At 62.3% G+C, this 55,339-nt stretch carries 54 protein-coding genes and 1 other RNA gene (2 of these 55 cut by a window edge); 27 read left to right on the forward strand and 28 right to left on the reverse strand.

What is annotated here, in order from left to right; translation table 11 throughout:
• From BLQ55_RS13700 to BLQ55_RS13715, 4 genes are all read left to right on the forward strand, one after another.
• A protein-coding gene (locus BLQ55_RS13700) for a type IV pilus assembly ATPase TfpB (RefSeq protein WP_072405963.1) crosses the window boundary here: on the forward strand, positions 1-1,379 show its 3' portion. The gene continues 406 nt to the left of window position 1, outside the view; 1,379 of the gene's 1,785 nt are visible here — the last part of the coding sequence; its start codon lies off the left edge, out of view; it ends in the stop codon at positions 1,377-1,379.
• 189 nt (positions 1,380-1,568) lie between these two features.
• Positions 1,569-2,489: an SPFH domain-containing protein gene (locus BLQ55_RS13705; protein ID WP_014340768.1), complete on the forward strand. Its 921-nt coding sequence runs from the start codon at positions 1,569-1,571 to the stop codon at positions 2,487-2,489.
• Positions 2,490-2,498: 9 nt separating this feature from the next.
• Positions 2,499-2,948: an NfeD family protein gene (locus BLQ55_RS13710; protein ID WP_092203181.1), complete on the forward strand. Its 450-nt coding sequence runs from the start codon at positions 2,499-2,501 to the stop codon at positions 2,946-2,948.
• Positions 2,949-3,016: 68 nt separating this feature from the next.
• Positions 3,017-3,334: a DUF2388 domain-containing protein gene (locus BLQ55_RS13715; RefSeq protein WP_072405965.1), complete on the forward strand. Its 318-nt coding sequence runs from the start codon at positions 3,017-3,019 to the stop codon at positions 3,332-3,334.
• Positions 3,335-3,509: 175 nt separating this feature from the next.
• On the opposite strand, the gene gcvH is transcribed toward BLQ55_RS13715, so the two are convergent.
• From gcvH to BLQ55_RS13755, 8 genes are all read right to left on the reverse strand, one after another.
• The gene (gene gcvH, locus BLQ55_RS13720) at positions 3,510-3,893 is read right to left on the reverse strand and encodes a glycine cleavage system protein GcvH (protein WP_092254421.1); all 384 of its coding nucleotides are present in this window, start codon (positions 3,891-3,893) and stop codon (positions 3,510-3,512) included.
• A gap of 52 nt (positions 3,894-3,945) precedes the next feature.
• Positions 3,946-5,028: a glycine cleavage system aminomethyltransferase GcvT gene (gene gcvT / locus BLQ55_RS13725; RefSeq protein ID WP_092254424.1), complete on the reverse strand. Its 1,083-nt coding sequence runs from the start codon at positions 5,026-5,028 to the stop codon at positions 3,946-3,948.
• A gap of 155 nt (positions 5,029-5,183) precedes the next feature.
• Positions 5,184-6,800, reverse strand: coding sequence for an ABC transporter permease (locus tag BLQ55_RS13730; protein ID WP_092203187.1), 1,617 nt, complete (start codon positions 6,798-6,800; stop codon positions 5,184-5,186).
• Positions 6,801-6,980: 180 nt separating this feature from the next.
• A complete protein-coding gene (locus BLQ55_RS13735) occupies positions 6,981-7,985 on the reverse strand; it encodes an extracellular solute-binding protein (protein ID WP_092254427.1) in 1,005 nt (334 codons plus the stop codon).
• A 216-nt stretch (positions 7,986-8,201) separates the two neighbouring features.
• Positions 8,202-9,419 carry a 2-octaprenyl-3-methyl-6-methoxy-1,4-benzoquinol hydroxylase gene (locus tag BLQ55_RS13740; protein ID WP_176814216.1) on the reverse strand — a complete coding sequence of 406 codons (1,218 nt, stop codon included), beginning with the start codon at positions 9,417-9,419 and terminating at the stop codon, positions 8,202-8,204.
• A gap of 67 nt (positions 9,420-9,486) precedes the next feature.
• On the reverse strand, positions 9,487-10,674 hold the full coding sequence (ubiH, locus tag BLQ55_RS13745; RefSeq protein ID WP_092203194.1) for a 2-octaprenyl-6-methoxyphenyl hydroxylase: 1,188 nt from the start codon (positions 10,672-10,674) through the stop codon (positions 9,487-9,489).
• Complete coding sequence (pepP, locus tag BLQ55_RS13750; protein ID WP_092203196.1) at positions 10,671-12,005, reverse strand: Xaa-Pro aminopeptidase; 1,335 nt, start codon at positions 12,003-12,005, stop codon at positions 10,671-10,673. Before pepP ends, ubiH begins: the two co-directional genes overlap by 4 nt.
• Positions 12,006-12,030: 25 nt before the next feature.
• Complete coding sequence (locus BLQ55_RS13755) at positions 12,031-12,585, reverse strand: YecA/YgfB family protein (protein ID WP_092254433.1); 555 nt, start codon at positions 12,583-12,585, stop codon at positions 12,031-12,033.
• A 130-nt stretch (positions 12,586-12,715) separates the two neighbouring features.
• Here BLQ55_RS13755 and BLQ55_RS13760 point away from each other — a divergent pair, with 130 nt between their 5' ends.
• The 4 genes from BLQ55_RS13760 (at position 12,716) to BLQ55_RS13775 (ending at position 14,184) form a co-directional block, all read left to right on the forward strand.
• Positions 12,716-12,925, forward strand: a complete 210-nt coding sequence (locus tag BLQ55_RS13760; protein ID WP_003177365.1) for a TIGR02449 family protein — start codon at positions 12,716-12,718, stop codon at positions 12,923-12,925.
• Positions 12,922-13,239 (forward strand): cell division protein ZapA, encoded by a 318-nt coding sequence (locus tag BLQ55_RS13765; protein WP_039590276.1) that lies wholly within the window; start codon positions 12,922-12,924, stop codon positions 13,237-13,239. The genes BLQ55_RS13760 and BLQ55_RS13765 overlap by 4 nt, the downstream gene beginning before the upstream one ends.
• Positions 13,240-13,269: 30 nt before the next feature.
• Positions 13,270-13,449, forward strand: a non-coding RNA gene (gene ssrS / locus BLQ55_RS13770) — 6S RNA.
• A gap of 117 nt (positions 13,450-13,566) precedes the next feature.
• Positions 13,567-14,184, forward strand: a complete 618-nt coding sequence (locus tag BLQ55_RS13775; RefSeq protein WP_092203198.1) for a 5-formyltetrahydrofolate cyclo-ligase — start codon at positions 13,567-13,569, stop codon at positions 14,182-14,184.
• A gap of 23 nt (positions 14,185-14,207) precedes the next feature.
• Here BLQ55_RS13775 and BLQ55_RS32175 read toward each other — a convergent pair whose 3' ends face one another.
• Positions 14,208-14,354, reverse strand: coding sequence for a hypothetical protein (locus BLQ55_RS32175; protein ID WP_092203200.1), 147 nt, complete (start codon positions 14,352-14,354; stop codon positions 14,208-14,210).
• 195 nt (positions 14,355-14,549) lie between these two features.
• On the opposite strand from BLQ55_RS32175, the gene BLQ55_RS13785 reads away from it, so the two are divergent.
• From BLQ55_RS13785 to BLQ55_RS13800, 4 genes are all read left to right on the forward strand, one after another.
• The gene (locus tag BLQ55_RS13785) at positions 14,550-14,999 is read left to right on the forward strand and encodes an EVE domain-containing protein (RefSeq protein WP_092203202.1); all 450 of its coding nucleotides are present in this window, start codon (positions 14,550-14,552) and stop codon (positions 14,997-14,999) included.
• 80 nt (positions 15,000-15,079) lie between these two features.
• A complete protein-coding gene (locus BLQ55_RS13790) occupies positions 15,080-16,045 on the forward strand; it encodes an HlyD family secretion protein (protein ID WP_092203204.1) in 966 nt (321 codons plus the stop codon).
• Complete coding sequence (rbbA, locus tag BLQ55_RS13795) at positions 16,042-18,768, forward strand: ribosome-associated ATPase/putative transporter RbbA (RefSeq protein ID WP_092254436.1); 2,727 nt, start codon at positions 16,042-16,044, stop codon at positions 18,766-18,768. The genes BLQ55_RS13790 and rbbA overlap by 4 nt, the downstream gene beginning before the upstream one ends.
• Complete coding sequence (locus tag BLQ55_RS13800) at positions 18,768-19,886, forward strand: ABC transporter permease (RefSeq protein WP_092203208.1); 1,119 nt, start codon at positions 18,768-18,770, stop codon at positions 19,884-19,886. The genes rbbA and BLQ55_RS13800 overlap by 1 nt, the downstream gene beginning before the upstream one ends.
• Positions 19,887-19,946: 60 nt before the next feature.
• On the opposite strand, the gene BLQ55_RS13805 is transcribed toward BLQ55_RS13800, so the two are convergent.
• Positions 19,947-20,363, reverse strand: coding sequence for a flagellar basal body-associated protein FliL (locus tag BLQ55_RS13805; RefSeq protein WP_092203289.1), 417 nt, complete (start codon positions 20,361-20,363; stop codon positions 19,947-19,949).
• 150 nt (positions 20,364-20,513) lie between these two features.
• Between BLQ55_RS13805 and BLQ55_RS13810 the strand changes: the two genes are divergently transcribed.
• Positions 20,514-21,491: an NADPH:quinone oxidoreductase family protein gene (locus BLQ55_RS13810; RefSeq protein ID WP_092254439.1), complete on the forward strand. Its 978-nt coding sequence runs from the start codon at positions 20,514-20,516 to the stop codon at positions 21,489-21,491.
• Positions 21,492-21,706: 215 nt separating this feature from the next.
• The gene (gene glpT, locus BLQ55_RS13815) at positions 21,707-23,056 is read left to right on the forward strand and encodes a glycerol-3-phosphate transporter (RefSeq protein ID WP_092203212.1); all 1,350 of its coding nucleotides are present in this window, start codon (positions 21,707-21,709) and stop codon (positions 23,054-23,056) included.
• On the opposite strand, the gene BLQ55_RS13820 is transcribed toward glpT, so the two are convergent.
• The 6 genes from BLQ55_RS13820 to BLQ55_RS13845 form a co-directional block, all read right to left on the reverse strand.
• Positions 23,032-23,700 (reverse strand): gamma-glutamylcyclotransferase, encoded by a 669-nt coding sequence (locus BLQ55_RS13820; protein ID WP_092254442.1) that lies wholly within the window; start codon positions 23,698-23,700, stop codon positions 23,032-23,034. The genes glpT and BLQ55_RS13820 overlap by 25 nt on opposite strands.
• 314 nt (positions 23,701-24,014) lie before the next feature.
• Positions 24,015-24,983, reverse strand: a complete 969-nt coding sequence (locus BLQ55_RS13825) for a CDP-6-deoxy-delta-3,4-glucoseen reductase (RefSeq protein ID WP_092203216.1) — start codon at positions 24,981-24,983, stop codon at positions 24,015-24,017.
• On the reverse strand, positions 24,983-26,449 hold the full coding sequence (ubiD, locus tag BLQ55_RS13830; protein WP_060740124.1) for a 4-hydroxy-3-polyprenylbenzoate decarboxylase: 1,467 nt from the start codon (positions 26,447-26,449) through the stop codon (positions 24,983-24,985). The genes BLQ55_RS13825 and ubiD overlap by 1 nt, the downstream gene beginning before the upstream one ends.
• 124 nt (positions 26,450-26,573) lie before the next feature.
• Positions 26,574-27,833, reverse strand: coding sequence for a transcription termination factor Rho (gene rho, locus BLQ55_RS13835; RefSeq protein ID WP_003206716.1), 1,260 nt, complete (start codon positions 27,831-27,833; stop codon positions 26,574-26,576).
• A gap of 241 nt (positions 27,834-28,074) precedes the next feature.
• A complete protein-coding gene (gene trxA / locus BLQ55_RS13840) occupies positions 28,075-28,404 on the reverse strand; it encodes a thioredoxin TrxA (RefSeq protein ID WP_003206727.1) in 330 nt (109 codons plus the stop codon).
• 121 nt (positions 28,405-28,525) lie between these two features.
• Positions 28,526-29,233 carry a FadR/GntR family transcriptional regulator gene (locus BLQ55_RS13845; protein WP_092203218.1) on the reverse strand — a complete coding sequence of 236 codons (708 nt, stop codon included), beginning with the start codon at positions 29,231-29,233 and terminating at the stop codon, positions 28,526-28,528.
• 255 nt (positions 29,234-29,488) lie between these two features.
• Here BLQ55_RS13845 and BLQ55_RS13850 point away from each other — a divergent pair, with 255 nt between their 5' ends.
• The 5 genes from BLQ55_RS13850 (at position 29,489) to ppx (ending at position 34,037) form a co-directional block, all read left to right on the forward strand.
• Positions 29,489-30,274, forward strand: coding sequence for a transporter substrate-binding domain-containing protein (locus tag BLQ55_RS13850; protein ID WP_092203220.1), 786 nt, complete (start codon positions 29,489-29,491; stop codon positions 30,272-30,274).
• Positions 30,275-30,295: 21 nt separating this feature from the next.
• On the forward strand, positions 30,296-30,964 hold the full coding sequence (locus tag BLQ55_RS13855; RefSeq protein WP_092203222.1) for an amino acid ABC transporter permease: 669 nt from the start codon (positions 30,296-30,298) through the stop codon (positions 30,962-30,964).
• Positions 30,961-31,611, forward strand: coding sequence for an amino acid ABC transporter permease (locus tag BLQ55_RS13860; protein ID WP_092203224.1), 651 nt, complete (start codon positions 30,961-30,963; stop codon positions 31,609-31,611). The genes BLQ55_RS13855 and BLQ55_RS13860 overlap by 4 nt, the downstream gene beginning before the upstream one ends.
• A complete protein-coding gene (locus BLQ55_RS13865; RefSeq protein ID WP_092254445.1) occupies positions 31,598-32,335 on the forward strand; it encodes an amino acid ABC transporter ATP-binding protein in 738 nt (245 codons plus the stop codon). Before BLQ55_RS13860 ends, BLQ55_RS13865 begins: the two co-directional genes overlap by 14 nt.
• A 199-nt stretch (positions 32,336-32,534) precedes the next feature.
• Positions 32,535-34,037 (forward strand): exopolyphosphatase, encoded by a 1,503-nt coding sequence (gene ppx / locus BLQ55_RS13870; RefSeq protein ID WP_092203228.1) that lies wholly within the window; start codon positions 32,535-32,537, stop codon positions 34,035-34,037.
• A gap of 210 nt (positions 34,038-34,247) precedes the next feature.
• Here the strand turns inward: ppx and ppk1 are convergent, their stop codons facing one another.
• Both ppk1 and hemB read right to left on the reverse strand, forming a co-directional pair.
• A complete protein-coding gene (ppk1, locus tag BLQ55_RS13875; protein WP_092203230.1) occupies positions 34,248-36,464 on the reverse strand; it encodes a polyphosphate kinase 1 in 2,217 nt (738 codons plus the stop codon).
• 17 nt (positions 36,465-36,481) lie between these two features.
• Entirely contained in the window at positions 36,482-37,495 is a 1,014-nt protein-coding gene (gene hemB, locus BLQ55_RS13880; protein ID WP_072405986.1) for a porphobilinogen synthase, read from the reverse strand.
• 204 nt (positions 37,496-37,699) lie between these two features.
• Between hemB and BLQ55_RS13885 the strand changes: the two genes are divergently transcribed.
• Positions 37,700-38,323 carry a DedA family protein gene (locus BLQ55_RS13885; RefSeq protein ID WP_092254448.1) on the forward strand — a complete coding sequence of 208 codons (624 nt, stop codon included), beginning with the start codon at positions 37,700-37,702 and terminating at the stop codon, positions 38,321-38,323.
• Here BLQ55_RS13885 and BLQ55_RS13890 read toward each other — a convergent pair.
• Complete coding sequence (locus tag BLQ55_RS13890; protein ID WP_092254451.1) at positions 38,304-39,539, reverse strand: sterol desaturase family protein; 1,236 nt, start codon at positions 39,537-39,539, stop codon at positions 38,304-38,306. The genes BLQ55_RS13885 and BLQ55_RS13890 overlap by 20 nt on opposite strands.
• A gap of 123 nt (positions 39,540-39,662) precedes the next feature.
• Between BLQ55_RS13890 and elbB the strand changes: the two genes are divergently transcribed.
• Positions 39,663-40,331, forward strand: coding sequence for an isoprenoid biosynthesis glyoxalase ElbB (gene elbB / locus BLQ55_RS13895; protein WP_092203236.1), 669 nt, complete (start codon positions 39,663-39,665; stop codon positions 40,329-40,331).
• A 118-nt stretch (positions 40,332-40,449) separates the two neighbouring features.
• On the opposite strand, the gene BLQ55_RS13900 is transcribed toward elbB, so the two are convergent.
• Positions 40,450-40,905: a YaiI/YqxD family protein gene (locus BLQ55_RS13900; protein WP_092254454.1), complete on the reverse strand. Its 456-nt coding sequence runs from the start codon at positions 40,903-40,905 to the stop codon at positions 40,450-40,452.
• Positions 40,906-41,013: 108 nt separating this feature from the next.
• The gene (locus BLQ55_RS13905; RefSeq protein ID WP_092203240.1) at positions 41,014-42,912 is read right to left on the reverse strand and encodes a cytochrome c/FTR1 family iron permease; all 1,899 of its coding nucleotides are present in this window, start codon (positions 42,910-42,912) and stop codon (positions 41,014-41,016) included.
• Positions 42,913-43,226: 314 nt separating this feature from the next.
• Here BLQ55_RS13905 and BLQ55_RS13910 point away from each other — a divergent pair, with 314 nt between their 5' ends.
• The 4 genes from BLQ55_RS13910 to BLQ55_RS13925 all read left to right on the forward strand — a co-directional run bounded on the left by BLQ55_RS13910 (position 43,227) and on the right by BLQ55_RS13925 (position 46,554).
• Positions 43,227-44,621 carry a COG3014 family protein gene (locus BLQ55_RS13910; RefSeq protein WP_092254548.1) on the forward strand — a complete coding sequence of 465 codons (1,395 nt, stop codon included), beginning with the start codon at positions 43,227-43,229 and terminating at the stop codon, positions 44,619-44,621.
• A gap of 18 nt (positions 44,622-44,639) precedes the next feature.
• Positions 44,640-45,011: a YcfL family putative periplasmic lipoprotein gene (locus BLQ55_RS13915; RefSeq protein WP_092254457.1), complete on the forward strand. Its 372-nt coding sequence runs from the start codon at positions 44,640-44,642 to the stop codon at positions 45,009-45,011.
• A gap of 208 nt (positions 45,012-45,219) precedes the next feature.
• Complete coding sequence (lpoB, locus tag BLQ55_RS13920; protein WP_092203244.1) at positions 45,220-45,807, forward strand: penicillin-binding protein activator LpoB; 588 nt, start codon at positions 45,220-45,222, stop codon at positions 45,805-45,807.
• A gap of 3 nt (positions 45,808-45,810) precedes the next feature.
• Positions 45,811-46,554 (forward strand): penicillin-binding protein activator LpoB, encoded by a 744-nt coding sequence (locus tag BLQ55_RS13925; protein ID WP_092254460.1) that lies wholly within the window; start codon positions 45,811-45,813, stop codon positions 46,552-46,554.
• Between the two features lie 129 nt (positions 46,555-46,683).
• On the opposite strand, the gene rhtB is transcribed toward BLQ55_RS13925, so the two are convergent.
• The 3 genes from rhtB to BLQ55_RS13940 form a co-directional block, all read right to left on the reverse strand.
• Positions 46,684-47,316, reverse strand: a complete 633-nt coding sequence (rhtB, locus tag BLQ55_RS13930) for a homoserine/homoserine lactone efflux protein (protein ID WP_092148211.1) — start codon at positions 47,314-47,316, stop codon at positions 46,684-46,686.
• A gap of 101 nt (positions 47,317-47,417) precedes the next feature.
• The gene (locus BLQ55_RS13935; RefSeq protein ID WP_060740109.1) at positions 47,418-47,999 is read right to left on the reverse strand and encodes a mechanosensitive ion channel family protein; all 582 of its coding nucleotides are present in this window, start codon (positions 47,997-47,999) and stop codon (positions 47,418-47,420) included.
• Positions 47,999-49,909, reverse strand: a complete 1,911-nt coding sequence (locus BLQ55_RS13940; RefSeq protein WP_092254463.1) for an ATP-binding cassette domain-containing protein — start codon at positions 49,907-49,909, stop codon at positions 47,999-48,001. The genes BLQ55_RS13935 and BLQ55_RS13940 overlap by 1 nt, the downstream gene beginning before the upstream one ends.
• A gap of 50 nt (positions 49,910-49,959) precedes the next feature.
• On the opposite strand from BLQ55_RS13940, the gene BLQ55_RS13945 reads away from it, so the two are divergent.
• Positions 49,960-50,424, forward strand: coding sequence for a TIGR02444 family protein (locus BLQ55_RS13945; protein WP_092254466.1), 465 nt, complete (start codon positions 49,960-49,962; stop codon positions 50,422-50,424).
• On the opposite strand, the gene BLQ55_RS13950 is transcribed toward BLQ55_RS13945, so the two are convergent.
• Positions 50,421-51,656 (reverse strand): AlgP family protein, encoded by a 1,236-nt coding sequence (locus BLQ55_RS13950; RefSeq protein ID WP_092254468.1) that lies wholly within the window; start codon positions 51,654-51,656, stop codon positions 50,421-50,423. The genes BLQ55_RS13945 and BLQ55_RS13950 overlap by 4 nt on opposite strands.
• A 191-nt stretch (positions 51,657-51,847) precedes the next feature.
• Here BLQ55_RS13950 and BLQ55_RS13960 point away from each other — a divergent pair, with 191 nt between their 5' ends.
• Positions 51,848-52,513, forward strand: a complete 666-nt coding sequence (locus BLQ55_RS13960) for an FKBP-type peptidyl-prolyl cis-trans isomerase (RefSeq protein ID WP_092254471.1) — start codon at positions 51,848-51,850, stop codon at positions 52,511-52,513.
• A 58-nt stretch (positions 52,514-52,571) separates the two neighbouring features.
• Here BLQ55_RS13960 and rsd read toward each other — a convergent pair whose 3' ends face one another.
• From rsd to BLQ55_RS13975, 3 genes are all read right to left on the reverse strand, one after another.
• Positions 52,572-53,030 carry a sigma D regulator gene (gene rsd / locus BLQ55_RS13965; protein ID WP_092203257.1) on the reverse strand — a complete coding sequence of 153 codons (459 nt, stop codon included), beginning with the start codon at positions 53,028-53,030 and terminating at the stop codon, positions 52,572-52,574.
• A gap of 175 nt (positions 53,031-53,205) precedes the next feature.
• On the reverse strand, positions 53,206-53,748 hold the full coding sequence (locus BLQ55_RS13970; RefSeq protein ID WP_092203259.1) for a disulfide bond formation protein B: 543 nt from the start codon (positions 53,746-53,748) through the stop codon (positions 53,206-53,208).
• Between the two features lie 370 nt (positions 53,749-54,118).
• Positions 54,119-55,339: the 3' portion of a heme biosynthesis protein HemY gene (locus BLQ55_RS13975; protein ID WP_092254474.1), read on the reverse strand. The gene runs 27 nt beyond the window's last position; only the last 1,221 of its 1,248 coding nucleotides appear in the window; its start codon lies off the right edge, out of view; its stop codon occupies positions 54,119-54,121.

Here is a 55,339-nt window from a genome sequence, read left to right on the forward strand (position 1 = left end):
AAGCCGACCTGACCCACGTGCTCAAGCTGCCGATCAAGCGGGTGGTCGCCAACCCGGTGGATATCCAGCGCCTGAGCGTGGAGTTCTATCGCCTGGCCAAATCGGTCAGCGGCGCCACCACGGTCGATCAGCAACCGAGCAACCTGAGCAATTTCGAACAGTTGCTCAACCTGGGAGCCAGTGACCAGGAACCGGACGCCAACGACGCTCACATCGTCAATATCGTCGACTGGCTGTTCCAGTACGCCTTCCAGCAGCGGGCCAGCGATATCCACATCGAACCGCGCCGCGAGCAGGGCACGGTACGGTTTCGCATCGACGGGGTGCTGCACACCGTCTATCAGTTCCCGCCGCAGGTCACGATGGCGATCGTCAGCCGCCTCAAGAGCCTGGGACGGATGAACGTCGCGGAAAAACGCAAACCCCAGGACGGCCGGGTCAAGACCAAGACCCCGGACGGTGGCGAAGTGGAATTGCGCCTGTCGACTTTGCCCACGGCGTTCGGCGAAAAAATGGTCATGCGGATCTTCGACCCGGAAGTGCTGCTCAAGGATTTCGACCAGCTCGGTTTCTCCGCCGACGACCTGCGCCGCTGGCAGGACATGACCCGCCAGCCCAATGGCATCATCCTGGTGACCGGGCCTACCGGTTCCGGCAAGACCACCACCCTCTACACCACCCTCAAGAAACTGGCGACGCCGGAAGTGAACCTCTGCACCATCGAGGACCCGATTGAAATGGTCGAGGCGTCCTTCAACCAGATGCAGGTCCAGCACAACATCGACCTGACCTTCGCCGCCGGGGTACGGGCATTGATGCGGCAAGACCCGGACATCATCATGATCGGTGAGATCCGTGACCTGGAAACCGCTGAAATGGCGATCCAGGCGGCGCTGACCGGGCACCTGGTACTGTCGACGCTGCACACCAACGACGCGCCGAGCGCCATCAGTCGCCTGCTGGAGCTGGGTGTGCCCCATTACCTGATCAAGGCCACCGTGCTCGGGGTCATGGCCCAACGGCTGGTGCGCACCCTGTGCCCGCAATGCAAGGCCCCGCTGGCCCTGGACGAAGACGACTGGCAGACCCTGACTCGGCCCTGGCAGGCACCGTTGCCGAGCAATGCCCAACAGGCCGTCGGCTGCCTGGAATGCCGCGACACCGGTTATCGCGGCCGCGCCGGTGTCTACGAAATCATGCAACTGACCGACAGCGTCAAGGCCTTGATCCACCCCGACACCGACCTGCTGGCGGTGCGCCGCCAGGCCTTCAAGGAAGGCATGCGCAGCCTGAGGCTGTCGGGGGCGCAAAAGGTGGCCGCGGGCTTGACCACTGTCGAGGAAGTGTTGCGCGTGACACCGCAGAGCGAACAGAAGTAGCGGTGGCGAGAGGCTGTGGGAGCAAGGCTTGCCCGCGATGAAAATGACGCGGTCTCCCGGGGAGGCAAGGCGCCTGCATCGCGAGCAAGCTTTGTTCCCACAGAGTTTGCTCCCACAGAGTGAGGATAATGGCCGCTTGCCCTACACTCAGGGCTCGCAGGTCCATCTCACTTCGCACAGGGAACCGTCATGCAGATCGGTAGCGTACTTTTACTTTTCATCGGCCTGGTGGTCGCCATTCTCTTCATGGGCTTCAAGGTCGTGCCCCAGGGCTACCAATGGACTGTCGAGCGGTTCGGCCGCTACACCAACACCCTCAAGCCCGGCCTGAACATCATCATCCCGGTGATGGATCGCATCGGGCGCAAGATCAATGTCATGGAAAGCGTACTGGACATCCCACCCCAGGAAGTCATCACCGCCGACAACGCCACGGTACAGATCGACGCCGTGTGCTTCTTCCAGGTGGTCAATACGGCCCAGGCGGCCTACGAGGTCAACAACCTCGAACACGCCATCCGCAACCTGCTGCAAACCAATATCCGCACCGTGCTGGGGTCCATGGAGCTGGACGCGATGCTGAGCCAGCGCGACGGCATCAACGAAAAATTGCTGCGCACCGTCGATGAAGCCACGGCGCCGTGGGGCATCAAGATCACCCGGATCGAGATCAAGGACATCAGCCCCCCGGCGGACCTGATGGCCGCCATGTCGGGGCAAATGAAAGCCGAACGTATCAAGCGTGCCCAAATCCTCGAAGCCGAGGGCCTGCGAGCGTCGGCGATTCTCACCGCCGAAGGCAAGAAGCAGGCGCAGATCCTCGAGGCCGAGGGCAGCCGCCAGGCGGCGTTCCTGGAGTCCGAGGCCCGTGAGCGCCAGGCGCAAGCCGAAGCGTTGGCCACCCAGGTGGTGTCCCAGGCCATTGCCGACGGTAACGTCCAGGCCGTGAACTACTTCGTCGCGCAGAAATACATCGATGCACTGGGCAAACTGGCGTCGGCCAACAACAGCAAGGTGATCCTGATGCCGCTGGAAGCCAGCCAGGTCATCGGCGCGGTCGGTGGCATCGGCGAAATCGTCAGGGCCACCTTCGACAGCAAGAAAGCCTGAGGCGCGCGTATGTGGGGGTTCCTGCAACACATGTCGTACTGGGACTGGCTGGCGCTGGGCGTCATCCTGCTGATCCTTGAAGTGTTCGGCGCCGGTGGTTACCTGCTGTGGATCGGCATGGCCGCCGCGGCAGTCGGCGTGCTCACGTTCATCCTGCCGCAGATGCCGTGGGAACTGCAGTTCCTGTTGTTCGGCCTGTTCGCCATCGCCACGGCACTGTACTGGTGGCGACGCCAGCGCAGCGCTGTGCGCCAAAGCGATCAGCCGCATCTGAACCTACGCGGACAGGAACTGATCGGCAAGGTTTTCCTGGTGCATGAAGCGATTGTCGATGGCCGTGGCAAGATCAAGGTGGCCGACAGTGTCTGGCTGGCCAAGGGGCCCGAGTCGTCCGTTGGCACACGGGTCAGGGTGGTGGCGCAGGAGGGGGCGGTGCTGCAGGTGGAACGGGCTGACTGATAAGTCATGGAACTGAATCGAGACGCAGGTAATCCAACGTCATAGTTAACCCAGTGGAGTCACCTATCATGCGTCTCAAACTTGCTGTCGCTACCGTAGCCTTGCTGTCTCTTCCTGTTGGCTCGGCAATGGCCGACACGTTTTGGCGTAACGTCATCTCGTCCGGTGCGACCACCGGTTCCACCTACCTGACCTTCAAGGATCACAAACTGATCGTCGCCGCCCAGGACGATGCCGGCAGCTTCGTCGCCAGTGATGGCGGTATCCGTGGTCCTTACCTGGAAGCGGCGATGCAGAAAGTGCGTGCCGACAACCCAGGCCTGCAAGCCACCGACATGGAACTGGCCAACGCGATCCTGGCGAAAAACGCCGTCGCCCAGGATTGATGCCCGACCAATAAAAAATGCCGCTCGATGAGCGGCATTTTTTTGCCCGGTGAAAACCCCAAGGCTATCCCAACCCTTGTGGGAGCGAGCTTGCTCGCGATAGCGGAGTGTCAGCCCACATCAATGCCGCTGATCCACCGCTATCGCGAGCGAGCTCCCACAGGTGCGGTCGTCCTTACTCGCCGATGGCAGCCTTGTAACCCGCCGCGTCCAGTAACTTGTCCAGTTCAGACTTGTCGCTTGGCTTGAGCTTGAAGATCCAGGCGCCGTACGGATCGGAGTTCAGCAGTTCAGGCGAACCGCCCAACTCTTCATTGATCGCAATCACTTCACCCGCAATCGGGGAATAGATATCGGAAGCGGCTTTGACCGACTCCACCACACCGGCCTGATCACCTGCGGCAAAGGCCTTACCGACTTCAGTCAGTTCGACAAACACCACATCGCCCAAGGCTTCCTGCGCATGATCACTGATGCCCACAGTGACGGTGCCGTCAGCTTCCAGGCGTGCCCACTCATGGCTTTCGGCAAAACGCAGTTCGGCAGGGATATCACTCATATTCTGTGTCCTCAATAGAAAGTGTCAGCGGCCAGCGGCCCGCCGCAAAAGGTTAGATCAGGGTTTTGCCATGGCGGACGAAGGTCGGTTTGACCACCCGTACCGGGTACCACTTGCCGCGAATTTCTACCTCGGCACGGTCGGCGGTTGCCATCGGAACACGTGCCAGGGCGATCGACTTGCTAAGCGTAGGAGAAAAACTACCACTGGTGATCTCCCCTTCGCCAACATTGGCGATGCGAACCACCTGATGGGCGCGCAAAACACCCCGCTCTTCCAGCACCAGCCCGACCAGTTTGTGCTGCACACCACTGGCAAGCTCGGCTTCCAGCGCACTGCGCCCGATGAACTGACGGCTCGCCGGCTCCCAGGCGATACTCCAGGCCATGTTCGAAGCCAGCGGTGAAACATCCTGGTGGATATCCTGGCCGTAGAGGTTCATGCCGGCCTCCAGGCGCAAGGTGTCGCGGGCGCCGAGGCCAATGGGCGAAATGCCAGCGCCGACCAGGTCGTTGAAGAAACTCGGGGCCTCCCGGGCGGGCAGGACGATTTCCAGGCCATCTTCGCCGGTGTAGCCGGTCCGGGCGATGAACCATTCGCCGTCGGCGCGCCCTTCGAAAGGCTTGAGTTGCTGGATGATTTGCCCACGGGATTGTGTGACCAGCTCGGCAATCTTCTGCCGGGCGTGGGGGCCCTGGATCGCCAGCATCGCCAGCTCGGGGCGCTCAAGCAGTTGCGCGTCGTAGTCACCGAGCTGTGCCTGCATCCAGGCCAGGTCCTGATCGCGGGTCGAGGCGTTGAAGACCAGGCGATACCCGCCCTCGACATGGTAGATGATCATGTCGTCGACGATGCCGCCGCGCTCATTGAGCATCGCGCTGTACAAGGCACTGCCTGTGTCTTGCAAGCGGTCGACGTCATTGGCCAGCAAGCGCTGTAGCCAGACCTTGGCCTGGGGGCCGGCGACGTCGATCACGGTCATGTGGGATACATCGAACACACCGCAGTCGCGACGCACCTGATGGTGTTCTTCGACCTGCGAGCCGTAATGCAAAGGCATATCCCAACCGCCAAAATCGACCATCTTCGCGCCAAGGGCGAGATGAAGGTCATACAGAGGCGTACGCTGTCCCATGGGTTTCTCCTTCCGGGCTTGGCGAAGGTGCGGACGGACACTGCATAGCGCGAACGTCTGAAAAAAGAAGTTTTCTGACGCTCTCAGTTGCCCGGTCCGACAGACGGACCGCACCGAATGCCGCGCATTGTAGCCGCATGAGGTAGGACTGGCACCTAGCTGTTTCGATGGGCCGAACGTCGTATCAATCCGATGACCGGCAACAGCCCCACCAATACCAACGTCAGCGCCGGTAGCGCGGCCCGGGCCCACTCCCCTTCGCTGGTCATCTCGAAGATCCGCACCGCCAGCGTGTCCCAGCCGAACGGGCGCATCAGCAACGTCGCGGGCATTTCCTTGAGCACATCGACGAACACCAGCAACGCTGCGCTCAAGGTGCCGGGCAACAGCAATGGCAGATACACTTTGAAAAACAGTCGCGGCCCACTGACCCCAAGGCTGCGTGCCGCCTCGGGCAAGGACGGACGAATGCGCGCCAGGCTGCTCTCCAACGGACCGTAGGCCACAGCCAGGAAACGCACCAGATACGCCAGCAACAGCGCCGACAGGCTGCCCAGCAACAACGGCTTGCCTGCACCGCCGAGCCAGGTCGACAGCGGTATGACCAGCTCACGGTCCAGGTAGCTGAACGCAAGCATGATCGACACCGCCAGCACCGAACCGGGCAAGGCATACCCCAGGTTCGCCAGGCCGACGCCGGCACGAATCGGACGGGTCGGCGCCAACCGCCGGGCGAACGCCAGCAACAAGGCCACACAGACGGTGACCAGTGCCGCCAGGGCGCCCAGGTAGAGGGTGTGGACGATCAGCCCGGCATAACGCTCATCCAGGTCGAAACGACCGCGTTGCCAGAACCACACCACCAACTGCAGCACCGGGATGACAAACGCGCAGGCAAATACCAGGAAGCACCAGCCACTGGCCGCCACGGCCTTGAGGCCGCGCAACGTGTACAGCGCCTTGACCCGGGGTCGCTCGTTACTGGCCCGGTGAGCGCCGCGGGCCCGGCGTTCGCCGTAGAGCACCAGCATCACCGCCAGCAGCAGCAGGCTGGCCAGCTGGGCAGCGCTGGAGAGGCTGAAGAAGCCGTACCAGGTCTTGTAGATGGCGGTGGTGAAGGTGTCGAAGTTGAACACCGACACCGCGCCGAAATCCGCCAGGGTTTCCATCAGCGCCAGCGCCACGCCCGCACCGATGGCTGGCCTGGCCATTGGCAGCGCCACACGCCAGAACGCCTGCCACGGCGACTGGCCCAGCACTCGGGCAGCCTCCATCAAGCCCTTGCCCTGGGCCAGGAAGGCACTGCGCGCCAACAAATAGACATAAGGGTAAAAGACCAGCACCAGCACCAGGATCACCCCGCCGGTGGAACGAACCCGGGGCAGGCGCAGGCCGCTGCCGAACCATTCACGCAACAGCGTCTGCACGGGACCGGCGAAATCCAGCAGGCCAACGAAAACGAACGCCAACACATAGGCCGGAATCGCGAACGGCAGCATCAACGCCCAATCGAGCCAGCGACGTCCCGGGAATTCACACAGGCTGGTGAGCCAGGCGAGGCTGACACCCAGCAAGGTCACGCCGACACCCACGCCAAGGATCAAGGTGAGGGTGTTGCCCAACAAGCGCGGCATCTGCGTATCCCACAAGTGGGACCAGATTTGCTGGTCGATGCTCTGCCAGGACAGCAGCAAGACACTCAAGGGCAACAGGACCAGCGCAGCGATGGCGAAGACCAGGGGGTACCAGCGGCGTTGGGCGGGGTGGGTCAAGGAATACTCTCGTTAAACAAACTGTCACGTGGCGAAGGAGCTTACTCCCGCTGGGCTCTGTAGGAGCTGGCGAAGCCTGCGATCTTTTGATCTTTCGCTTGGGACTTAATTGTCTGGGGAAAGATCGCAGCCTCGTTCCACTCGACAGCTCCTACACAGCTGCAGGAGCACAAGCTCGTCTTAATTCCAGCCTGCGCGATCCATCATGCGAATGGCTTCGGCCTGGCGTTTACCCGCGACTTCCACCGGCAAGGTATCGGCCTTGAACGCACCCCAGGCCGCCACTTCCTTGGACGGCTCGACCTCCGGGTTGGCCGGGAACTCCTGGTTCACGTCGGCGAAGATGCTTTGCGCTTGCGGCGTGGTCATCCACTCCACCAGTTTCTTGGCGGCGTCCGGATGCGGCGCATGCTTGGTCAAGCCAATGCCCGAGAGGTTGATGTGCACACCGCGATCAGCCTGGTTCGGCCAGAACAGCTTCACCTTCAGGTCCGGCTTCTGCTGGTGCAGGCGGCCATAGTAGTAAGTGTTGACGATACCGACATCGCACTGGCCAGCATTGATCGCTTCAAGCAATGCGGTGTCGTCGGAGAACACGTCGGTGGACAGGTTCCTGACCCAGCCCTTGAGGATTTCCTCGGTTTTTTCCGCACCGTGGGTTTCGATCAGCGTGGCGGTCAGGGACTGGTTATAGACCTTTTTCGAGGTCCTCAGGCACAGACGGCCTTCCCACTCCTTGCCGGCCAGCGCCTCATAGGTGGTCAACTCGCCCGGTTTAACCCGGTCGGTGGAATAGGCAATGGTCCGCGCCCGCAGGCTCAAGCCGGTCCAGGCGTGGGACGAAGCGCGGTATTGGGGCGGGATGTTGGCGTCGATCACCGGGGAGGTGAACGGCTGGAGAATACCCATCTGCTCGGCCTGCCAGAGGTTACCGGCATCGACGGTGAGCAGCAGGTCGGCGGTGGCGTTCTCGCCTTCGGCCTTGATCCGCTGCATCAATGGCGCTTCCTTGTCGGTGATGAACTTCACCGAGACGCCGGTTTTCTGGGTGTAGGCATCGAAGACCGGCTTGATCAGTTCATCGATACGCGAGGAGTAGACCACCACCTCATCGGCGGCCTGGACGGCAGTGGTGCCGATCAGGGTCAAAGCGAGGGCGGACAGCAGGCGCTTGGTTGCCAACATGGTAGCGGTCTCTGGGTGGCGAAAGAGGCGCAAATGATAAGGACTCACATTTGGCATCTCAATCGAACAGTGGGCGGACACATTTCCAAATGTTGCACAGATGGATTGAGGTGGCTGTGCCGGCCTCATCGCGAGCAAGCTCGCTCCCACATTCGATCCGGTGAAACCTGTGGGAGCGAGCTTGCTCGCGATGAGGCCATAAGCCTCAACCACATCTCAGGCCTTGGCCAGATCCGGCAAATCCCCACTCAACCCCAGCGCCTCACGCACGAACAAGGCCTTGGCCTCAGGCAGGCGGTCCACCAGCTTCAGCCCGGTGTTGCGCAACCAGCGCACCGGCAGCGGATCGGCCTGGAACAACCGCTCGAAGCCCTCCATCGCCGCCATCAGCGCCAGATTGTGGGGCATGCGTCGGCGCTCGTAGCGGCTCAACACCTTCACGTCCGCCAACCGCTCGCCACGGCCGGCCGCGTGCAACAGCACTTCGGCCAGCACGGCGGCGTCGAGGAAACCCAGGTTCACCCCCTGCCCGGCCAGCGGATGGATGGTATGGGCCGCGTCGCCGATCAGCGCCAGCCCTTCGGCCACGTAGCGCTTGGCATGTCGCTGGCGCAGGGGCACGCACAGGCGCGGGTCGGCGCTCAGCACCGGGCCAAGCTGGCCTTCGAAGGCGCGTTCCAGTGCGCTGCAGAATTGAGTGTCATCGAGCGCCATCAAGCGCTGCGCTTCTTCGGGGGTGGTGGACCAGACAATCGAGCACCAGTCGTGCTGGCCGTCACGCTCAAGGGGCAGGAACGCCAGCGGGCCGTTGTCGGTGAAGCGCTGCCATGCCGTCATCCGATGCGGCCGGGTGCTGCGCACGCTGGTGACGATGGCGTGGTGCAGGTAATCCCATTCGCGCGTCGCCACGCCGGTCAGGCGGCGCACAGCGGAATTCGCGCCATCGGCGGCAATGACCAGGGGGGCCCGCAACGTGCGGCCATCGGCCAGGGTCAGCAGCCAGTCGTCGCCGGAACGCCGCATCTGCTCCAGCCGGGCGTTGGCCAACAAGCCCAGGTCGCAGTCATGCAGGCGGTTCAGCAGGGCATCCTGCACCACGCGATTTTCCACGATGTGCCCAAGCGTCTCGGCATGCAGGCTGGCTGCCGAAAAATGGATCTGCCCGGTACCACTGCCGTCCCAGACGTGCATGTCGGTGTAAGGGCTGGCACGCCGGGTGGTAATGCCCTCCCAGACGCCCAGGCGATCGAGGATCCGCTGGCTGGCCGTCGACAAGGCACTGACCCGGGGCTCGAACGTGGCCTGGGGGTCGAAGGGCTTGACGCTCATCGGGCTGCCGTCGAGCAACAACACTTGCAGGCCACTGCCCTGCAACGCCAGCGCCAGGGCGCTGCCGACCATACCGGCGCCGACAATCAGCAGATCTGCACGCAATTCCATGCTCTAAGCCTGTTTTGCGGGCGACATCAGCCGCCCATGAAAAGAAATGACCACCCCAGCCTCACGCATCGGGACGCGTCCCCAACCCCATGGCCTGGCGGGCGAACCAGCGCTTGGCCGGAGGCAGCAGGTCGAGGCCCAGCAAGCCGAGGTTGCGGCCCAGGGACACCAGCGGCAGGCTGCTGCCGAACAGCCGCGTGACCTGGTCGGAGAAGCCCACGGTCAGGGCCTGGTCCATGCGCTGGCGCTCGCGATAGGCTTGCAACACGGCAAAATCCCCCGGCTCGCGATCGCTGTCGAGCAAGGTATCGGCCAGGGCCTGGGCATCACGCAGGGACAGGTTGAACCCCTGCCCGGCAATCGGATGCAGGCTGTGGGCGGCATTGCCCAGGATCGCCAGGTGCGGACGGACCTGCTCTTCGGCTTCCACCAGCGCCAGCGGGTACAGGTGCCGTACACCCACCTGCTTCAGCGTACCCAGGCGATAACCGAACACACCCTGCAATTCGGCGAGGAAGCCGCGCTCGTCGAGGGCCGCCAGCCGTTGCGCGTCCATGCCCTGGCGGGTCCAGACCAGCGCGCAACGATTCTCCGGCAGCGGCAACAAGGCCATCGGGCCGTCATCGGTGAAGCGTTCGAAGGCCATGCCATTGTGGGCTTCGCTGGGGGTGATGTTGGCGATCAAGGCGCTCTGGTCATAGGGGCGGCTGCGCACCCCGATGCCCAACTGCTCGCGCAGGCTGGAGCGACCGCCATCGGCCAGAACGGCAAGGTCGCACTCCAGGGTGGTTTCGTCGTCGAGGGTCAGGCGATAACCGCCGACCAGTGGCTCCATGCGCGTAACCTGCGCCGGGCAGCGCCAACTGACCACCTCCGGGTCCAGGCCTTGCCACAGGCACTGGCCGAGCCAGGCGTTTTCCACCACGTAGCCCAGGGCCGGCACGCCCTCTTCCATGGCCGACAGCCGCGCCGTGGAAAACCGCCCGCGATCGGACACATGGATCTGCTTGATCGGTTCGGCACGACGGGAAATCTCCTGCCAGACACCCAAGCGTTGATAAATCTGTCGGGCACCGTAGGACAACGCCGAAGACCGGGCATCGTAGCTTGGCTGCCAGGCATTACCGGGGGCGAAGGGCTCGATCAGGGTGATCCTCCAGCCCCGGGCCTTGGCACCGGCCTGCAGGGCCAGCGCCAGGCTCGCGCCGACCAGGCCACCGCCAATGATCGCCAGATTGACCCGGCTCATGCCGCTTGCGTCCGGGCGGCGGCCATCAGGGCCTCGATGTCGGCGACCGTTTTCGGCACGCCTCGGCTCAGGATTTCACAACCGGTTTTGGTCACTACCACGTCATCCTCGATGCGCACGCCAATGCCGCGCCATTTTTTCGCGACGCTGCGGTTGTCCGGACTGATATAGATGCCCGGCTCCACCGTCAGCGTCATGCCGATTTCCAGGACCCGCCACTCGCCGCCAACCCGGTATTCGCCTACATCGTGCACGTCCATGCCCAGCCAATGGCCGGCACGGTGCATGTAGAACGCCCGGTAGGCCTCGCTGGCAATCAACTCGTCCACATCGCCCTCCAGCAGCCCCAGGCGCACCAACCCTTCGGTAATGACCCGGACCGTCGCTTCGTGGGCCTGGTTCCAGTGTTTGTCCGGCGCGATCTGGGCAAACGCGGCTTCCTGGGCGGCCAGCACCACTTCGTAGATCGCCTTCTGCTCGGGCGAAAACTTGCCGCTGACCGGCCAGGTACGGGTGATATCGCTGGCGTAGCAGTCGATTTCACAGCCGGCATCGATCAACACCAGGTCGCCGTCCTTGAGCAGCGCATCGTTCTGCTGGTAGTGCAGGATGCAACTGTTGCGCCCCGCCGCGACGATCGAGCCATAGGCCGGCATCTTCGCCCCACCCTTGCGGAATTCATAATCGAGCTCGGCCTCCAGGCTGAACTCATGCAACCCCGGGCGCGCCGCCTGCATCGCCCGGATGTGCGCCTGGGCGGAGATCCGCGCCGCTTCGCGCATGACCTTCAGTTCCGCCGCCGATTTATACAGGCGCATATCGTGCAGCAAGTGATCCAGGGCAACGAATTCGTTCGGCGGCTGGGCGCCGAGGTGGGCCTTGGAGCGAATCACGTTGATCCACTCCATCAGGTGCCGGTCGAATTCAGGGTTGCTGCCCATGGCCGAATACACCCGGTCGCGGCCTTCGATCAGGCCCGGCAGGATGTCGTCGATGTCGGTGATGGGAAACGCGTCGTCGGCACCGTAGTCACGGATCGCCCCTTCCTGGCCGGCGCGCAGGCCGTCCCACAACTCACGTTCAGCGTTGCGCTCGCGACAAAAGAGGATGTATTCGCCATGGGCGCGGCCGGGCATCAGCACCAGCACCGCCTGCGGCTCGGGGAAGCCGCTGAGGTACTGGAAGTCACTGTCCTGGCGGTAGACATGCTCGACGTCGCGGTTGCGGATCGCAACGGCGGCGGCGGGCAGGATTGCGATGCTGTTGGGCTCCATCTGCGCCATCAGGGCCTTGCGGCGACGGCTGTATTCCGATTTCGGGATATGAATCATGGGCAGACGGGGTTCCCTCTGACATTCAGTGCAAGGACGGCTTAGGGGCCGCTGCATCGGTTTTCTTGGTCTCGGTGAACAGTAGCAATGGTGCGACCCGCAGGTACTCCATCACTTCCATGTAGTCGCTTTCGCCGTCATCGGACTCTTCCAGGGCATCCTGGACCTGGGAGATCGCGGCCAGGTCCTGCAGCACTTCCTTGGCCTCTTCGCTCAGCGCGTATTCGCGGCGGGTCAGGCCGAAGCCGGCAAGGAAGCCCTGGCACCACTGGCCCAGCGCCGCGGCGCGTTCGGCCAGGGGGGCGTCGTCAGTGGGCAGCAGCAGGACGACGGTCATGTCATCGCTGGTCAACTCGCCCTTGACCATTTCCTGCAGGCCGATCAGCGCGTTACGGACGTTGTCCGTCGGCTCGCCTTCCAGCAGCTCGGCGGCGTCGGCCAACCAGCCGTCGGCGTCGAAACCGGCGCCGGCGCAACTGCGGCCGAGCAACAGGCCATGCAGTTCGGCAGGCGAGACAGGGTGACCGCTGGTGCTCAGCAGGGTGGCGAATGCTTGATACGGGGAATTCTGAATGGGCATGGGCAGCTAGGCGCCAGACGGCGCTATGTCTAGAATGGAGGCCTTGTATCCTACATCGACAGACTCGCCAAGACTATCAGAGGCTGTGCGACCCACATCCCTCCATCAGACACATTCTTCAGTGGACACAATGGAAGACACCGACCTGCAAGCGCTGATGGCCAGACTCGAACTGCTAATTGACCGGGTCGAGCAACTTAAGAGCCAAAACGGACTCCTATTAGCTCAGGAAAAAACCTGGCGCGAGGAACGCGCGCACCTCATTGAAAAAAACGAAATCGCCCGGCGTAAGGTCGAATCGATGATTTCGCGCCTCAAGGCCCTGGAGCAAGACTCATGAGTTCAAGCAATAGCGTTACCGTGCAGATCCTCGACAAAGAATATTCGATCATCTGCCCCCAGGAAGAGCGCAGCAACCTGGTGAGCGCCGCCCGTTACCTGGACGGCAAGATGCGCGAGATCCGCAGCAGCGGCAAAGTCATCGGCGCCGACCGCATCGCCGTCATGGCCGCCTTGAACATCACCCACGACCTGCTGCACCGCCAGGATACGCCGGACGTACAGGTCAGTGGCTCGACCCGTGAGCAGGTACGCGACCTGCTCGATCGGGTTGATCTGGTGCTCGCCACCGATCCAGACGTCAGCAAGGGCTGATTCGCGAAGCTGCCTGGGGTATACTCGCCTCACTCCCTGGGGTGCTTGCCAGTTGGTGATGTCCCTGAGCCGATACGCACAACCACGGGGGTTGCACGTTGGGGCCGGTGTGCATGTCCGCTTGACGGAAAGCCTTAACGCCCCCTGCAACTTCCACCTTGAACTTTCGGGTTCAAGGGCTAAGCCGACAGCGGTTCATCCGGGGAGCCTGACTCCAGACAATGCCAGTCCATGTGGACTGGCATTGTCGTTTCCGGGCGCAGGCATTTCTGAGCGTCCTGTTTTGCGGTTACGCTGTGCGGCATCGCCACTGCGTGAAGCCTCGACATGACTGAACCCGCGCTGCTGCCCCGCCCGCAACTTCGACGCCTGCTACGTCAGGCCCGTCGCGCCCTGACGCCCGCCCAGCAACGGCAAGCCGCCCGCGGGCTGTACACACAACTGGCCCAGCATCCGCTGTTCCGCCGGGCGAAGCACATCGCCCTGTACCTGCCCAACGATGGCGAGATCGACCCGCGCCTGCTGCTGCGCGCGGCCCAACGCCGGGGCAAGGCCACTTACCTGCCGGTACTCAGCCCGTGGCCGCGGACCAAGATGGTGTTCCAGCGCATCCACCCCGGCGAAAAAATGCAACCCAACCGGTTTCGCATCCCCGAGCCACGCAAGAATATCGCCCGGCAACGCAAGGTCTGGACGTTGGACCTGGTGTTGTTGCCATTGGTGGGGTTTGACGATGCGGGAGGTCGGCTGGGCATGGGCGGCGGCTTTTACGACCGCAGCCTGGCGTACCTGGCGCGACGCAAGCAGTGGCGCAAGCCAACGCTGTTGGGGCTGGCCCATGAATGCCAGAAGGTCGAACGATTGGCGCAGGCAAGCTGGGACGTGCCGCTGCAGGGAACGGTCAGCGACAGGCAATGGTATATCGCGGGGTTGGCGCCGCGGTAATCAGCGGCGCCTGGAAAGCAGGTTCAGCGTTTGAGCGATGGCGCGGGTTGGGTAATGTCCATCGGCGCCTCGGTCTTGTTGGTCCACAGGCTTTGGGCGTAACCCGTGGTCACGACACCCAGACCGAACAGAATGACCAAAATCCACAACAAATCCGGTTTGCGTTTCATCGATTGCCCCCCTCAAGGCATATCACACACGATGACAGCAGCGGTTTTCTTATTGGCCGTGCAGCAGCGTCAAGCTTGGAAGGCCGGCATTTTGCGACAACCGGCCCCGACACGCAAATGCTGGCGTCAACCGACCGTCGGTTTGTCATAAAATCGCCGAACTATTTTGATACCCACCGCCCAGGAGAAAAAATCATGGCTTATTGGCTGATGAAGTCCGAGCCCGACGAATTGTCCATCCAGGGCTTGGAAAAGCTCGGCCAGGCCCGCTGGGACGGCGTTCGCAATTATCAGGCGCGCAATTTCCTGCGGGCCATGGCGGTGGGTGACACGTTCTTTTTCTACCACTCCAGTTGCCCCGAGCCAGGCATCGCCGGGATTGGCGAAATCATCCAGGCGGCCTATCCCGATCCTACGGCCCTGGACCCGGACAGCCATTATTTCGACCCCAAGGCCACCCCGGACAAAAACCCCTGGACCGCGATCGACGTGGCCCACGTCGAGACGTTCCGCCACGTGCTGAAACTCGACTACCTCAAGCAACAGGCCGCCCTGGCGGAAATGCCGCTGGTGCAGAAAGGCTCGCGGCTTTCGGTGATGCCGGTGACCGCCGAGCAATGGGCAGCAGTGATTGCCCTGCGTTGAACATCCATGTATTGATGGATATCAAGCTGGGGCGGTAGGGGATCCAGCAAACTGGACGCTATAGCCGCAGGATGCCGGACATGTCGACGCCCTCTCATACCTCTCGTTTCTTCGCCCTCGCCCTGCTGGCCGTCTTGTTGGCCGCCGGCGGGTTCGGCTACTGGAAGTCCCGACATGACCGCCTGCCGGAAGGCCTGAGCATGGGCAACGGGCGCCTCGAAGCCACCGAAGTCCAGATCGCCAGCAAGACCCCCGGTCGCCTGGCCGAAGTGCTTGCCAACGAGGGCGACAAGGTCGTCAAAGGCCAGTTACTGGCGCGCATGGACACCCGTACCCTGGAAGCCCAGCGCAACCAGGCCGAAGCCGAAGTACTGCGGGCCCGGGAAAACCTCGCGGCCACCGAGGCCAATGTACAACTGCGCCAGAGCGAACAATTGCTCGCCCACCAGGAACTCCAGCGGACCCGCGAGCTGTTCAAGCGTGGTTTTGCCAGCGGCCAGGTCATCGACCAACAGCAGGCCCGCATGGACACTGCCAACGCCGCGGTCAATGCGGCCCGGGCCCAGGTATCGGCGGCAAACGCCGCCATCGGCGCGACCCTCGCCCAGGTGGCCCAACTGACCAGCGAAATCGATGACAGCCGCTTGCGCGCGCCTATCGATGGCGTGATCCAACTTCGCCTGGCCGAGCCGGGCGAAGTGCTGGGCGCTGGCGGACGGGTGCTGCTGATGATCGATCCGAACGACCAGTACATGAACCTCTATCTGCCGGCGTCCGTGGCCGGGAAACTGGCGGTAGGCGACGAAGCACGAGTGCTGCTCGACGCCCTGCCCGAGCGACCGCTGCCGGCCACGATCAGCTTCGTCGCGGCAAAGTCCCAGTTCACCCCCAAGGAAGTCGAAACCCGTGACGAACGCCAGAAGCTGGTGTTTCGCGTCAAGGTACGCCTGACCCGCCCCGGCGAGGTGCCCCAGGCCAAACCCGGCATGCCGGGTGCCGGCTACCTGCGCACGGCCCCCATCGACTGGCCGGCCAACCTGCAATGAACGCCGGCGGCGGCGAACCGGCGCTGCGCGCCTCGGGCCTCAAGCACCGCTACGGCGCCCATGCCGCCCTGGACGACATCGCTTTCAATCTGCCCGTCGGCACTCGCTGCGGCCTGATCGGCCCGGACGGGGCCGGCAAGTCGAGCCTGCTGGGATTGATTGCCGGGGTGAAGAAGCTCCAGCACGGCGAACTCGACGTACTGGGAGCATCGATCGAGGACCGGCATCATCGCAACACCCTCTACCGACGTATCGCCTTCATGCCTCAAGGACTGGGGGGCAACCTTTACCCTGATCTGTCGATACGCGAGAACATCCGGTTTTTCGGCACGCTGTTCGGACTATCGCGGGCGGAATGCGAACAACGCATGGGCACGCTGCTGTTGGCGACCGACCTGCAGCGTTTTGCCGACCGCCCGGCGGGCAAGTTGTCCGGCGGCATGAAACAGAAGCTCGGCCTGTGTTGCGCACTGATCCACGAGCCGGACCTGCTGATTCTCGACGAACCCACCACTGGCGTGGACCCGCTGTCGCGGCGACGCTTCTGGGAACTGATAGAAGACGTGCGCCGCCAACGACCGCAACTGACCTTGCTGGTCGCCACGGCCTACATGGAAGAAGCCGAACAATTCGAGCATTGCCTGATGCTCGATAACGGTCGCTTGATCGCCCAGGGCTTGAGCGCGGACCTGGCCGCTGTCACGCCAGACGGCAAGCTCGACTCGGCCTTCACCCATTTCCAGGGCGACAACGGTCGCGACGCCGAGCCGCTGACGATCCCGCCCAGGGGCGACAGCAGCGCCGACATCGCCATCGAAGCCCATGACCTCACCTTGCGCTTCGGTGATTTCACTGCGGTCGATCACGTCAGCTTCGCGATTGGTCGTGGTGAGATTTTCGGTTTCCTGGGCTCCAACGGTTGCGGCAAGACCACCACCATGAAAGTGCTGACTGGGCTGATGCCCGCCAGCGAAGGCAGCGCCCGCCTGTTGGGCAACCCGGTCAACGCCAAGGACCTTGCCACGCGCAAACGGGTGGGCTTCATGTCCCAGAGCTTCTCGCTGTATGGCGAGCTGAGCGTGCGCCAGAACCTGACCTTGCACGCCAAGCTGTTCGACCTGCCCAAGACCGAAAGCACCAGCCGCATCGAAGACTTGATCCAACGTTTCCAGTTGCAGGACCTCGCCGATCAGCCTTCCGGGGCGTTGCCCCTGGGCCTGCGCCAGCGTTTGTCCCTGGCGGTGGCGGTGCTGCATCGCCCGGAAGTGCTGATCCTCGACGAGCCGACCTCCGGCGTCGACCCGGCCGCCCGGGATGACTTCTGGCGCCTGCTGATCGAGTTGTCTCGCGAACAGGGCGTGACGATTTTCCTCTCCACGCACTTCATGAACGAAGCCCAGCGCTGCGACCGTATTTCGCTGATGCACGCCGGCAAGGTCCTGGCCTGCGATACGCCAGCGGCCCTGCAGGCGCAGTTCAACGGCCAGACCCTGGAAGCCGCGTTCGTCACCTGCCTGGAACAGGCCCAGGGCGAGGCGCAGCAAGACTCCACCCCGGTGGCCCTCGGCCAGGCCGACACCCCGCAGGACCGGCACGGCCTCAGCCTGGGTCGCCTGTTGGCCGTCGCCAGCCGGGAAGGCAAGGAACTGTTGCGGGACAAAGTGCGAATGGCATTCGCCCTGCTCGGCGCCCTGTTCATGATGGTCATCTTCGGCTACGGCATCTCCCTGGACGTGGAAAAACTCGCCTTCGCCGTGTTCGACCAGGATCAGAGCCCACAAAGTCGCACCTACCTGGAGGCTTTTCGCAGCTCGCGTTATTTCGAGGAGCAACCGGCTATCCGCGACGCCAACGAATTGCATCGACGCCTGCAACGCTCGGAAATCAAGCTGGCCCTGGAAATACCGCCCGGTTTCGGTCGCGACCTGTACGCCGGCCGGCAGCCCACCGTCGGCGCCTGGCTGGACGGCGGCATGCCGTTCCGCGCCGAGACCAGTCGCAACTACGTCGAGGCCGTGCACCAGGCCAACCTCGAGCAATGGGCCGAACAGAGCAGCCCGGCCCGCAACCCGCACACCGCGGCCAAGCTGGAAACCCGGTTTCGCTACAACCAGGACGTGGTCAGTGTGAATGCCATCGGGCCGGGGGTCATGGCACTGATCCTCGCGTTCATTCCCGCCATGTTGACGGCCCTGGGCATCGTGCGGGAGAAGGAGCTGGGCTCGATCACCAACTTCTACGCCACACCGCTGACCCGCCTGGAGTTCCTGCTGGGTAAACAGGCCCCCTACCTGGTCATCAGCCTGGTCAACCTGGCCCTGCTGACGGCCATGAATCGCTGGTTGTTCGGCGTGCCGTTCAAGGGCAGCGGCCTGACGCTGGCACTGGGCGGCCTGCTCTACGTGCTGGCGACCACCAGCATGGGCTTGTTGATCTCGGCGTTCACCCGCACCCAGATCGCAGCGATCCTCGGCACCATGATCATCACCAGCCTGCCGACCATCCAGTTCTCCGGGCTGATCGTGCCGCGCTCGTCCCTGGAAGGCGCAGCGTCGGTGATGGGTCAGTTGTTCCCTGCTGGCCATTTCCTGGACATCGCCGTCGGCACCTTCACCAAGGCCCTGGATCTGCGCCAGCTATGGCCGCAATGCCTGGCGTTGTTCGGGTTCTTCCTGGGGTTCACCGGGCTCAGCCTGGTCATGCTGAAGAAGCAGGAGGCCTGATGCGCACGCTTTCACACATCTGGCGCCTGGGCCTCAAGGAACTGACCAGCTTGCGGTACGACTCGGTCCTGCTGCTGTTTTTGGCCTACGCCTTCACCGTGGCGATCTATATGCCGGCCGCAGGCTCGGTGATTGGCGTTCACAACGCCAGCGTGGCGGTGGTGGATGAAGACCAGAGCCACCTCTCGCGCCAACTGGCCCAGGCCCTGCAACCGCCGGAGTTCCAGGCCCCGATGGCGCTGCCCTATGCCGAACTGGACAAGGTCATGGACAGTGGCCGCTACACCTTCGTCATCAACGTGCCCGCCAACTTCCAGGCCGACCTGCTTGCCGGACGCGAACCGGCGTTACAACTGAACGTCGATGCCACGGCCATGAGCCAGGCGTTCATGGGGGCCGGCTACATCGGACGGATTTTCCAACAGGAGTTGCTGACCTACAGCGGCCAGGCGCAAGCGAGCGAGCAAACGCCCATCAGGCTGACCACCCGTGCGCTGTTCAACACCAACCTCGAGGGGGGATGGTTTCTGGCGGTGATCCAGATCGTCAACAACATCACCATCCTGGCCATCATCCTGACGGGAACCGCGCTGCTGCGCGAGCGCGAGCACGGCACCCTCGATCACTTGCTGGTGCTGCCACTGACGGCCCTGGAAATCATGCTGGCGAAAATCTGGAGCAACATGCTGGTGGTCGTGCTGTGCACCTGGGCGTCGCTGGAGATCGTCGTCAAGTTCGCCTTGGGCGTGCCGCTCGCCGGCTCCATGCTGCTGTTCCTGCTGGTGACGGCGCTCTATCTGTTCGCCAGCACCGCCCTGGGTATCTTTCTCGCCACCCTGGCGCGCTCGACGCCACAGTTCGGCTTGCTGTCGATCCCGGTGATCATCCCGATGCTGCTGTTGTCCGGCGGCAGCACCCCGCTGGACAGCATGCCGCAATGGCTGCAATGGGTGATGCAAGGCTCGCCGTCGACCCATTTCGTCAGCCTCAGCGCGGCGATCCTGTTCCGTGACGCAGGGGTCGGCGTGGTCTGGCCAGACCTGTTGGCACTGGCGGCCATCGGGCTGTCGTTCTTCGCTGTCGCCCTGGGGCGTTTTCGTAAAAGCCTGGCCTCTTGATAAAACAGCCTTGGACAGCGCCTGGAAACCCAGGCCCTGTCCAAGACTGTGCGCCAGCGCTTATTGAATGATCAGGTTGTTGAACAACAGATCTTCCACCATCGGCTTGCCGGTCTCGTCGTTCATCACCTGCTGGGTCTGCTTCAAGGCTTCCTGGCGCAGCTTTTCCTTGGCTTCGAGGTTGTTCATCGTCTCGGTGGTCTGTTGGGCGAACAACGCCACCAATTGGTTACGAATCAGCGGCTCGTTGGCCTTGACCGCCGCAGCGGCGGCGTCACCGGTCACGCGCAGGGCCACGTCGGCCTTGTAGACCTTCAGCTTCGCCGTGCCGTCCAAGCCATAGTTGCCCACGAATGGCGGGCTGAGGGTGATGTAACTGACTTTCGGTGCCTCGCCCTCTTTCGCTTCCTTGGCCTCTTCGGCCATTGCCGCCACAGGCAACGACAGGGCCAGCATCAACATGATCCACGCTTTCACAATCGACTCCTCATCCGGTTTGCGGCCCAGCATACCGACCCGCCGTTCAAGCACAAGCTTATGGCCGGCTATCAGGGCGGGGCATGCTCGTTGACCCGTTGTCTCTCACACCTACACTTATCGGCCATCACTCCCAAAGGAATAGCCCTGATGAAAGCCGTGCTGTGCAAAGAATTCGGCCCCGCCGAATCGCTGGTGCTGGAAGACGTCGCCAGCCCCGTCGCCAAGAAGAACGAAGTGCTGCTGGACGTGCACGCCGCCGGGGTGAATTTCCCTGACACGCTGATCATCGAGGGCAAATATCAATTCAAGCCCCCCTTCCCGTTTTCCCCCGGTGGCGAAGCGGCGGGCGTGGTCAGCGAGGTGGGTGAGAAAGTCAGCCACTTGAAGGTCGGCGACCGGGTGATGGCGCTGACCGGCTGGGGCAGCTTTGCCGAACAAGTGGCGGTGCCCGGCTACAACGTGTTGCCGATTCCCGCGGCCATGGACTTCAACACCGCCGCCGCCTTCAGCATGACGTATGGCACCTCGATGCACGCCCTCAAGCAACGGGCCAACCTGCAACCCGGCGAAACCTTGCTGGTGCTCGGCGCCTCCGGCGGCGTTGGCCTGGCGGCCGTGGAAATCGGCAAGGCCATGGGTGCCCGGGTCATCGCCGCCGCCAGCAGCACGGAAAAACTTGCCGTGGCCAAGGCAGCCGGTGCCGACGAACTGATCAACTACAGCGAAACCAGCCTGAAGGATGACATCAAGCGCCTCACCGACGGCCAGGGCGCCGACGTGATCTACGACCCGGTGGGTGGCGACCTGTTCGACCAGGCCATCCGCGCCATCGCCTGGAACGGCCGGCTGCTGGTGGTGGGTTTCGCCAGCGGACGCATCCCCGAACTGCCGGTGAACCTGGCGCTGCTCAAGGGCGCCGCCGTGGTGGGCGTATTCTGGGGCTCCTTCGCCCAACGCCAACCCCAGGACAACGCCGCCAACTTCCAGCAATTGTTCGGCTGGTTCGCCGAGGGCAAGCTCAAGCCGCTGGTGTCGCAGGTGTACCCACTGAGCAACGCGGCACAAGCCATCAATGATCTTGGCCAACGCAAGGCGGTCGGAAAAGTGGTGGTCCAGGTTCGCTGACTGCTTACCCAAACTGTTTATACCGGGCCGCAACCCTGCGACCCGGTTTCGCCATTCCCACGCCGCCCTTCATTTATACCTGAGCGACATGTTCATAAAAGAACACGATGTCGCCAACATTCCTGCTTTTTTGTTGATGCGAACCGATGCTATTTTCGGTAACGAAACTGTAACATTCGCATCCGCAGTCAAAACAAGAAATCTGGAGCTCTTGAATGTTTGCTTTCTTTCGCCCTGCCGCCCATCAGGCTCCATTGCCTGAAGAAAAAATAGACAGCACCTACCGACGCCTTCGCTGGCAGATCTTCGCCGGGATTTTCATTGGGTATGCGGGTTACTACCTGCTGCGCAAGAACTTCACCCTGGCATTTCCGGATCTGATCGCCCAGGGCTATACAAAAGGCCAACTGGGAGTGGCGATGTCGGCGATCGCGATCGCCTACGGCCTTTCCAAGTTTCTGATGGGCATCGTGTCCGACCGTTCCAACCCTCGCTACTTCCTGCCCTTTGGCCTGATTGTGTCCGCCGGTGTCATGTTCGTCTTCGGTTTCGCACCGTGGGCAACCTCCAGCGTGACCATGATGTTCATCCTGTTGTTCATCAACGGTTGGGCCCAAGGCATGGGTTGGCCACCGAGCGGGCGCACCATGGTGCACTGGTGGTCACAGAAAGAACGCGGCGGTGTGGTTTCGGTATGGAACACCGCCCATAACGTCGGCGGCGGCTTGATCGGCCCACTGGCGATACTTGGCATGGGCTGGTTCAACGACTGGCACAGCAAGTTCTACGTACCGGCAGCGGTGGCGCTGCTGGTCGCTGTATTTGCCTTCATTGTCATGCGCGACACGCCGCAATCGACAGGCTTGCCGCCCATCGAGAAGTACAAGAACGATTATCCGGAAGGCTACGACGCCAGCCACGAAGAAGAATTCAGCGCCAAGGACATCTTCGTCAAATACGTGCTGCGCAACAAAATGCTCTGGTTCATCGCCATGGCCAACGTCTTCGTCTACTTGTTGCGCTACGGCATCCTGGATTGGGCGCCGACCTACCTCAAAGAGGTCAAGCACTTCAATTTCGACAAGACATCCTGGGCTTACTTCCTGTACGAGTGGGCCGGCATTCCCGGCACGCTGCTGTGCGGGTGGATGTCGGACAAGATCTTCCGGGGCAACCGTGGCCTGACGGGCATGGTGTTCATGGCGTTGGTGACCGTTGCGACGATCGTCTACTGGCTGAATCCGCCGGGCAACCCGATGGTCGACATGATCTCGCTGTTCGCCATCGGCTTTCTGATCTACGGCCCGGTCATGCTGGTGGGTCTGCAGGCGCTGGAACTGGTGCCCAAGAAAGCGGCGGGCACGGCTGCCGGCTTTACTGGTCTGTTTGGTTATCTGGGTGGTTCGGTCGCGGCCAGTGCCATGATGGGCTACACGGTGGACTATTTCGGCTGGGATGGCGGTTTCATCCTGCTGGTCGTCGCCTGCCTACTGGCAATGGCGTTCCTCGCGCCCACGCTGTGGCACAAGCAGATAGCCAGTCAGAGCCGCGAAGCGGTCGCCTGATCCAGCACTGATTGGCAGCGCTTGAGTCGCGCCTCCAGATTCCGGTCTGGCATGGCGTGGCTGCGCAGGGCGTGGACGGTCTGCTCGACGTAGTCGCGAGTGGTGCCGTAACGCCCACAGGCGCTTTCGAACACCTGGCTCAGCACATGGTCCGGCACGTTGCCGGCATAGCTGGGCAGGTGCCGCTCCAGCACAAAACCCAAGGCTTGCACCCGGCTGCCATCCTCGAGACGGCAACTGAGCCAGTGCGGACGATAGGACGGGACCGGCATCTCGCGCTGCCACAGGGCAAACAGCGAGTCCTCGAGATTCTCCTCCGGCAATCGGTAGGCGAACCCGCTGCACGAACCGCCGCGATCCAGCCCGAACACCAGCCCCGGCAACTCCGGGGTGCCGCGGTGCTCATGGGACCACAGGTACAAACCGCGATGATAACCATGGACCCGACCGCGCATGCGCTCCACCGCCGTGCATTCCGGCCGCCAGATCAATGAACCGTACGCGAACAGCCAGACCGGACCGCCCTGGTGGAGGCTCATGGTCAATTGCATCGAGGCAAGCAATTGCTCACGGGTCAGCTGCGGCCCCAGCTCGAGTCGTGGCGGGTACAAGGCACAGGTGATGGCGGATTCGATAGCGGTCATGGCCGGTAGCGGTTGGCTCCTCGCGGGTCGGAAGATATAGCGCCGTCATGACACTGACGCTGCTCAGAATGCAGGCAAGTTGGATGCCATGAATGCCTGGAATCAGACATATACCTTAATGACATTCAGCGTGGGCGCTAAATATCGAATCGATATATCGTTAGGTAATCACCTGTGGGAGCAAGGCTTGCCCGCGATGAGAGCGATGCGGTCTTTCAGAGACCGAGGTGCCTGTTTCGCGAGCAAGCTTTGCTCCCACAAAGCGGAAACTCCCCCGCCACAAAAGCTGACCTCAATCAAATTTCAAGAGGGGCTCAAGCCCGCGGTGCATAGGCAAACACATCGGCGCGCATTTGATGGGCGTCCATGCCAGCTTCCACCAGCGCATCGAGCGTGGCGTAGATCATGGCCGGCGAGCCGCTGGCGTAGACGTGCACGCCGGAAAGATCGCTAAGGTCCTCGCACACGGCTTCATGGAGCATTCCGCAGCGCCCTTCCCAACCGCACAAGTCGCTGACGACTTTGTGCAGGAACAGGTTCGGCAGTTTTTTCCATTCGTCCCAATGCTCGATTTCATAGAAATCGTCCGGCCGCCGCACGCCCCAGTACAGATGCACCGGGTGCTTGAAGCCCGCGGCACGGCAGTGCTCGATCAGGCTGTGCATCTGCGCCATGCCGGTTCCGGCGGCGATCAGCACCAACGGTCCGTCCGGCAGCTCGGACAAATGCGTGTCGCCAAAAGGCATTTCGACGCGCACGCTGGGGTTGCGTTGCAGTTGTTCCAGCAGCGCCTGTGCACTGCTTTCGCGCACCAACACATGCAACTGCAGCTCGCGCCCGGAATGCGGCGCCGAGGCCAGGGAGAACGCCGATTTCTCGCCGTTTTCCCGTTCGATCATCAGGTATTGCCCGGCGTGATAGCGCGGTGGCTTGCCCGCTGGCGCCCGCAGGCGCACTCGCCAGACATCGCCGCCCACCTCGGCGCACTCGATTACCTGGCACGCCAGGTTGCGTACCGGTAGCTCGCCCGGCGACAGCACGCCATCCCACAACACCACGCAATCCTCCAACGGCTCGGCGATGCACGTGAAAATCTCACCGTGGTCGCGCACCTCGCCCGCCTGTTCCACACGGCCTTCCACCAACAACGCACCACAGACGTGGCAGTTGCCGTTGCGGCAGCTTTGCGGGCATTCATAGCCCAGGCGCCGCGCGCCATCGAGAATCCGCTCGGCGGGCCGTATCTCCAGCACCGCCCCGGAAGGCTGCAAGGTTACACGCATCAATCTATTCCTAACTGATTCCAGATGGCATCGATCCGTTGGGTAACGGCTTCATCCTTGACGATAACCCGGCCCCACTCGCGAGTGGTTTCACCGGGCCATTTATGCGTGGCATCGAGTCCCATCTTCGACCCCAGGCCAGACACCGGCGAGGCGAAGTCGAGGTAGTCGATCGGCGTATTCTCGATCATCACCGTGTCGCGCTTGGGGTCCATGCGCGTGGTGATGGCCCAGATCACGTCGTTCCAGTCCCGTGCGTTGATATCGTCGTCAGTGACGATAACGAACTTGGTGTACATGAACTGTCGCAAAAACGACCAGACCCCGAGCATCACGCGCTTGGCATGCCCCGGATACGACTTCTTCATGGTCACCACGGCCATGCGATACGAACAACCTTCCGGCGGCAAATAGAAATCGGTGATTTCCGGAAACTGCTTCTGCAGGATCGGCACGAACACTTCGTTCAGCGCCACGCCGAGAATGGCCGGCTCATCGGGTGGACGGCCAGTGTAGGTGCTGTGGTAAATCGGCTTGATCCGATGGGTGATGCGTTCGACGGTGAACACGGGGAAGCTGTCCACTTCATTGTAGTAACCGGTGTGGTCGCCGTACGGCCCCTCATCGGCCATTTCGCCGGGATGGATCACACCTTCAAGAATGATCTCGGCGGTGGCCGGCACTTGCAAGTCGTTGCCACGGCACTTCACCAGTTCGGTACGGTTGCCCCGCAACAGGCCGGCGAACGCGTATTCGGAAAGGCTGTCGGGCACGGGCGTGACGGCGCCGAGGATGGTCGCCGGGTCCGCGCCCAGGGCCACCGACACCGGGAAAGGCTGGCCGGGGTGTTTCTCGCACCACTCACGGTAGTCCAACGCACCGCCGCGATGACTCAGCCAGCGCATGATGACCTTGTTGCGGCCAATCACCTGCTGACGGTAGATGCCCAGGTTCTGGCGGTCCTTGTTCGGGCCTTTGGTGACGGTCAGGCCCCAGGTGATCAGCGGCCCCACGTCGCCCGGCCAGCAGGTCTGTACCGGGAGCGTGGCCAGGTCGACGTCGTCGCCCTCGATGACCACTTCCTGGCAGATCGCGTCCTTGACGACTTTCGGCGCCATGGCAATGATCTTGCGGAAAATCGGCAGCTTGGACCAAGCGTCCTTCAGGCCTTTCGGCGGCTCGGGCTCCTTGAGGAACGCCAGCAGCTTGCCGATCTCGCGCAGTTCGCTGACAGCTTCGGCGCCCATGCCCAAGGCCACGCGCTCCGGCGTGCCGAACAGGTTCCCCAGCACCGGAATGTCATAACCCGTCGGGTTTTCGAACAACAGCGCCGGGCCTTTTGCGCGCAGGGTGCGGTCGCAGACCTCGGTCATTTCCAGGACAGGAGACACCGGCACCTGGATGCGCTTGAGTTCGCCGCGCTGTTCCAGCCCGCTGATAAAGTCGCGCAAGTCGCGATACTGCATGCAAAAGCCTCATGGTGGCCGTGGCGTTCGGGGGCCCGAGTTTAACGCCGCCCGTCCAGAATAGTGAATGCACAGATAGCAAAAAGCCGGGTTTCCCCGGCTCTTGCTGGCCTGTCTTGGCGATTTACTTGCGTTTCATCGACAGGAAGAACTCATCGTTGGTCTTGGTCGTCTTCAGCTTGTCGACCAGGAACTCGATGGCGGCGACTTCATCCATCGGATGCAGCAGCTTGCGCAGGATCCACATGCGCTGCAACTCGTCGTCGGCGGTCAGCAACTCTTCGCGGCGCGTGCCGGAGCGGTTGATGTTGATGGCCGGGAAGACACGCTTCTCGGCGATACGACGATCCAGAGGCAGCTCCATGTTGCCGGTGCCCTTGAATTCCTCGTAGATCACTTCGTCCATCTTCGAACCGGTTTCAACCAGTGCGGTGGCGATGATGGTCAGCGAACCGCCTTCCTCGATGTTCCGCGCGGCGCCGAAGAAACGCTTCGGTTTTTCCAGCGCATGGGCATCGACACCACCGGTCAGTACCTTGCCGGAGCTCGGGATCACGGTGTTGTAGGCACGGGCCAGACGGGTGATGGAGTCCAGCAGGATCACCACGTCTTTCTTGTGTTCGACCAGGCGCTTGGCCTTCTCGATCACCATTTCGGCAACCTGCACGTGGCGGGTTGGCGGCTCGTCGAACGTCGAGGCGACCACTTCGCCGCGCACGGTGCGCTGCATCTCGGTCACTTCTTCCGGACGTTCGTCGATCAGCAAGACGATCAGGTGAACTTCAGGGTTGTTACGGGCGATGTTGGCCGCGATGTTCTGCAGCATGATCGTCTTGCCCGCTTTCGGCGGCGCCACGATCAGGCCACGCTGGCCCTTGCCGATGGGTGCGCACAGGTCGATGACACGACCGGTGAGGTCTTCGGTGGAACCGTTGCCGGCTTCCATCTTCATGCGCACGGTCGGGAACAGCGGGGTCAGGTTCTCGAAGAGAATCTTGTTCTTCGCGTTTTCCGGACGATCGAAGTTGATCGTGTCGACCTTGAGCAGGGCGAAATAACGTTCGCCTTCCTTCGGAGGACGGATCTTGCCAACGATGGTGTCACCGGTGCGCAAGTTGAAGCGACGGATCTGGCTCGGCGAGACGTAGATATCGTCTGGTCCGGCGAGATAGGAAGCGTCTGCGGAGCGAAGGAAGCCGAAGCCGTCCTGGAGAATCTCCAGCACGCCATCACCGGAGATTTCCTCGCCGCTTTTCGCGTGCTTCTTGAGCAGGGAGAAAATCACGTCCTGCTTGCGCGAACGGGCCATATTTTCTATGCCCATCTGTTCGGCCAATTCGAGCAGTTCGGTAATCGGCTTTTGCTTGAGTTCAGTCAGATTCATATAGGAATGACGTAATCATTTATGGAGGGGGGAAATTAAGCTTTTGGCTTAATGAGGCCGCGCCGCAGAGAAGGCGACAGGATCGCGTACTTATTCGAAAGGAGAGCGTCGGCGACGGCTTGCAGGGGGCAATGGAGAAACCAGTGCGGGGCCGAATGTAACACCTGGGTTTGCAAGCGTCTAGCCCCGGATAACGAAAAAGCCCCGCGATTTGCGGGGCTTTTTCAGTGGCATTCGGCGCTTAGATGTTGGCGTCGAGGAAAGCAGCCAGTTGCGACTTCGACAACGCACCGACCTTGGTGGCTTCGACGTTGCCGTTCTTGAACAGCATCAGGGTCGGGATACCACGCACGCCGTGCTTGGCCGGAGTCTCCTGGTTCTCGTCGATGTTCAGCTTGGCAACGGTCAGCTTGCCCTTGTAGGTCTCGGCAATCTCGTCCAGGACTGGGGCGATCATTTTGCAGGGACCGCACCACTCAGCCCAATAGTCGACCAGTACCGCGCCTTCGGCCTTGAGTACGTCAGCTTCGAAGCTAGCGTCGCTAACGTGTTTGATCAGATCGCTGCTCATGGAAATCTCCGGGGTCATCAGCAAAAAAACGTGGCCCATCATAGCGGCCCTTCCCGGGTTCAGGAAGCCGCAGTTGATTGAGTCTCGCTATGGCGCAAGATGTATTTGGATATGGCCCGGCTCATGAAGCCGTGGGAGCGACGAACGAAATCCCGGTACGCAGCGCAGCGTTACGTACATGTTCCTGCATGGCTTTTTGCGCGGCGGCAGAAGCCCGACGGGCCAGGGCGCGAAGGATCTTGCGGTGCTCTTGCCAGGTTTCCATCGCCCGTTCCGCCCGGATGAACGGTAGTTTCTGGCTTTCCAGGAAGATGTCGGCGCTGGCGGTAAGGATGCTCAACATCGCCTGGTTGCCGCTGGCCAGCAGGATTCGCCGATGGAATTCGAAATCCAGCCGCGCGGCGGCGTCGAAATCCCCGACCTTCAACTCCCGGCGCATGGCTTCGACATTGTCTTGCAAGCGGTCGAGTTCATCGGCGCTGAGCGTCACCGCCGCCAACCCCGCCGCGAAGCCCTCCAGGGCGTAGCGCAACTGGAAGATGTCCACCGGCGAAGCCTGGGCCGCGAACGGCCAACCCGGCGCCGACTCGTTGCGCGGGGCCTCTACCGGCGCCTGCACGAACACCCCCTTGCCCGGCTGCACGCTGATCATGCCCAAGGCACTCAGGGAGGACAGCGCTTCGCGCAACGACGCCCGGCTCACGCCCAGTTGCAGCGCCAGGTCCCGTTGCGACGGCAACGCATCGCCTGGGCCGAAGCCTTCATCGACGATCAGTTTGCGGATGGCTTGCAGGGCCACTTCAGGAACGGCACGAGCGATGGAATTCATGATTTTTTCAGACGAACCGGGCCAGTGAGCGGCTAGTTGTAAAGCTATTCGCCGCGCCCGGCAAGTCGTGCCCCAGCAGGGTTCGGCGACAAATACCGACGCCCGATAACGGTGCGAAACACGACGCAACTGTTCAGACCAGTAAGACCGCTGTCCACCAGCAAAACCGTGGCTTTGGCCGATTAAACGTCGCCTTGGCATGGCCTGTGCTCTGTCCGAACGCAGAAATCACATCACCGATTGCGGAGATTCGCCATGATTCAGCGTTGCAGCGTCCTGCTCACAGCCCTGTTTGCCAGCCTGATGCTTTGTCAGTTGCCCGCCCACGCCGATGGCCTGGAAGACGTGGTCAAGCGTGGCACCCTCAAGGTCGCCGTGCCCCAGGACTTCCCGCCATTCGGTTCGGTCGGCCCGGACATGAAACCCCGCGGCCTGGACATCGACACCGCGAAACTGCTGGCCGACCAGCTCAAGGTCAAGCTTGAACTGACGCCGGTCAACAGCACCAACCGCATCCCCTTCCTGACCACTGGCAAGGTCGACCTGGTGATTTCCAGCCTGGGCAAGAACCCGGAGCGGGAAAAAGTCATCGACTTCTCCAGTGCCTATGCGCCGTTCTACCTGGCCGTCTTTGGTCCACCCGACGCCGCGATCAACGGCCTGGACGACCTCAAGGGCAAGACCATCAGCGTCACCCGTGGCGCCATCGAAGACATCGAGTTGACCAAGGTCGCTCCCGAAGGCACCACCATCAAGCGCTTCGAAGACAACAACTCGACCATCGCCGCCTACCTGGCCGGCCAGGTGGACCTGATCGCCAGCGGCAACGTGGTGATGGTCGCCATCAGCGAACGCAACCCCAAGCGTGTTCCGGCGCTGAAGGTGAAACTCAAGGACTCGCCGGTGTACGTGGGCGTAAACAAGAACGAGCCGGCGCTGCTGGATAAGGTCAACCAGATCCTGGCCACCGCCAAGACCGATGGCAGCCTGGAGAAGAATTCCCAGACCTGGCTCAAGCAACCGCTGCCGGCCGATCTCTGACCGTCGCTTGAGAGGCTGAGCATGGCTTATCAGTTCGATTTTCTGCCGGTGCTGCAAAACACCGAGCTGTTGCTGCGCGGTGCGCTGTTCACCCTGGAACTGACGGCTATCGGCACGTTGCTCGGGGTCGGCCTGGGCATCGTCGGCGGCGTGGTGCGGGCGTGGAACATTCGCCCGTTCGCGGCGATCTTCGGCGTCTACGTGGAATTGATCCGCAACACACCGTTCCTGGTGCAGTTGTTTTTCATCTTCTTCGGCTTGCCGTCCCTGGGCCTGCAGATTTCCGAATGGCAGGCGGCGGTGCTGGCGATGGTGATCAACCTCGGCGCCTACTCCACCGAAATCATCCGCGCCGGTATCCAGGCCATCCCACGGGGGCAACTGGAAGCGGCCGCGGCCCTGGCGATGAGCCGCTTCGAGGCCTTCCGCCACGTGGTGCTGCTGCCGGCATTGGGCAAGGTCTGGCCGGCCCTGAGCAGCCAGATCATCATCGTGATGCTCGGCTCGGCGGTCTGTTCGCAGATCGCCACCGAAGAGTTGAGCTTCGCCGCCAACTTCATCCAGTCGCGCAACTTCCGCGCCTTTGAAACCTACGCACTGACCACGCTGATCTATTTGTGCATGGCGCTGCTGATCCGCCAGTTTCTGAACTGGGTAGGGCGCCGCTACATTGCCAGGAGCGGCCAATGAGCGATTTCACTTTCTGGGACGTGGTGCGCAACCTGCTCACCGGCCTGCAATGGACCTTGGCGCTGTCGCTGGTGGCGTTTATCGGCGGTGGTGTGATCGGCTTGCTGGTGATGGTGCTGCGCATCTCCAAAAGCGCCCTGCCCCGCAACATCGCCCGCATCTACATCGAGTTGTTCCAGGGCACACCGCTGTTGATGCAGCTGTTCCTGGTGTTCTTTGGTGTGGCGCTGGCCGGGGTGGAGATTTCGCCGTGGATGGCGGCGGCCATTGCCCTGACGCTGTTCACCAGTGCCTACCTGGCGGAGATCTGGCGCGGTTGTGTCGACTCGATTTCCAACGGCCAGTGGGAAGCCTCCGCGAGCCTGGCCCTCAACCCGCTGGAGCAGTTGCGCTACGTGATCCTGCCCCAGGCCCTGCGCATCGCCGTGGCGCCGACCGTGGGCTTTTCCGTGCAGGTGGTCAAAGGCACCGCCGTGACTTCGATCATTGGCTTTACCGAACTGACCAAGACCGGCGGCATGCTCGCCAACGCCACGTTCGAGCCGTTCATGGTCTATGGCCTGGTCGCCCTCGGTTACTTCCTGCTCTGTTACCCCTTGTCCCTCAGTGCGCGCTACCTGGAAAGGAGACTGCATGCCTCTGCTTAGAATTACCGCCCTGCACAAATACTACGGCGATCATCACGTGCTCAAAGGCATCGACCTGACCGTCGAGGAAGGCCAGGTGGTGGCGATCATCGGCCGCAGCGGCTCGGGCAAATCCACCTTGCTGCGTACCCTCAATGGCCTGGAATCGATCAACGACGGCGTGATCGAAGTCGACGGCGAATACCTCGATGCCGCCCGCGCCGACCTGCGCAGCCTGCGGCAGAAAGTCGGAATGGTGTTCCAGCAGTTCAACCTGTTCCCGCACCTGACGGTGGGCGAGAACGTGATGCTCGCGCCGCAAGTTGTTCAAAAAGTGCCCAAGGCCAAGGCAGCCGTGCTGGCGCGGCAGATGCTGGAACGGGTCGGGCTTGGCGAGAAGTTCGATGCCTTCCCCGACCGGTTGTCCGGCGGCCAGCAGCAACGGGTGGCGATTGCCCGCGCGCTGGCGATGTCGCCGAAAGTGCTGCTGTGCGACGAAATCACCTCGGCCCTGGACCCGGAACTGGTCAATGAAGTGCTCAGCGTGGTGCGGCAACTGGCCAAGGAGGGCATGACCCTGATCATGGTCACCCACGAAATGCGCTTCGCCCGGGAAGTGGGCGACAAACTGGTGTTCATGCACCAGGGCAAGGTGCATGAGGTGGGCGATCCCAAGGTGCTGTTCGCCGCTCCGCAGACTGCGGAGCTGGCGAACTTCATCGGGACGGTCGAGCCTGTGGCCTGAGGTTTGTGGTGCCGGCTCTGGCCTCATCGCGAGCAAGCTCGCTCCCACAGGTTCTCGGTTGCCGGCTATTGCGCAGGCGAGACAAAACACGTGTGGGAGCGAGCTTGCTCGCGATTGACCGCGAAGCGGTCGCCTTTGCGTTGGCGTAAGCGGTCGATCGTGGCAGGATGGCGAGGTTATCGACCGAGACTTTTTGACCATGCCGCAATCCCAAGCCAAGAATCTGTCCCTGATCGCTGCCATCGACCTGGGCTCCAACAGCTTCCACATGGTCGTCGCCAAGGCCCAGAACGGGGAAATCCGCATTCTTGAGCGGCTCGGCGAGAAGGTCCAACTGGCTGCCGGCATCGACGAAGAGCGCCAGCTGAGCGAAGAATCCATCCAGCGCGGGCTCGATTGCCTCAAGCGGTTTGCCCAACTGATCAACGGTATGCCCCTGGGCGCGGTGCGGATCGTCGGCACCAACGCCCTGCGCGAGGCGCGCAACCGTGGCGAATTCATCCGTCGCGCCGAAGAGATCCTCGGCCATCCGGTGGAAGTCATCTCCGGTCGTGAAGAAGCCCGCCTGATCTACCTTGGCGTCTCCCACACCCTGGCCGACACCCCGGGCAAGCGCCTGGTGGCGGACATCGGTGGTGGCAGTACCGAATTCATCATCGGCCAGCGCTTCGAACCGCTGTTGCGCGAAAGCCTGCAGATGGGCTGCGTCAGCTATACCCAGCGTTATTTCCGCGACGGCAAGATCACCCCGGCCCGCTACGCCCAGGCGTACACGGCGGCGCGTCTGGAAATCATGAGTATCGAACACGCCCTGCACCGCCTGACCTGGGACGAAGCCATCGGCTCCTCCGGGACCATTCGCGCCATCGGCCTGGCGCTCAAGGCTGGCGGCCACGGTACTGGCGAGGTCAACGCCGATGGCCTGGCCTGGCTCAAGCGCAGGGTGTTCAAGCTCGGTGAAGCGGACAAGATCGATTTCGAAGGCATCAAGCCCGACCGCCGGGCGATTTTCCCGGCGGGCCTGGCGATCCTCGAAGCGATTTTCGACGCCCTCGAACTGCAACGCATGGACCACTGCGAGGGCGCTCTGCGCGAAGGCGTGCTCTACGACCTGCTGGGGCGTCATCATCACGAAGACGTGCGTGAACGCACCCTGGGCTCGCTCATGGAGCGTTATCACGTCGACCTGGAGCAGGCCGCACGGGTCGAACGCAAGGCACTGCATGCCTTCGACCAGGTGGCCGATGACTGGGACCTGAACGACGGGGTCTGGCGCGAACTGCTGGGCTGGGCCGCCAAGGTCCATGAAGTGGGCCTGGACATTGCCCACTATCACTACCACAAGCATGGCGCCTACCTGATCGAGCACTCCGACCTGGCGGGCTTCTCCCGGGAAGACCAGCAGATGCTCGCGCTATTGGTGCGCGGCCACCGGCGCAACATTCCCAAGGATAAATTTGCCGAGTTCGGCGATGACGGCATCAAGCTGATTCGCCTGTGCGTACTGCTGCGCTTTGCGATCCTGTTCCATCACATCCGTGGCACCCAGGAAATGCCCCAGGTCGCCCTGCATGCCGACGGCGATCAGCTGGACGTGATGTTCCCCGACGGATGGCTGGAAGAAAACCAACTGACCCAGGCCGACTTCGCCCAGGAAGCCGAGTGGCTGACCCGGGTCGGGATTGTGTTGAACATTCACTGAGCCCCGCCACAACACAGATCTATTGTGGCGAGGGAGCTTGCTCCCGCTGTGCTGTGTAGGAGCTGTCGAGTGCAACGAGGCTGCGATCTTTCCCCAAACACTTGAGTCTCAAGCGAAAGATCAAAAGATCGCAGCCTTCGGCAGCTCCTACAGCCCCCCAGCGGAAGCAAGCTCCCTCGCCACACAAGCCAGGCCTGCCTCCCCCGTTTTTTAACGAACCGCCAACACCGGGCTGCTCAAGCGCTCGAGCAATGTCGCCTGGGCGCTGCGCGGGTTCTGGTTGCCGGTCGGCGTGTTGCGGATGTAACGGCCATCCGACTGCAGGCTCCAGCTGTGGGTGTTGTCGGTGAGGTAGCTTTCCAATTCCTTCTTGACCCGCAGGATCAGCTTCTTGCCTTCCACCGGGAAGCAGGTCTCGACCCGTTTGTCGAGGTTGCGCTCCATCCAGTCGGCGCTGGACAGGAACATCTGCTCCTCCCCGCCGTTGAGGAAATAGAACACCCGGGTATGCTCCAGGAACCGCCCGATGATCGAGCGTACATGGATGTTGTGGGACACCCCCGGGATGCCTGGCCGCAGGCAGCACATGCCCCGCACCACCAGGTCGATGCGCACGCCCGACTGGCTGGCCTTGTACAACGCGCGGATGATCTTCGGATCGGTCAGCGAGTTGAACTTGGCAATGATGTGGGCCGGTTTGCCGTCCAGGGCGAACTGCGTCTCCCGGGCGATCATGTCGAGCATGCCCTTTTTCAAGGTGAACGGCGCGTGCAGCAGTTTCTTCATGCGCAGGGTCTTGCCCATGCCGATCAACTGGCTGAACAGCTTGCCGACGTCTTCGCACAAGGCATCGTCGGAGGTCAGCAAGCTGTAGTCGGTGTACAGGCGGGCGTTGGCGGCGTGGTAGTTGCCGGTGCCCAAGTGGGCGTAACGCACGATCTCACCGGCCTCGCGGCGCAGGATGAGCATCATCTTGGCGTGGGTCTTGAAGCCGACCACGCCATAGATCACCACCGCGCCGGCCGCTTGCAGGCGGCTGGCCAGTTGCAGGTTGGATTCTTCGTCGAAGCGGGCGCGCAATTCGATCACCGCCGTGACTTCCTTGCCGTTTCGCGCCGCGTCCACCAGGGCATCGACGATTTCCGAGTTGGCGCCGCTGCGGTACAGGGTCTGGCGCACCGCCAGGACGTGAGGGTCCTTGGCGGCCTGGCGCAGCAGGTCGACCACCGGCGTGAACGACTCGAACGGGTGCAACAGCAGGATGTCCTGCTTGCTGATCACGCTGAAAATGTTCTCGCTGTTTTGCAGCAGTTTCGGGATCTGCGGCGTGAACGGCAGGTATTGCAGCTCCGGGTGGCTGTCCAGGCCGGTGATGCTGAACAGTCGGGTCAGGTTGACCGGACCGTTGACCTGATAGAGCTCGGTCTCGTGCAGGTTGAACTGCTTGAGCAGGTAGTCGGACAGGTGTTTCGGGCAGGTGTCGGCCACCTCCAGGCGCACCGCATCGCCGTAGCGACGGGAGAACAGCTCGCCGCGCAGGGCGCGGGCCAGGTCTTCGACGTCCTCGGTGTCCACCGACAGGTCGGCGTTACGCGTCAGGCGGAACTGGTAGCACCCCTTCACCTTCATGCCCTGGAACAGGTCATCGGCGTGGGCGTGGATCATCGACGACAGGAACACATAATTGTCGCCGGGGCCGCCGACATCTTCCGGCACACGGATGATACGCGGCAACAGGCGCGGCGCCGGAATGATCGCCAGGCCGGAATCGCGACCGAAGGCGTCGATCCCTTCCAGTTCGACGATGAAGTTCAGGCTCTTGTTGACCAGCAGCGGGAACGGGTGCGTCGGATCGAGACCGATCGGCGTGATGATCGGCGCGATCTCGTCGCGGAAATAGCGGCGCACCCAAGTCTTGATCTTGGTATTCCAGTAACGCCGGCGGATGAAGCGCACCTGGTGCTTTTCCAGCTCCGGCAACAGGATGTCGTTGAGGATCGCGTATTGCCGGTCCACATGGCCGTGGACCAGCTCGCTGATGCGGGCCAGGGCCTGGTGCGGTTGCAAGCCGTCGGCACCCGCCTGTTCACGGGCGAAGGTGATCTGTTTCTTCAGGCCGGCGACGCGGATTTCGAAGAATTCATCCAGGTTGCTGGAAAAGATCAGCAGGAATTTCAGCCGTTCCAACAGCGGATAGGACTCGTCCAGCGCCTGCTCCAGCACGCGGATGTTGAACTGCAGCTGCGACAGCTCGCGATGAATGTAAAGGCTGCTGTCATCCAGGTTCGGAATGGCAATCGCCGGCGCCGGGACGGGCTCGATGACGGCCGGGGGAGCGGGCTCCAGCTCCGGCGGTGTTTCGGCAACTTGCTCGACCACGGGTTGAGCGTCTTTTACGGCAACTTCGGAGAGTCCTTCGGTATTCATCGCAAGTTCCTGGGAGGCTATTTCTGCTCTCGTAACAATTGGGCGGCGCGCACGGCAAAGTAAGTCAGGATGCCATCGGCACCTGCGCGTTTGAAAGCGGTCAAGGACTCCAGGATCACCCCTTCGCCCAACCAACCGTTCTGGATCGCGGCCATGTGCATGGCGTACTCGCCGCTGACCTGATAAACAAAGGTCGGCACTTTGAATTCGTCTTTGACCCGACAAAGAATGTCGAGGTAGGGCATGCCAGGCTTGACCATGACCATGTCTGCCCCCTCTGACAAGTCAGCCGCCACTTCGTGCAAGGCTTCCTGACTGTTGGCCGGGTCCATCTGATAAGAGGCCTTGTTGGCCTTGCCCAGGTTCAGGGCCGAACCGACCGCATCGCGGAACGGGCCGTAATAGGCGCTGGCGTACTTGGCCGAATAGGCCATGATCCGCACGTTGACGTGACCGGCCACCTCGAGGGCTTCGCGGATCGCCTGGATGCGCCCGTCCATCATGTCCGAGGGGGCCACCACCTGGGCACCGGCCTCGGCGTGGGACAGCGCCTGCCTGACCAGTGCATCGACGGTAATGTCGTTCTGCACGTAGCCCTCTTCATCGAGGATACCGTCCTGCCCGTGGGTGGTGAACGGGTCCAGCGCCACGTCGGTGATCACCCCCAGCTCCGGGAAACGCGCACGCAGGGCACGCGTCGCACGTTGGGCGATGCCCTCCGGGTTCCAGGCTTCGGCGGCGTCCAGGGACTTGAGCGCCGGTGGCGTGACCGGGAACAGGGCCAGCGCCGGAATGCCCAGCTCGACCCAGTGGGCGGCTTCTTCAAGCAGCAGGTCGATGGTCAGGCGTTCCACCCCGGGCATCGACGCCACCGCTTCGCGACGGTTCTCACCGTCCAGCACGAATACCGGCAGGATCAGGTCATCGGTGGTCAGCACGTTTTCACGCACCAGCCGACGAGAGAACTCATCACGGCGGTTGCGACGCAGGCGGGTAGCAGGGAACAGACGATTGGCGGGGGTAAAGCTCACGGCAGACTCCTGAGCCCGCAGACGGGCGAGCGTGACAGTTATAAGCGGACATTATGACGAACGTGTGACAGTTGTGCTAAGGCGCGACCGGTAGTCGCAGTCATTGTCTTCTGTAGGAATTGTTCACGTCGAGACACATTTCGATACTTTCCTGAATGTGCCTGAAGGGTTAGGCTGCGCGTTCATTTCGCCAGCACCCAGACAATGCTCCAACAATTTCTGCATGACTTCGGCTACTTGGCCTTGTTTATCGGCACGTTCTTCGAAGGCGAAACCATCCTCGTGCTCGCAGGTTTCCTGGCGTTCCGTGGCTATATGGACATCAACCTGGTAGTGGTCGTGGCCTTCTGCGGCAGCTACGCGGGCGACCAGCTGTGGTATTTCCTGGGACGCAAGCACGGCCGCAAGCTCCTGGCGCGCAAGCCGCGTTGGCAGTTGATGGGCGATCGCGCGCTGGAACACATCCGCCGGCATCCGGACATCTGGGTGCTGAGCTTCCGCTTCGTCTATGGCCTGCGCACGGTGATGCCGGTGGCGATCGGCCTGTCAGGCTACCCGCCGGGCCGCTACCTGTTGCTCAACGGCATCGGTGCGGCGGTCTGGGCCACGGCCCTGGCCGCTGCCGCGTACCACTTCGGCGCCGTGCTGGAAGGCATGTTGGGCAGCATCAAGAAATACGAGCTGTGGGTACTTGGCGCGCTGCTGGTGCTGGGCCTGGTCCTGTGGTTGCGCAGACGCATCAAGAATGCGCGGCTGGCCAGGAAAGCCCTCGAAGCCGAACGCCTGGAACAAGCCAGGTCCGACGCACCTACGACGCCAACCGAGTGAACCGGCTGCGGCAGCAATACAGCCCGATGCCACTGAGCAGGCTGTAGCTGAGCAGCCCGACCCAGGCCACAGCGCTGGCCGGCCACAACCCGGCCAAGGGCGCCAACCACACCAGCGGCAGGTTCGAGGCCAGCCGCAACAGCTCCAGTTTCAGCGCCCACGGGCGATTCTCCAGGGCCGCGCCCAACACGAACAGACCGAAGGCCACCGCGCCCCACCCCAGCACCAGGGCGGCGACCGGCAGGCTGCTTTCAAGGTTCATCAAATAGCTGCCCAAGGCAATGTAGACGCAGAACTGCAGCCCCACGTACCACTGCTGGCGCGGGTCCAGCGGCACGGTGAATTTGCGGAACTGGCTCAGGTCGGGCTTGTTCAGCGGGTACTGGGCCGCGACGTCCGCCGGACGCCAACCGGTGGGCATGAACCAGATCCGCAGCTTGTCCCACCAGCGCCCGGCCCGCCGCGCATCGGCCCACAGCTGTGCATAGAACTGCAGGTTGGCCCACAACGGATTCCAACTCGCCAGCGGCGTGGTCACGCCAAAAATCACCGGCTCGTTATCATCTTCTTCCTGGAAGGTGCCAAATAGACGGTCCCAAATAATGAACACCCCGCCGTAGTTGCGATCCATGTAGAGAGGGTTCTGTGCATGGTGGGCACGATGATTGGACGGCGTCACGAAGCACCACTCCAGCCAGCCGAGCTTGGGAATGTGCTGGGTGTGGACCCAGAACTGGTACAGCAGATTCAACGCCGCGACGCTGACGAAGACCACCAGCGGCACGCCCAGTACGGCGAGCGGGACGTAGAAGATCCAGCTCAACAGGAACCCGGTGCTGGTCTGGCGCAACGCGGTGGACAGGTTGTAGTCCTCGCTTTGGTGGTGAACCGAATGGGCGGCCCAGAGGATGTTGCGCTCATGGCCCATGCGGTGCAGCCAGTAGTAACAGAGGTCGTAGAGCACGAAGGCGAACACCCAGGTCCAGGCCCGGTCGGCAGGCAGTTCGATGACGGCCAGGTGTTTCAGCGCAAAGGCGTAGGTCAGCAGCCCCACGCCCTTGGTCAACAGGCCCGTGGTGGTCGACAGCACGCCGGTGCTCAAGCTGCTGATCGCGTCCGCCACGCGGTAGTGGCTCACACCCCGCCAGCGATCGGCCAGCAACTCGACGGCGATCAGCACGAAGAAGAACGGCACGGCATACAGGATGAAGTTCATGACGCAACCCGGGCATGCGAGGCAGGGAGATAGTCGGCAGATTAGGTGTAGCTGCCCGATCCCCCTATGGCAACGAGTGACAAATTAGTAGACATTTAACGCCATGAATCTGGAGAAAAGCCCATGAGCAAAAAAATTGCAGTGATCCTTTCCGGCTGTGGCGTCTATGACGGCGCCGAGATCCACGAAAGCGTGATCACCTTGCTGCGTCTCGACCAGCGCGGGGCGCAAGTCCAGTGCTTCGCCCCCAACATTGCCCAACTGCATGTGATCAATCACCTGACCGGCGAGGAAATGCCCGAGAGCCGCAACGTGTTGGTGGAGTCGGCGCGGATCGCCCGGGGCAACGTCAAGGATTTGCGTGAAGCCAGGGCCGAGGATTTCGACGCCTTGATCGTACCCGGTGGTTTTGGCTCGGCGAAAAACCTCTCCAACTTTGCCGTCGAAGGCGCCGGCTGCGCCGTCCAGCCAGAGGTCCTGGCCTTGACCGAGGCCTTTGCCGAGGCGGGTAAACCGGTCGGGCTGATCTGCATCTCCCCGGCCCTGGCGGCCAAAATCTATGGCCCGGGGGTGACGTGCACCATCGGCAACGACCCGGACACGGCGGCAGCCGTGGGCAAAATGGGTGGTACTCACGAAGACTGCGCGGTCACCGACATCGTCGAAGACCGCGCGCGCAAATTGGTCAGCACCCCGGCCTACATGCTGGCGCAGAACATCAGCGAAGCGGCCTCAGGCATCAACAAGCTGGTGGACCGGGTGTTGGAGCTGACGCACGAGAACGACGCCTAGCAACACGCCGAGCCCCTGTGGGAGCGAGCTTGCTCGCGATAGCGTCGGCTCAGCCACATTTGCATTGGTTGATACACCGCATCGCGAGCAAGCTCGCTCCCACAGGGGGTGGCATGATTCAAGGCAATCGGGCCAAACGCGTCAGTATCCGGTCCAAAGCATTGGCAAACCCCTGCTTGTCCCGCTCGCTGTACGCCGCCGGGCCGCCGCCCATGTGGCCCTGTTCGCGCAGATCGGTGAACAGGTTTCGCACCGCCAGCCGCTCGCCCATGTTTTGCGCATCGAATTCCTTGCCTCGCGGGTCCAGGGCCGCGACACCCTTCTTCACCAACCGGTCGGCCAGGGGCACGTCACTGCAGATCACCAACTCACCCGGCACGGCGTGTTCCACCAGGTAGTCGTCCGCCGCGTCGGGGCCGCTGGGCACCACGATCAATTTCACACAGGCCAGGGCCGGCTTGATCTGCGGTTGACCGGCCACCAGCACCACCTCGAACCGGCGCTTCAGGGCGAACTTGACCACCAGTTCCTTCGCCGCCTTGGGGCAGGCATCGGCGTCGATCCATACGCGCATTGGGGTTGTTCCTCTTTTTAAATGCATCGCGAGCAAGCTCGTCCCACAAGGACAGCCTACATCCTGTGGGAGCGAGCTTGCTCGCGATTACGAGCGCAGCGAATGCTGTCAGGAAACCTGGACCCGACGCTTCTCCGCCACCCAACTGCGCCCATACAGCACCACGATCGCCAGGATCGCCACCACTTGAGCGGCCAGCGAATAGGCATCGGCATGAATGCCCAGCCAGTCGAAGTCGAAGAACGCCACCGGATGGGTACCGAAAATCCCGGCTTCCTGCAACGCCTTCACGCCATGACCGGCAAACACCACCGACAGTGCGCACAGCAACGCGGCGTTGATGCTGAAGAACAGCGCCAGCGGCAGTTTCGCCGAGCCGCGCAGGATCACCCAGGCCAGCCCCACCAGCAGCACCAGCGCCGTCGCGCCGCCGGCCAGCACTGCGTTATGCCCGGCAGGACCGGCTTGCAGCCACAGGGTTTCGTAGAACAGGATCACTTCGAACAGTTCGCGGTAGACCGAGAAGAACGCCAGGATCGCAAAACCAAACCGACCACCGCCGCCCACCAGGCTGCTCTTGATGTAATCCTGCCAGGCCGCCGCGTGACGACGGTCGTGCATCCAGACACCCAGCCACAGCACCATCACACTGGCGAACAACGCCGTCGCGCCTTCGAGCAGCTCGCGCTGGGCGCCGCTGACGTCGATCACATACGCCGCCAGCCCCCAGGTCGCCAGGCCGGCCAGCAGCGCCAGGCCCCAACCGACGTTGACGCTGCGCACCGCCGATTGCTGGCCGGTGTTGCGCAGGAACGCCAGGATCGCCGCCAGCACCAGGATCGCTTCCAACCCTTCACGCAGCAGGATCAGCAACCCGGAGATGTAGCTCAGCGACCAGCTCAAGCCATCGCCACCCAGCAGGCCGGCGGACTCCTTCAGCTTGGCCTTGGCCACGTCCAGGCGCTGTACCGCCTGCTCCACCGGCAAACCGTCCTGCAACGACTGACGGTAGGCCATCAGGGCCTTTTCGGTGTCCTTGCGCACGTTGGCATCGACGTTGTCCAGCGAGCTTTCCACCAGCTCGAAACCTTCCAGGTAAGCCGCTACCGACAGGTCATAGGCCTGGTCGTGGTCACCGGCGCGATACGCCGCGATGCTTTTATCCAGGGTGGCGGCCGTGTAGTCGAGCAACTGCGCCGGGCCACGTTGCACCTGCGGCGGCTGGGCGCGCTGGGCACGGAATGTCGCCGCCGCTGCGGGGCCTTGCGCGGTGAGCACTTCGGCCGGGGTCTGGCGCGCCAGGTCAGCGAGATTGAAGACTTGTTCGCTTTTGGCCGCGGCCGGGTCGGCGCTGAAGCTGGCGATGTAGGTTGCCAGGTCCCAGCGCTGACGGTCGTCGAGCTGATCGGCGAAGGCCGGCATGTCGGTGCCTTCGATGCCCATGCCGAGGGTGTTGTAGATCGCGTAGAGACTCAGGCGATCCAGGCGCTGGGCGTCGCGCAAGTTGGCGGGCGGCGGCTCCAGGCCAACACCGGCAGGACCGTCGCCGGCACCGTTGGCGCCGTGGCACACCGAGCAATTCTGCGCATACAGTGGCGCGCCGCGGGTGGGGTCGGGCGTGATGACCGGTGCCTGGCTGACTTCATACGCTACCGCCAGCCTGGCCCCCAGTTGCCGCGCCAGGCGGGCGACATCGCCGCCGTCCTGGCGCTGGGTGATCGCTGTGCGGAGGGTGCCGATGTCTTGGACCAGCTCAGTCTTTTCCGGCTTGGCCGGCAACCCGGCGACCAACCCTTCCAGCGCACGGGTCAATTCCAACTGCTCGCGGTACTCCGTCTCGTCGATGACCTTGCCCGCCTCGACTGTCGCCGGGTAATCCGCTCCGATGTAATCCAGCAAATGCAGCGCCTGGGGGGCACTCTCGAGGGTGTCGGCTTGCAGCGCAGTGCTGCACAAAGCTAGCAATGGCAGTACAAGCCAGGCCAGGAAACGGAACGGCGCAGTCATGAATGACTCTCAGTTGGTAATAAGAAGTAACACATTGTTCACTTCCAATGGCTTCGGCTCAAGGGCGGATGTGCCTTGGAAGCCGATTTTCATCGGATTTTAATGCTTTGGGGGTGATGTCACAAAAAAGGCATTTAGGAATTGAAAAGCCATTACATAGCCAAGCGCCATGTTTATAATCCCGCCGCCTTCTTATTGTCAGATGGCATAAAAGCTCCTCTTTTTATGAGGAACCGACAGCGTCCCGACGTTTGTCCGTGGGATCGCTCCAGCCCGACCCGCACACCCGGCTGCTATCAGGGAAGAAAATGTTCATGGCATCCCGTGCCGCTCTTTCGGTCGTCCTCGGCGCGATCACCTTGTTGTCCGGCTGCTCGGCCTTTCGCAACTATGACAGCGAATTGGCCCAGACCAACCAGCAGTTGGCGTCCGGCAATGTCGACGGCGCGTTGACCCTGCTGGAAAAGAACAACTCCGGCCAAGACAAGGACCTGCTGTACTACTTCGAGAAAGGTGAGCTGCTGCGTGCCAAGGGCGATTTGTCCGGCAGCCAGACCGCCTGGAACAACGCCGACCGACAAGTCGCCCAGTGGGAAGATGCGGTCAAGCTCGACACGGCCAGGTACCTGGCCCAGTTCGGCAGTTTCCTGGTCAACGATAAAGTCCGCCGCTACGAAGGCTACGACTACGAAAAGGTCATGCTGACCACGCAGATGGCCCTGAACCTGCTGGCGGTGAACGACTTCGACGGCGCGCGGACCCAGATCAAGAAGACCCATGAACGCGAAGCGGTGATCGCCGACCTGCGGGACAAGGAATACCTCAAGCGCGAGGAAGAAGCCGAGAAACAAGGGGTCAAGACCGAATACAAGGACCTCCAGGGTTACCCGGTGGCCAGCCTCGACGCCCCGGAAGTGGTCAGCCTCAAGAACAGTTACCAGAGCGCGTTCAGCCATTACCTGGCCGGTTTCGTCTACGAAGCCCTGGGTGAAAAGGACCTGGCCGCACCGGGTTATCGCAAGGCCGCCGAACTGCGCCCCAACACACCGTTGCTGGAGCAGGCCCTGCGTGACCTCGACAAGCCCGCCACCAAGAGCGACGACAGCGACATCCTGATCGTGGTGCAGAGTGGCCTGGCACCGTCGCGGGACTCGATCCGCATTCCCTTGCCCTTGCCCATCAGCGGCAACCTGGTCATTACGCCGTTGTCGTTCCCACTGATCAAGCCTGACACTTCCACGGCCACCTTCGGCCAGATCGGTGTCGACGGCCGCCAACTGGACCTGACCCAACTCAACAGCACCACCGCCATGTCCCGTCGGGCCCTGCGCGACGACATGCCGGGCATCATCTTGCGCACCACCGTGCGCGCCGTCACCCGTGGCGTGGCGCAAAAGCAGATCAACGAGACCAATCCCCTGGCGGGCCTGGCCGTCGGCCTCACCTCGGCGGTATTCGAAGGGGCCGACACCCGGACCTGGCGCACCCTGCCCGACTACACCCAGGTGGTGCGCCTGCGCCTGAAGAAAGGCGAGCACCAGGTCACCTTGCCAAGCGCGGTGGGCGGCTCGGTGGTCAAGGTCATTGTCGACCAGCGCTACCAGGTCATCAGCCTTCGCGCGGTGGGTAACCAAGTGTTCGCCGGCGGCCTCGCGGCCCAGGTGATGCCCAGCGCCAACCCGACCGCCATTGCCCTCAAGCAACCTTAAGAACGGAGTCTTGTTCACATGCGTTTAAAACTGATCGCCGTCGGCACCCTGGCCTTGCTGGCCGGTTGCGCCACCCCGCCGCCACCGGAGCCGGGCAGCGCCGCCAGCAAGGTCGTGGCGATGGGCAAGACCAAGAACATCGTGGTGGGCGCCATGCGCGTAGCCCGGGAAAACGGCTACATGACCGTCAATGTCCAGTTGAGCAACACCAGCTACAACAACAAGACGATGTACTACCGCTTTGCCTGGTTGGGGCCGGAAGGTTTTCCGATCGCCGAGGAAGAAACCTGGAAAAGCCTGACGCTGTACGGCGAACAGACCAGCTTCCTTCCGGCCATCGCCCCGACACCCAAGGCCGTGGATTTCCGTTTGGAAATCAATACCCCTTGAGCCTGGCACCGCTGGACCACAAGAGCTGATGTTGGAGCTGTGTAGGAGCTGTCGAGTGAAACGAGGCTGCGATCTTCCCCCAGACAATTGAGTCCCAAGCGAAAGATCAAAAGATCGCAGTCTTCGGCAGCTCCTACAGTGCGTCGCCAGCGGGGATTAAATCCCCTCGCCACAAAAATCCACTATGCAGAAATTTGAGAGTCCCCACATGTTCGTACGCATTTCATCCCTCGCCCTCGCCGCCCTGCTGGTGAGCGGCTGTGCCAACAACTCGCCGGTCCTGGGCAACAAGCACATCAGCTACGGCGATACCAAGGCCGTGGAAACCGTGACCAACGAGTTCGGCTCCACCGACCTGCAAATGATCGCCGAGTCCATGACCCGTTCCCTGGCCCAGTCCGGCATCCTGCAGGGTCGCCCGGTGGTCCAGGTCTATGACGTGAAGAACAAGACCAGCGAATACATCGACACCCGCGAAATCACCACCAGCATCAAGACCCAGTTGATGAAGACCGGCGCCGCCCGTTTCGCCAGCGACAACACCGCCATGGACAGCCAGGTCGACCAGCTCAAGCTGCAGAACCAGAGCGGCCTGTACAAGAAAAGCACCGTGGCCAAGACCGGCAACATGATCGCTGCCAAGTACCGCCTCGAAGGCTCCATCAGCTCGATCGTCAAGCGCAGCAGCGACTATAAGGACGTCTTCTACAAATTCAGCCTGCAATTGATCGACGTCGAGAGCGGTCTGGCCGAGTGGATGGACGAAAAAGAAATCCGCAAGACCACGGAGCGCTAAGCCATGCGCACATGGATAGGCATCATGGCCCTGGCCTGTGCACTCAGCGCGCAGGCGGCCCCAAAAGTCGCGGTGACCGACCTGGCGTACCAGGAGCGGGTGGAGGAATACATCCACACCGTTTCAGCGCAGAGCAACTTCCAGGCGAACCCCTACAGTGCCAGCGCTTCCTCGAGCTACGACGAGATGGAAGCCACCAGCAGCTACATCGAGCAGGGCGAACTGCGCAAGTTCACCGGTGACATCAAGGGCGAGATCCTGCGCAGCGGGACGTTCCAGCTGACCCAGGGCACGCCCCACACGGCGGCGTCCAATGGCGATGTCTATGACGTTATCAAGCGCATCAAGGCCGGGAACTTCAAGGGTGCCGACTACGTGCTGTTCGGCACGGTGTCGGACATCGACTTTACCCGCGACATCAACGAACTGGCCAACACCGACAGCTACTCGGCCGTGCTGGCGCTGACCCTGGTGGCGGACTTCAGCCTGATCAACACCAAGACCTACGAAATCACCTCGGCCTTTACGGCCATGGGCGAAGGCCAGGACACCAAGTTGCTGAACCACCGGGACGTGCGCATCAGCCTCAACCGTCCACGGGTGGTGCGCGAAGTGTCCAAGGCCCTGGGGGAAGACGTGGCGCGGCAGCTGAGCGAACAGCTCGGTGGCCCGAGCTACCAACAGCCCGGCGAGCCGATGCAGCGCAATAATCTGTCCCGGGATACCGCGCCGGTGATCCTGCGCTGAATAGCTGAGCGAATGCTCTGTGGCGCAGAGGTCTTGTGGGAGCAAGGCTTGCCCGCGATGCAGGCGATGAGATCTTCCAGAAATCGAGTCGCCTTGCTCCCACAAAGTAACCTCGCCACAGGTTTTGCTTTACACCGCAGCCTTGCGAATCGTCGCGAGCAAGCCCGCCGCGCCGATGAACAGGCCAGCAAACGTACGGTTCATCCGCCGTTGCTGCTTCGGTGTGCGCAACAGGCGCAGGACTTTCGATGCCAGCCCGGTGTACCCGGCCATGACGATGAGATCGACGACGATCATTGTGACGCCCAGGATCAGGTATTGCTGGATCAACGGTGCATGGGGATTGATGAACTGCGGCAGCACAGCCAGCATGAACACCAGCGCCTTGGGGTTGCTGATGTTGACCAGGAAACCGCGGAACACCAGAGCCAAAGGGTTGCCGATAGGCCGCACGACGGAATCATCGCTGATATCGCCAGGGATGGCTCGCCACTGTTTGATACCCAGGTAGACCAGATAGGCCACGCCGAACCACTTGATCGCATAGAACGCCGTGGCCGACGCCGTGAGGATCGCGCCAACACCGGCGGCGACGATCACGATTTGCAGCGCCAGGCCCAATTGCAGGCCCAGGGCATTCCAGTAGCCGCGCCAAAACCCGTAGCGCAAGCCACTGGACATCGATGCAATGGCGCCGGCGCCCGGGGAAAGACTGATCACCCAACAGGCGGCGAAAAACGCCAGCCATGTTTCCAGCACCATTGCACACCTCGGCTCGGATTCGTCGAAAACGACTAAGCTAATGCGCCGCCGCAGGATTGACCATCGCTTTTTTGCAAAAAAAGCCAATCGGCGAGGCCGGGTTATTCGACGAACCCACCCACCGGAAACGCTTCGCTGCCACGCCAACGCCGTACCGAGCGCTGGAAGAACAGGCTGTTGGGCACTTGCACCATGGCGCTGCCGGTGCCGAGTTCCTCGGGTTCGATCAGCGTGGTGTACAGCAGATTGATAGCCACTACGCGGCCTTTGATGCCGGGCTTGTCGGTGGTGTCCACCAGCTCGACCACATCGCCCAGGCGAAACGGTCCGACGGTGTAGATCAACACGGCGCAGAACAGGTTGGACAGCACGCTCCAGATGGCGAAGAACGCCACCGCTGCCACCGCGACAAAACCCGACAGAGCCGTCCACAGCACCGTGGCCGAGACGCCCAGGCGTTCGAGCACCACCAGCACCGCAGTCCCCATGATCAGCCAGCGCAGCACGCCCCGCAGGATAATCACCAGTTGGGGTGGGAGCGGGTAACGCTCACCCAGGCCGGTGAGCGCACGCGCGACGAAGCGCTGCGAGACATAACCGGCCACCAGGATCAGCAGGATTTGCACACCGAGCCAGATCGGCTCGATCCACATGACAGGGACAGGCAACGCCAACGCTTCCATCAGGACAATGCCTCCAACTCCGCTTGCAGGTTTTCCAGCAGTTCCAGGGCTTGCATCCACGCCTCCTCGAGCTCCGCTTCCCGAACTTTCAGCCTGGCCTGTTCGGCCAGCAGGTCACGCAACTCATCCTTGCGCGCCGCCTCGTAGAGACCACTGTCGCCCAGGCTGGTTTCGATTTTCTGCAGCTTTTCATGCAGCTTGCCCAGCTCGGCTTCGAGCTTGTCGGCTTCGCGCTTGTGCGGCGCCAGTTGCTGGCGCAATGCGGCGGCGGCCTGGCGCTGGGCCTTTTTGTCGGTCTTGTCCGGGTTGACCGGCGTGCTGCTGACCGGCGCGTTGCGCTGGCGGTATTCCACCAGCCAACGAGCATAATCTTCCAGGTCTCCGTCGAACTCCTCGACCTTGCCGTCGGCGACCAGGAAGAAATTATCCGTGGTGCTCTTGAGCAAATGCCGATCGTGAGATACCACCAGCACCGCGCCACTGAATTCCTGCAAGGCCATGGTCAGGGCCAGGCGCATTTCCAGGTCCAGGTGGTTGGTCGGTTCGTCGAGCAGCAACAGGTTCGGCCGGCCCCAGGCGATCAACGCCAACGCCAGGCGCGCCTTTTCGCCACCAGAGAAATTCAACACCGGCTCGTCGATGCGTGCCCCGCGAAAATCGAAACCACCGAGGAAATCGCGCAGGGTTTGCTCGCGCTCGGTTGGCGCCAAGCGTTGCAGGTGCAGCAGCGGGCTGGCCTTGGAATCCAGGGAGTCGAGCTGGTGCTGGGCGAAATAGCCAACGACGGTGTTTTCACCTCGGGTCAAGCGTCCAGCCAATGGCTGGAGTTCGCCCGAGAGGTTCTTGATCAGGGTCGACTTACCGGCACCGTTGGGCCCCAGCAAACCGATCCGCGCACCCGGGGTCAGTTGCAGCTTGACCTTCTCCAGCACGGTCTTGTCGCCATAACCCAGGCGCGCGTCGGACAGGTCGATCAACGGGCTGGAAATCTTGGTCGATTCGCGGAAGACAAAATCGAACGGTGAATCGACGTGGGCCGCCGAGAGCTCTTCCATCCGCTCCAGCGCCTTGATCCGGCTCTGGGCCTGGCGGGCCTTGGTGGCCTGGGCCTTGAAGCGGGCGATGTAGCTTTCCATGTGCGCACGTTGCGCCTGTTGCTTCTCGTAGGCCTGCTGTTGCTGGGCCAGGCGTTCGGCACGGGCGCGCTCGAAGGCGCTGTAGCCGCCGCGGTACAAGGTGAGCTTGCGCTGGTCGACATGGGCCACGTGATCCACCACCGCGTCGAGGAAATCGCGGTCGTGGGAAATCAGCAGCAGCGTGCCCGGGTAACCCTTGAGCCAGTCTTCGAGCCAGATGATGGCGTCGAGGTCCAAGTGGTTGGTCGGTTCATCGAGCAGCAGCAGATCCGAAGGGCACATCAGGGCCTGCGCCAGGTTCAGGCGCATCCGCCAGCCACCGGAGAAGTCCCCGACCTGGCGGTCCATCTGTTCATTGGTAAAGCCCAGGCCAGCGAGCAATTTGCGCGCGCGGGCATCGGCGGTATAGCCGTCGGCACTGTCGAGTTCCGCGTGCAGGCGGGCCTGTGCGGCACCGTCGTGGGCCGATTCGGCCGCCGCCAGGTCGCGTTGCACCTGGCGCAGGCGCAGGTCGCCATCGAGCACGTAGTCCACCGCCAGGCGCTCGAGGGTGTCGACCTCCTGGCGCATGTGAGCGATGCGCCAGTCGGCCGGCAGCAGGCAATCGCCCGAGTCCGGGTGCAGCTCGCCTCGCAGCAAGGCGAACAGGCTCGATTTGCCGGCGCCGTTGGCACCGATGAGGCCGGCTTTGTGGCCGGCGTGCAGGGTCAGCTCGGCGTCTTCTAGCAGACGTTGCGGGCCACGCTGTAAAGTCAGGTTCTGAAGTCGGATCATAATGGCGGCGGAGTCTACCAGCTTCGCTCGCAACTGGCGCGAGTAGCACGATGTCCCCTGACCTGTGGAGTTTTTCCCTCGACCTCTATGCCAAGCCTGGCGTAGAGCCTGCGTGCCTCACGCTACAGGGCGCCGGCGTCAATGTCTGCCTGCTGCTTTGCGGACTGTGGCTGGAACGACGCGGTGTGGCCTGCAATGAACAACGGCTGCGACAGCTTCGACAATTGACCGAGCCCTGGGAGGCAGAGGTGGTAAGGCCCTTGCGCACGCTTCGCAGCCAATGGAAAGCCGGTGCCCGCCAAGACACGGCACTCGAGAGCCTGCGCGAACAGGTCAAGCGACTGGAATTGGAAGCCGAGCGACGATTGCTGGAACGATTGCAGGCAGTGGCCGAGGATTGGCCTGAGGAACAACGGAACGATTCAGCGTTATGGGTGCAAGGGCTGGTGGCGAATGCCGAACCAGCGAGCCGCGACGCGCTGCATCAGCTGCGCGTCGCGGTGTCCGGCACTTAGGAAGCGCTGGTTGGGGTGCTGCTGGTGGTCGGCGCAACGGCGGCTGGGCTGGTCGCCGAGGCCGGAGTGCTGGCGGTAGGCGCAGGCGTCGCGCTCGGAGCCGGAGCCGGTGTCGCTGGCTTGGCGGCTGGCGCAGTCGCAGGTTTTGCAGCGGCTGGCTTCTTCACGGCCGGTTTAGCGGCGGGCTTGGCAGCAGCTGGCTTGGCCGTAGCGGCGGGCTTGGCAGCCGTTGGCTTCGCGGCAGCTGGCTTGGCCGTAGCGGCGGGCTTGGCAGCCGTTGGCTTCGCGGCAGCAGGCTTGGCAGCGGCTGGTTTGGCAGCGGGTTTAGCCGCCGCTTTGGCAGGCGCTTTGGCAGCGACGGGCTTGGCAGCCGCTTTCGCAACAGGCTTGGCCGCAGCCGTTTTGGTTGCCGCAGGCTTGGCGGCTGGTTTGGCGGCCGCCGGTTTGGCCGTGGATTTTACCGCCGCCTTGGCAGCCGGTTTAGCGGCAGCGGTTTTCGTCGCGGCAGGTTTTGCGGCGGCGGTTTTAGCGGCAGGCTTGGCTACAACTTTTGTCGCAGGTTTAGCGGCAGGTTTAGCAGCCGCTTTTACAGCGGGCTTGGCGGCGGCAGGTTTAGCGGCCGCCGTTTTTGCGGCTGGCTTGGCAGCAGCCTTGACGGCTGGTTTTTTCGCCGCAGGTTTTGCAGCGCTGGCAGCGACGGGTTTGGCAGCCGGTTTGCTGACCGCCTTGGCCGGTGCTTTGGCGGCGGGCTTGGCAGCGACTTTGGCCGGTGCTTTTGCCACAGCGGGTTTAGCCGCCGGCTTCTTGGCCGATACAGCGGCAGGCTTGGCAGCACGAAGCGACAGCGCCTTGCCCGCAGCTTCTTGCACACGACCGACACCCTGGGCCAGTTTCAGGCTTTCCTGGGCATCACGCTTGAGTTGCAAAATGTAGGCGCGGGTTTCGGACTGACGATCCTTCAAGGCATCGAGCAGGTCTTCGAGCTCTTTCACGATATCTTTGGCCTTGGCTTGCGCCTTGGCCTTGCCAGCGGTGGCTGCGTCTTGCAGTTTGGTGCGCGACTTGTGCAGTTTTTCCTGCGCCTTGCCGCGTTGTTTTTCCAGTTTGGCGAGCAGTTTTTCAGCATCAGCCAGGGCTTGGGAGCAGGCATTTTCCAGATGTTCGAGCAAGCTGCCCGAGAGTTGTTGGAGCAAGTGCAACGGAGTGTTTACAGGCTTCTTGGTGGCCGACATGGTTTACCTCCTGACTGACGTGAGTGCGGCTCATACTAGACCTCTGCTGCAACCGCCGCTAGGGCATGTTGACAGTACACAAGACGTTGCGTTGCAAGGGACGAAAAATCTTCTGCGCCAGTGCCTTGGCAATCCACCTCTACAGATATCGACACTGGCATAATTCCTCGATTCGAGGCCGGAGAGCACACATGTCGCGTCACCTGTTTTTATTCCTGTGCATGGCTTGCGCCACGGTCCAGGCCGTTGAAAAAACCAGCGCAAACGATGCCCACGATCTGGCTTACAGCCTGGGCGCCAGCCTCGGCGAACGCCTGCGCCAGGACATGCCGGACTTGCAGATCAAAGCCTTGGTCGACGGTTTGCAACAGGCCTACCTGGGCAAACCGCTGGCCCTGAAAGATGAACGCATCGAACAGATCCTGGCCGAGCACCAAGCGCAACTGAACGCGCCATCGACAACGCCACAGGCCGAAGCCGCGTTGAAAACCGAGCAGAAATTTCTCATCGAAGAAAAAAACCGGCCCGGGGTCCAGCAACTGGCTGACGGCATCCTGCTCACCGAAATCAAGCCGGGCCACGGCGCGAAGGCCGGCCCTCACGGCAAGGTCCAGGTGATGTATACCGGTCGATTGCCAGACGGCACCGTATTCGATTCAAACCGCCAGGCACAGTGGTTCAATCTTGACAGTGTGATCGACGGTTGGCGCAGTGCATTGCCGCAAATGCCGGTCGGCGCGAAATGGCGCCTGGTGATTCCGTCGTCCCTGGCCTATGGCGCTGAAGGGGCCGGGGATGTGATCCCGCCCTACACACCATTGGTGTTTGAAATCGAGCTGCTGGGCGCGACGACCTGACGCTGGCCCAACGAAAAACGGTGCGCAATGCGCACCGTTTTTTCATGACCGCGAACCCTCAGGCCTGGACCGCAGCATCTTCCTTGTGAGCGTTGTGCAGCACTTCGATCAGGCAGTCTTCCAATTCGAAACGCTCGTGCAGCAAGCCGCCCAGCTCCTTGAATTTTTCCGCTACGCACTTGCCTTCATCGCACAGGTCGTTGAATGCCAGCAGCTTCTCGGTGATGACATCGATACGCGGGTAGATCGTCTCGGCCAGTTCAAGGCCGCGCTTGTCGTTGAAGGCCTTGGCCTCGCCCGTCAGTTGTTCGTATATCTCGAAATGACCGGCAGACACATAGTCCACCAGCACGCCGCAGAAATCCTGCAAGGGTCTGCGGCTTTCGCTCAGGGCTTCAGGCTTGGCGCCGAGATCATCGTAGGCCCGAACCAGTTCGTGACGCTCCTGCAGCCAGCGATCGATCAGCAGATGCACTCCACCCCAGCGTTCCTGAGCATTCTGACAACTTTCGAGCATGGTGATTTCTTCCCTTGTGAGTCATGCCCCCTCGCAGCCTGTGCACGCCTGATGACCAGGGACAAGCCAGACACAACATGATCGAGCGACACAATTCCAATGACACGTGCGGGCCAGATTATGCCCGCACGACAACGGCTTCAAGGTACGCAGGAGATAAAGTTCATACAAGTGTTTAATCCAGGGCCCGGACCAACTGCGACGTCTCGCCGCTGAGCGGTCGTACCAGAGCACTCCAGGCAAGGCGCAGCAGCAGGTAGGTCATGGCGCTGGACACCGCGAGAAAAAACAACAGGCTCCACTCGGGGATGCTCAGGTCGAACAACGTCCACGTGATATTCGCGCAGTCGACGGCGCCGTCGAGGACACGATGCAACGCGCACCACCACGATCTTGTCGGGTTGAGCTGCACGGCACAATCGGATAACGGCTCGAACGAGTGGCTTTGCATCAGGACCTGACGCCACGCCAGGGTCATGCCCCCGGTCGCAAAAACCAACCCTGCGGCGCCATAGAAGAGACTGCCTCGTTGGCCTGGACCGTGTACGCACGCTACGAGGCTGTTGGCCAGGAACAGCATCAGGCACAACCGCTGCAGGACACACAGGCTGCAAGGCGTCAGGCCGGCCGAATATTCCAGATAAGTGCTGATGCCCAAAGCCAGGGCGGCGGCGATGGAAGCCATGAGAAACGAGAAGCGTGAGCTGGCCAAAGACATGGCGATTCCGTAACAGAAGAGACAAGCAGTTACGGTAGAGGAAAGCCCTCTGGCCTTTCAAGGCAGCCCCGCGCAGACACTTCACCAGGGGTGTAGGGAATTCCCGACTGGTCGAAGAGGATTCGGCGTGGTCAGCTGTAGGACTTTGCTGAAGGTATGACCAAAGCCCCAAAATCGGGGCGAGGGAGCTTGCTCCCGCTGGGCTCTGTAGGAGCTGGCGAAGCCTGCGATCTTTTGATCTTTCGCTTGAGACTCAAGCGCCGGGGGAAAGATCGCAGCCTCGCTCCGCTCGACAGCTCCTACAGGCGAGCGGGAGCAGCTCCGTCGCCACAAAGGATTCATACATTCCCAGGAATGAGTCATGCCCTTTTTAAGTGGACAACACCTGGGCCGGAACCGGCAACGGCGCGGCCAGCAGACGCTCATCCAACAGTCCCAATCCCTCTTGGAACAACTGGTTGCTGCGCTCGGCATCTCCCAGTTGCGCCAGCAGGCGCGCCAGTTCGGCGCAGGCTTCGGGATTGCGCTGGGCGCGCAAACTGCTTTCCAGATAATCCCGCGCTTTGCCCCACAAGCTGTTCTGCAGGCATAGGCGCCCCAAGGTCAGCAACAGGCTCGGATCGGCCGGGTGGTCCTTGAGCCAGCCTTCGGCCGCTTGCAACTGGCGGATCGGATCATTGCCGCGAACCAGCCCGTACAGGCGCGCCAGATGGCTGTCATAGTGACGCTTGAGCGCGCCGCGCAGCACCTCTTCGGCTTCGACCTGGGCGCCCAATTGGCGCAATTGCTCGGCATAGGCCAGCACCAGCGCCGGCTCCTGGCGCTGTGCGGAGGTCAGTTGCTGCCAGGCGCGATTGAGCGACTGCAAACCGACGCTGCCGTCCTCCTCGCGGTGGGCCGCCAGGGTCAGGTTTTCGCCCCAGGCACGCCGCTCCAGTTCAGCCAGCTCGGCCGGCGGCAGGACTTTATCCTTGCGCAGCTCGGGCAACAGCCGGATCACCGCCGACCAATCGCCGCGCTGCTGATGCAGCCGCTGCAGTTGGCGAAGGACCTGGGCGTTATGGGGGTGACGCTCATGCATGGCCTGCAGTGTGCTCAACGCGCCATCCGTGTCACCTCGATCCATTTGCAATTGCGCGTGCGTCAGGGCAATGGCCAGTTCCGCCTGGGGCTGACGCTCCAGGGCGCGCTCCAGCAAACTGTCGCTCTGCTCGTAAAGCCCTTGTTCGTTGGCCGCGCGGGCGGCCCCCAGGTAATACAGCAGCGGCTGGCGCTCGGCTTCGGCGGCACGATGCAGATGACGCTGGGCACTGGCCCAGCGACCTTCGGCCAGGTCCAACTGGCCATGTTCGATCGCCACTTGCACCCGACGACTGCGATTGCGTCGCGACCACGGGTTGACCACGCCGCTGGACGTGGTCACCAACCCGATCAGCGCCCTCAGGCCTCGCCACACCAGCCAGAGCACCGCCACCAGGGCCAGGGTAACCCACAGGCCTGCTTCATAACGGAAGTTCTTGTACGCCACCAGCACGTAACCCGAATGCTCGGCAATCGCTACGCCCAGCAAGGCTGCGACAGCGATGACCGC

Source organism: Pseudomonas sp. NFACC13-1 (assembly GCF_900104425.1).
GTDB lineage: Bacteria > Pseudomonadota > Gammaproteobacteria > Pseudomonadales > Pseudomonadaceae > Aquipseudomonas > Aquipseudomonas fluorescens_AA.

What these genes read in the sequence shown, in the direction of transcription:
- BLQ55_RS13705 (WP_014340768.1), top strand. Translation starts at nt 1,569, where the DNA reads ATGCAGATCGGTAGCGTACTTTTACTTTTCATCGGCCTGGTGGTCGCC.
- BLQ55_RS13710 (WP_092203181.1), top strand. Translation starts at nt 2,499, where the DNA reads ATGTGGGGGTTCCTGCAACACATGTCGTACTGGGACTGGCTGGCGCTG.
- BLQ55_RS13715 (WP_072405965.1), top strand. Translation starts at nt 3,017, where the DNA reads ATGCGTCTCAAACTTGCTGTCGCTACCGTAGCCTTGCTGTCTCTTCCT.
- gcvH (WP_092254421.1), bottom strand. Translation starts at nt 3,893, where the DNA reads ATGAGTGATATCCCTGCCGAACTGCGTTTTGCCGAAAGCCATGAGTGG.
- gcvT (WP_092254424.1), bottom strand. Translation starts at nt 5,028, where the DNA reads ATGGGACAGCGTACGCCTCTGTATGACCTTCATCTCGCCCTTGGCGCG.
- BLQ55_RS13735 (WP_092254427.1), bottom strand. Translation starts at nt 7,985, where the DNA reads ATGTTGGCAACCAAGCGCCTGCTGTCCGCCCTCGCTTTGACCCTGATC.
- ubiH (WP_092203194.1), bottom strand. Translation starts at nt 10,674, where the DNA reads ATGAGCCGGGTCAATCTGGCGATCATTGGCGGTGGCCTGGTCGGCGCG.
- pepP (WP_092203196.1), bottom strand. Translation starts at nt 12,005, where the DNA reads ATGATTCATATCCCGAAATCGGAATACAGCCGTCGCCGCAAGGCCCTG.
- BLQ55_RS13755 (WP_092254433.1), bottom strand. Translation starts at nt 12,585, where the DNA reads ATGCCCATTCAGAATTCCCCGTATCAAGCATTCGCCACCCTGCTGAGC.
- BLQ55_RS13760 (WP_003177365.1), top strand. Translation starts at nt 12,716, where the DNA reads ATGGAAGACACCGACCTGCAAGCGCTGATGGCCAGACTCGAACTGCTA.
- BLQ55_RS13765 (WP_039590276.1), top strand. Translation starts at nt 12,922, where the DNA reads ATGAGTTCAAGCAATAGCGTTACCGTGCAGATCCTCGACAAAGAATAT.
- BLQ55_RS13775 (WP_092203198.1), top strand. Translation starts at nt 13,567, where the DNA reads ATGACTGAACCCGCGCTGCTGCCCCGCCCGCAACTTCGACGCCTGCTA.
- BLQ55_RS32175 (WP_092203200.1), bottom strand. Translation starts at nt 14,354, where the DNA reads ATGAAACGCAAACCGGATTTGTTGTGGATTTTGGTCATTCTGTTCGGT.
- BLQ55_RS13785 (WP_092203202.1), top strand. Translation starts at nt 14,550, where the DNA reads ATGGCTTATTGGCTGATGAAGTCCGAGCCCGACGAATTGTCCATCCAG.
- BLQ55_RS13790 (WP_092203204.1), top strand. Translation starts at nt 15,080, where the DNA reads ATGTCGACGCCCTCTCATACCTCTCGTTTCTTCGCCCTCGCCCTGCTG.
- rbbA (WP_092254436.1), top strand. Translation starts at nt 16,042, where the DNA reads ATGAACGCCGGCGGCGGCGAACCGGCGCTGCGCGCCTCGGGCCTCAAG.
- BLQ55_RS13800 (WP_092203208.1), top strand. Translation starts at nt 18,768, where the DNA reads ATGCGCACGCTTTCACACATCTGGCGCCTGGGCCTCAAGGAACTGACC.
- BLQ55_RS13810 (WP_092254439.1), top strand. Translation starts at nt 20,514, where the DNA reads ATGAAAGCCGTGCTGTGCAAAGAATTCGGCCCCGCCGAATCGCTGGTG.
- glpT (WP_092203212.1), top strand. Translation starts at nt 21,707, where the DNA reads ATGTTTGCTTTCTTTCGCCCTGCCGCCCATCAGGCTCCATTGCCTGAA.
- BLQ55_RS13820 (WP_092254442.1), bottom strand. Translation starts at nt 23,700, where the DNA reads ATGACCGCTATCGAATCCGCCATCACCTGTGCCTTGTACCCGCCACGA.
- BLQ55_RS13825 (WP_092203216.1), bottom strand. Translation starts at nt 24,983, where the DNA reads ATGCGTGTAACCTTGCAGCCTTCCGGGGCGGTGCTGGAGATACGGCCC.
- ubiD (WP_060740124.1), bottom strand. Translation starts at nt 26,449, where the DNA reads ATGCAGTATCGCGACTTGCGCGACTTTATCAGCGGGCTGGAACAGCGC.
- rho (WP_003206716.1), bottom strand. Translation starts at nt 27,833, where the DNA reads ATGAATCTGACTGAACTCAAGCAAAAGCCGATTACCGAACTGCTCGAA.
- trxA (WP_003206727.1), bottom strand. Translation starts at nt 28,404, where the DNA reads ATGAGCAGCGATCTGATCAAACACGTTAGCGACGCTAGCTTCGAAGCT.
- BLQ55_RS13845 (WP_092203218.1), bottom strand. Translation starts at nt 29,233, where the DNA reads ATGAATTCCATCGCTCGTGCCGTTCCTGAAGTGGCCCTGCAAGCCATC.
- BLQ55_RS13850 (WP_092203220.1), top strand. Translation starts at nt 29,489, where the DNA reads ATGATTCAGCGTTGCAGCGTCCTGCTCACAGCCCTGTTTGCCAGCCTG.
- BLQ55_RS13855 (WP_092203222.1), top strand. Translation starts at nt 30,296, where the DNA reads ATGGCTTATCAGTTCGATTTTCTGCCGGTGCTGCAAAACACCGAGCTG.
- BLQ55_RS13860 (WP_092203224.1), top strand. Translation starts at nt 30,961, where the DNA reads ATGAGCGATTTCACTTTCTGGGACGTGGTGCGCAACCTGCTCACCGGC.
- BLQ55_RS13865 (WP_092254445.1), top strand. Translation starts at nt 31,598, where the DNA reads ATGCCTCTGCTTAGAATTACCGCCCTGCACAAATACTACGGCGATCAT.
- ppx (WP_092203228.1), top strand. Translation starts at nt 32,535, where the DNA reads ATGCCGCAATCCCAAGCCAAGAATCTGTCCCTGATCGCTGCCATCGAC.
- ppk1 (WP_092203230.1), bottom strand. Translation starts at nt 36,464, where the DNA reads ATGAATACCGAAGGACTCTCCGAAGTTGCCGTAAAAGACGCTCAACCC.
- BLQ55_RS13885 (WP_092254448.1), top strand. Translation starts at nt 37,700, where the DNA reads ATGCTCCAACAATTTCTGCATGACTTCGGCTACTTGGCCTTGTTTATC.
- BLQ55_RS13890 (WP_092254451.1), bottom strand. Translation starts at nt 39,539, where the DNA reads ATGAACTTCATCCTGTATGCCGTGCCGTTCTTCTTCGTGCTGATCGCC.
- elbB (WP_092203236.1), top strand. Translation starts at nt 39,663, where the DNA reads ATGAGCAAAAAAATTGCAGTGATCCTTTCCGGCTGTGGCGTCTATGAC.
- BLQ55_RS13900 (WP_092254454.1), bottom strand. Translation starts at nt 40,905, where the DNA reads ATGCGCGTATGGATCGACGCCGATGCCTGCCCCAAGGCGGCGAAGGAA.
- BLQ55_RS13905 (WP_092203240.1), bottom strand. Translation starts at nt 42,912, where the DNA reads ATGACTGCGCCGTTCCGTTTCCTGGCCTGGCTTGTACTGCCATTGCTA.
- BLQ55_RS13910 (WP_092254548.1), top strand. Translation starts at nt 43,227, where the DNA reads ATGGCATCCCGTGCCGCTCTTTCGGTCGTCCTCGGCGCGATCACCTTG.
- BLQ55_RS13915 (WP_092254457.1), top strand. Translation starts at nt 44,640, where the DNA reads ATGCGTTTAAAACTGATCGCCGTCGGCACCCTGGCCTTGCTGGCCGGT.
- lpoB (WP_092203244.1), top strand. Translation starts at nt 45,220, where the DNA reads ATGTTCGTACGCATTTCATCCCTCGCCCTCGCCGCCCTGCTGGTGAGC.
- BLQ55_RS13925 (WP_092254460.1), top strand. Translation starts at nt 45,811, where the DNA reads ATGCGCACATGGATAGGCATCATGGCCCTGGCCTGTGCACTCAGCGCG.
- rhtB (WP_092148211.1), bottom strand. Translation starts at nt 47,316, where the DNA reads ATGGTGCTGGAAACATGGCTGGCGTTTTTCGCCGCCTGTTGGGTGATC.
- BLQ55_RS13935 (WP_060740109.1), bottom strand. Translation starts at nt 47,999, where the DNA reads ATGGAAGCGTTGGCGTTGCCTGTCCCTGTCATGTGGATCGAGCCGATC.
- BLQ55_RS13940 (WP_092254463.1), bottom strand. Translation starts at nt 49,909, where the DNA reads ATGATCCGACTTCAGAACCTGACTTTACAGCGTGGCCCGCAACGTCTG.
- BLQ55_RS13945 (WP_092254466.1), top strand. Translation starts at nt 49,960, where the DNA reads ATGTCCCCTGACCTGTGGAGTTTTTCCCTCGACCTCTATGCCAAGCCT.
- BLQ55_RS13950 (WP_092254468.1), bottom strand. Translation starts at nt 51,656, where the DNA reads ATGTCGGCCACCAAGAAGCCTGTAAACACTCCGTTGCACTTGCTCCAA.
- BLQ55_RS13960 (WP_092254471.1), top strand. Translation starts at nt 51,848, where the DNA reads ATGTCGCGTCACCTGTTTTTATTCCTGTGCATGGCTTGCGCCACGGTC.
- rsd (WP_092203257.1), bottom strand. Translation starts at nt 53,030, where the DNA reads ATGCTCGAAAGTTGTCAGAATGCTCAGGAACGCTGGGGTGGAGTGCAT.
- BLQ55_RS13970 (WP_092203259.1), bottom strand. Translation starts at nt 53,748, where the DNA reads ATGTCTTTGGCCAGCTCACGCTTCTCGTTTCTCATGGCTTCCATCGCC.